Below are 57,354 nucleotides of genomic sequence, written 5' to 3' on the forward strand. Positions count from 1 at the left end.
CTCGGCCCCAGATGTCGCGGACTGAAGTTTCTCTGGCGAGGGTGCGCAGCACCGAGCAGGGGAAGGTTGGGATGGCTGGCTGTGGAGGTTGCTTGTTCAGGTGCGGCGTGCCCAGCGCTGGGAGGTGAGGAGCTGGCGCCGTGGGGTCTGGGGCTCGGCCCCAGATGACGCGGACTGAAGCCTCCCCGGCGAAGGTGCGCAGCACCGAGCAGGGGAGGCTGGAGGCGTAAGGACGGTCCGCTCAACCAGCCTGGGGGTCACCGGGAGCGGACCGTCATGGATAGCTTAGGCGGTATTCGTTCCGCGCGCTGCATGGGGGTGGTGGGTATTTCTCCACACACCGCCGTTACCTGTGGTTAATCAGCAATCTGTGCAGGTAAACGTGATCGACGTCTCAGATGATCTCGTTCAATGGGGTGTGCACGAGGTCGTGTGCGGCCGCCACGGGCGCGTTGGTGAGGGCGCCGCCGTGCATGTTCAGACCCAACGCGAGTGACGGGTCCTCGCGCAGCGCGGTGTGCCAGCCCTTGTCCGCGAGCGCCACGGCATACGGCAGCGTCACGTTGGTCAGCGCGTAGGTCGACGTCCGCGGCACGGCGCCTGGCATGTTGGCGACGCAGTAGAACACCGACTGGTGCACCTGGTACGTCGGGTCGTCGTGGGTGGTCGGCCGGGAGTCGGCGAAGCAGCCGCCCTGGTCGATGGAGATGTCCACCAGCACCGAACCCGGCTTCATCCGCTCGACGAGCTGGTTGCTGACCAGTTTCGGGGCCTTCGCGCCGGGCACCAGCACCGCGCCGATCACCAGGTCGGCGTCCAGCACGGCCTGTTCGAGGCTGTAGCGGTTGGACGTCAGGGTGCGGATGCGGCCGTTGAAGTCGATGTCGATCTGCCGGAGCCGGTCCACGTTCGTGTCCAGGATCTCCACGTCCGCGCCCATGCCCTGCGCGATGCGGGCGGCGTTCACGCCGGCGACGCCGCCACCGATCACGACGACCCGCGCGGGGTGCACCCCGGGCACGCCGCCGGGCAGCACGCCGCGGCCACCGGACGGACGCATCAGCGAGTACGCGCCCACCTGCGGGGCAAGCCGGCCGGCGACCTCGGACATCGGAGCGAGCAGCGGGAGGGTGCCGTTCGGGGCCTGCACGGTCTCGTAGGCGATGCCGGTGGTGCCCGCGGCCAGCAGCGCGTCGGTCAGCGGCTGGTCCGCGGCCAGGTGCAGGTACGTGAAGAGGACCTGGTCCTTGCGCAGGTACTGGTACTCGGAAGCGATCGGCTCCTTGACCTTCAGCACCATCTCGCCCTCGGCCCACACCTCGTCGGCGGTGGCCACGATCTTCGCCCCGGCGGCGAGGAACTCCTCGTCCGGGATCGCCGAACCGGCGCCCGCGTCGGCCTGCACGTACACGTCATGACCACGTGAGGTCAGCTCGTGCGCGCCTGCCGGGGTAAGGGCCACCCGATACTCGTGGTTCTTGACCTCGCGGGGGACTGCGATCTTCACGGCGTGCTCCTCCATCCGGGTGTCTTATCCCACGGTGACGCACACTTTCCGCCATGTCATCGTGCTCACGGCACTAGTGAATCCATCCAGCGTTGTGATTCAGGCACAGTCGCTAAGCCCATCGGGTCGTGGCGAGCTGGACGGTGACCGCCAGCCGGACGTCCGGATTGTCGAGGTCGAGACCGGTCAGTTCGATCAAGCGGGTCATCCGGTACCGGAGCGTGTTGGTGTGGATGTTCAACGCCCGGGCTGCGGCTTTCGGGTCGCCTGGGTGCCGTAGCCACTCGTACAACGTGTCGACGTACGCGGACCCGGTCTGTTCGTCGTGCACACGCAGCATCGACAGCGGACCCAGATCAGCGGCGTTCGCAGGGGCGGCGGCGGCAGCGACGCGATGCAAGGCGACAACTGGCCACGCCTCGTCGTGCGTTGCCACGTGACCGTTGACCAACCGCGCTCGTACGAGCCCGAGCGCCTCCTCGGCTTGTGCGCGTGACTCGGCGAGTTCGGTGATCTCCGCAGGCGATCCGGCGCCCACGAGCGCGCCGGTCTCGTTCCTCAGCGCCTCGCTCAACGCAGGCCATCCTGCCTGGTCGGGAACGATCGCGTACAGGATGCCGTGCAGGTCCGTCACCGCCGGCCGACGCCCGACACCAGCGGTGATCCGTTCCCACAGCGCGAGCCGCAGGCCTTCGGCGTCCAGCGCGTCGGTGGTCTCCACGTCGATCGCGACCACCCGGTGGGGTTCGTCCTCGAGGTCGAGCTCGGCCACGGCCAGCCGCACGCTTCCCTTGCCTTCCAACACCGTCCGCACGAGCTCGGCCGACCGGCGGCGCTCCGCGTCGGCCAGTGCCCGCCGTCGCAGCAGGTGCAGGGCCACGACCGGGGCGGTGTCCGCGAACGCGGCGGCGCGCTCGTCCGACACCGGGCCCGGCACGACCGCCCACATCGACCCAAGCAGCTCACCGCCCATCCGGATCGGCACGATCAGCCGCGGCAGCGTGCCGTCCTGTTGCGCGGGAACGAAGATCGTCGCCCGGCCACGGCTGAGGTCGCGGAACACGCCACGGGACCGGAAGCGGGCGAGCACGTCGTCCGGGACGCGCCTGCCCATGATCGTCGAGACACGCGCCGGGTCCGTCCGGTCCTGCCTCGCCGAGTACGCCAGGACCCGCGAGTTGGCGTCTTCGATGGTCACGGGCGCGTCCACGACCGCGGCGGCCGCGTCGGCCAGCCGGAACAGGTCGCCGAGGCCCTGGTTGCCGGGTTCGGTGGCGTACTCGTCGTCCACGGCCGCGTCCAGGACCGTGCGCAGTAACCAGACCAACTGGGCCCACGCGGTCGCGTTGTGCACCTCCACGATCGCTGTGCCCGTGTCACGAGCCGCGGTGAGCACGCCTGCCGAGGCCGCGAGGGGTGGTTTCAGGAGCACGGCCGCCGCGCCGTGAGCTCCGCAGTAGTCGACGAGCTCGGCGGCCTTGCCTGCGGCGTTCACCGTGACTCCGAGCACGAGGTCGCCGCCGGCCACGTGGGTCCGCCGGCCCATCTCGGCGATCACCACGTCGGTGACGCCACGTTCGCCGGGCAGCACGGTGCGCAGGAGCGTCGGACCGACCCGGTCGACCACCCCTTGCACCGTGATCATGCGCCCTCCCTGTTTCGGGCTCCAGTGTGGTCCTTTTGCCGGGAAAGTTCGTCCTTACGGGACGCAACCTTTAACCGGCTTGCGTCGTCTTCCAGGTGGAGGGTTTAGTAACCCGCGCCCTGGGGTACCGCGTTTAGCGGTTCACGACACAGGGTGACCGTCTGGGGCTCGCACACCCGGCCTGCCGGGTATTCGAGCGGTGGTGTGGTCGTCATCGGGGGCGGCCACACCACCGCACCTCACCTTCAGACCTCGTTGGGTGAATTCCGGAGCACCTCATCGAGTGAAATCTCGTCGCGGACCGAGCAGAGCGCCCAGCGGTGCCCGAACGGGTCGCGCACGATCCCGTAGCGCTCGCCCCAGAACATCTCCTGGACCGGCATCTCGACCACCGCGCCCGCGAAGATCGCCCGCCTCGCCAGGTCGTCCACGTCCTCCACCTCGAGCAGCAGCATCACCGGGGAGTCGCCGATGGTCTCCGGACTGAGCGCGTTGAGCTGCGGCGTCTCCTCGCTCAGGATCAGCCTGCCGCCGCCGATCGCCAGATCGACGAACAACAGCGTGCCGTCCGGCAGGCGGTTGACGAACACCTCCACCGCGCCGAAGGCCTTGCGATAGAACTCGATCGCCGCCGGTACGTCACGCACGAACACGTGCGGCGTGAGGCTGACCGCACGGCTGGGCCTCATGCTGACTTCCGCCTTCCCAGCAGGCCCGCGTCGGTCGCCACCGCCACCAGACGCGACAGCAGTTCCGCTTCACGACTGGCGGCGGCACGCCCCAGGTCGGTCAGCTCGTAGTAGCGACGGCGTGCGTCGTGCGGGTCAGGGCTTTCGCTGGCGACTTCGACGACCAGACCGTCGGCGACCAGTCGTTGCAGCGTCCGGTAGAGCGTGCCCGGGCCGATCCGGACCGTGCCGTCCGAGACCTCTTCGACGAAGCGCATGACCGCGTAGCCATGCGTCGCGCCGCCTGTCAACGCCAGCAGCACTTGGAAACCGGCCGGGGTGAGCGGTGGGGCGTTGCGGTCCCTCATGTCCGGAGTATACAGTCCAGCACCGTTGTATCCACGATGGTTATATGCGGAAGGGGTAGTCATGATCCGTGGTGTCAACCAAGTCGTGCTGTACGTGGAAGACCAACAGCGGGCCAAGCGGTTCTGGACCGAGACGATGGGCTTCACCGTCGCCGAGGACTCGCCGTACGGTGAGGACGGGCGATGGATCGCCGTCGCGTCCCCCGACGGCAACATGCGGATGGTGTTGTCCCCGCGTGAACCAGGACAGCAGGTGCCCGAAGCGCCGGACAGCCTGCCGAATTCGAACATCATGTTCTACAGCGACGACGTTCGGCGGACATATCGGGAACTGACCGCCAAGGGCGTGCGATTTCCCGCCGCGCCAAGCAAAATGTTCTTCGGCTGGTGGTCGATGTTCGAGGACGGCGAAGGCAACCGCTACGCGCTGGGCGAACAGTGGGGCACGAATAATCCGTTGTAGCGCACAGAAAAGCACGCGATCATAGCGGAGTGTCCAAGCAGCAGCTGCACGTCGTGAAGACGGTCACCGCGCCAGAGCCGGTGACCGCCATGCCGATGCGCGTTTCCCTTACGTCACACGACGGCCCCTTCGATGTCTTGGACGCTTTGTTCATCAGCCTTTACACCGCAGGCGAGCACACGGCGTCCCGTTCCGCGAGAATCGAACCGATCAACCAGGACGCCACACTCCTGCCCGCGGCGGCGACGATTCTGCGCGAGGCCAAGGACGACAAGCGATCGAGCGTGCTCGCCGCAGGCGAGGGCTGGCTGTTGCTGTTCCTCCGCTGGGAGGACGGCGCGCACGTGTCGGTCACCGCGGTGTCCGACGAGGTCGCCGAAAAGGCGCTGACCGAGGCGATCGACGGTGCCAAGGCGGAACCGACAGAGGATCTCGCCAACGTCACGATGGGGTTCTGGTACGTGGGCGAGCACGGCCCGCGCCGTCGTACCCGGGAGATCGCCGCGCCGATGTGGCAGGACATCCGCCGCAACTACACCGCGCCGGTCGGTGCGGCGTTCGACCGGCTGATGTCGACCACATCGGACGACCTCAACGGCAGGCTCCTGCTGCTGCACGGTCCGCCCGGCACGGGCAAGACCACCGCGTTGCGGGCGATCGCGCAGTCGTGGCGGGACTGGTGCGAGGTCGACTGCGTGCTCGACCCCGAGCGCTTGTTCGACAACCCGTCGTACCTGTTGCAGGTGGCGTTGGAGGAGAACAACGACGACAAGCCGTGGCGCTTGCTGTTGCTGGAGGACTGCGACGAGCTGATCCGCGGTGAGGCGAAGTCGTCGACCGGGCAGGCGTTGTCCCGGTTGCTCAACCTCACCGACGGCCTGCTCGGCCAGGGCTGCCAGACGCTGATCGGCATCACCACCAACGAGAACCTGGCCCGGCTGCACCCGGCGGTCACCCGGCCGGGCCGGTGCCTGGCGCAGGTCGAGGTCGGCCCCTTGACGCACCACGAAGCCAACGCTTGGTTGGACGGCCGGGCGGTGGCGCCAAGCAGGGGTGCGACGCTCGCGGAGCTGTACGCGCTCGCCGAGGGCGCCTCGCCGGTGGTCGCCGAGACGCCGGACGAGCACGCCAGCCTCTACCTCTGAAAACGTCCGAAAAGGACGGTCGGCACGCTCAGCATGGCGACCGCCTGCATGCCCTTGGCGTTCGGGTGCATCTGCGCGGCGGGCGAGGAGGGGAACAGGCCCTCGACCCACTTGCGGTCGGCGGCCTGGCAGGCGTCGTGACCGTACGAGTAGGGATACGGGTTGACGAACGAGGCCTTGTGCTTCGCGGCCCGCGCGGCGAGTTCCGCGTTGAGCTTGCGCGAGGTGCGGTCGAAGTACGGCACGTCACCCGCGGCGAACGGAACCTGCGGGAAGCAGGTTCCGTTCGCCGGCAGGATTCGCAGGTAGCCCACCACGACGACGTGGGCGCGGGGTGAGCGCTTGCGGATTCCGTCGAGCACCGCGGAGATCTTCGGCCCCACTCCGGCGATCCTGGCCGCCAGCTGGTCGGTGCCACCGGCGGTGTAGTGCCGTTCGCAGGGGTTGCCTTGCTGGTCCTGGCTCGCCAGGCGGCCGCATGTCTGCAGGATCTCGCCGAAACCGATGTCGTTCCCGCCGATCATCAGCGTGACCAGCTCGGTGTCCGCGCGCAGGGCGTTGAGCTGAGGCGGGTTCGTCCCGCCGGAGACCTGCTGTGGCCTGGTCATGTCGACCGTCCTGGCGCCGCCGCAGCTCACGTCGACGAAACCGGGAACACGCAGCCACTTGGCGATCAAGGACGGGTAGTTCTGATCCGACCGCGCACACCCGGCGGGTAAGCCGACTTGGTTCGGGATGCCCGGACCAGACGCGTAGGAGTCGCCGAGCGCGACATACGTCGAATACAGAACGTGTCGTGGCTGAGCCGACGCGGGGGCCACGAGCACACCGAGCAACGTCACCACCAGCACGAAGACTCGCATGGTGGACAATCTAACAAGACAACACCTGGCGCAACACGTTCTTGAGCGTGACCTCGTCCGCCTTGTCCGTGGTACGCCACGCCACGATCCCGTCCGGCCGGATCAGGCTCGCGCCTTCGGGGCCTACGCCGAACCGGTCGTACTGGTCGCCCAGCGAGCGGTACTGGATCCCGGCGTCGACCTTGTCCCAGCCGCCGTCCGGGCCGGCCAGCAGCGCCCAGCCCGCGCCCCAGACGTCCAGTGTGGACTCACCGGTCGGCAGAACCACATGCGGCGCACGGAATCCCGGCTCGCCGGAGATCCGGAACGGGTCCATCGTCGGCGATCCGTCGTTCGGCTCGGGAATCACCGCGCTGGACGTGTGCCGGACGCCCAGCACCGCCTGGATCGGCCCGACCGGCGTGGGGATGTCCGGGCCGGCCAGGTGCGGGGCCATGCGCTGCACGTAGTTGAACAGCGACTCGTTGACCACCATCTCGGCGGCCGATTTGCGCTCCGGCTCGTACGTGTCCAACAGGCCGGGACCCGCTTCGCCGGTGAGCACCGCCGCGAGCTTCCACGCCAGGTCGAAACCGTCGCACACGGCGGCGTTCCCGCCGAGGCCGCCGGTCGGCGGAGTGACCTTGGCGGCGTCGCCCACCAGGAACACCCGGCCGTCCCGCCACCGGTCGGCGATCCGGGCGGCCATCTCCCACGGTCCGGTCCAGAGGATCTCCGGCTGGAGATCCGGTGCGTCCAGGCCGATCCGCATCAGCTCGATGATCCGGGAGTGCGGGTAGTCGGCGAACGACTCGCCCTTCTCCGGGTGGTACTCGATCGCGAAGATGTGCCGGTCCTGCCGGTTGACGTTGATGTACGCACCGGTGAACGCCGGGTTCTGCAGGTAGTAGAGCCATTGTTCGCCGTCCGGCAGCAGTTCGGACATGTCCGCGTCGAACACGATGCCGATGTGGTTGGACAGCCCGCCGAACCCGGACCGGGGGATGCCCAGCCGTTCCCGGACCGGGCTGCGGTTTCCGTCCGCGGCGACCAGGTACTTGGCCCGGACCTGTTCCGCCCGGCCCGAGGCGATGTCGAGCAGGTTCGCCGTGACACCGTCGGCGTCCTGCTCGAACGACACCAGTTCGGTGGCGAAGCGCACGGTCGCACCGTGCTTTGTGGCCTGGTTCAACAGGATGGGCTCGACCTGGTCCTGTGTCGCCGACCCCCAGCCGGCCGGGCTGACCTGTTCGACGTGTGACAGCACGTCGTCGAAGTCCTCGACGATCGTGTGGATCACCTTGCCGCGCAGGCTCTCCGCCACCTTGATCCTGAACGCGGACGGCGGGTGACCGGCCGCGAGGATCTCGTCCGCGACCTGCCCGATCCGCAGGAACTCCATGGTCCGCGGGTGCTGGCCGGCCGCCCTGGGGTGCGGCGAAGTGCCCTGGTGCCGCTCGACCAGCAGCACATCCACTCCGCGCATGGCCAGGAACATCGCCGTTGAAGTGCCGCCGAGGCCGGCACCCACCACAATCACATCAGTCATGAGAGCATCTTAGAAACTAAGAGAGTCAGATTGCAAGACTTATTTTTCGTGAGGGTTCCACCAGGTGGACGCCATGGTGGGGCCATTCGGCCGTGGCTAGCTTCTGCAGACATGGCAAGCGACGGCTGGTCCTTCGAGACCAAGCAGATCCACTCCGGTGCCGCCCCCGACCCGGCCACGGGTGCGCGTGCGACTCCGATCTACCAAACGACTTCCTACGTCTTCCGGGACACACAGCACGGGGCCGACCTGTTCAGCCTCGCCGAGCCCGGCAACATCTACACCCGGATCAACAACCCCACCCAGGACGTCCTCGAGCAGCGGATCGCCGCGCTCGAAGGCGGCGTCGCGGCGGTCGCGTTCGCTTCGGGGCAGGCCGCCGAGACGGCCGCGATCCTGACGCTGGCCCGGTCCGGCGACCACCTGGTGTCCAGTGCCTCGCTCTACGGCGGCACGTACAACCTTTTCCACTACACGCTGCCGAAGCTGGGCATCGAGGTCAGCTTCGTCGACGACCCCGACAACCTCGACGAGTGGCGGGCCGCTGTCCGGCCCAACACCAAGCTCTTCTTCGGTGAGTCACTGGCCAACCCGCGCAGCAACGTGCTCGACATCGAAGCCGTCGCGGCCGTCGCGCACGAGGCCGGTGTGCCGCTGATCGTCGACAACACCGTGCCGACGCCGTATCTGCTGCGGCCCATCGAGTACGGCGCCGACATCGTGATCCACTCGGCGACGAAGTACCTCGGCGGGCACGGCACCGCGGTCGCGGGCGTGGTCGTCGACGGCGGCACGTTCGACTTCGGCGCCAACGCCTCCCGGTTTCCGGACTTCCACGAACCGGACCCCAGCTACCACGGCCTTCAGTACTGGCCCGCCCTCGGCCACGGCGCCTTCGCGGCCAAACTACGCGTGCAACTCCTGCGGGACACCGGTGCCGCCATCGCACCGCTGACGAGTTTCCTTGTCATCCAAGGCATCGAGACGCTGTCGCTGCGGCTTGAGCGGCACGTCGCCAACGCGCAGGCGCTGGCCGAATGGCTTGAGCAGCGTGACGAGGTACAGGCCGTGCACTACGCCGGTCTGCCCAGCAGCAGGTGGTACGCCGCCGCGCGGAAGTACCTGCCTCGTGGCGCCGGTGCCGTGGTGTCCTTCGAGCTGCGCGGCGGCGTCGAAGCCGGACGGGCCTTTGTGGACGGTACGGAACTGTTCTCGCAACTGGTGAACATCGGTGACGTGCGCAGCCTGATCGTGCACCCGGCGAGCACGACGCACAGCCAGCTTGCCCCCGACGAGCAGTTGATCGCCGGTGTGACCCCGGGCCTGGTGCGGCTGTCGGTCGGGATCGAGGGCCTTGAGGACCTCAAGGCGGACCTGGAGGCCGGCTTCCGCGCGGCGAAGGCCGACACGTGACCGGCGGCTGGCGGGAGGGGGACCCGGCGGGCCACAGGCGCTGGGTCCATCTCCGGCAGCCGCTGCGCCTGGAGTCCGGAGACGTGTTACCGGACGTGCGGATCGCGTACGAGACATGGGGTCTGCCCAACGCGTCGAAGTCCAACGCGGTGCTGATCTCGCATGCCCTGACCGGCGACAGCCACGTCGCCGGTTTCCCCAGCTCACCCCTCGTGAGTGGTTATCCGGGTTCTAACCCTGATAACCACTCACGAGGGGGGAGTGGCGAGTGGGGTGAGCCTGGGTGGTGGGACGGTCTCGTCGGGCCGGGCAAGGCCGTCGACACGAACCATTACTTCGTGGTGGTGCCGAATGTGCTCGGCGGTTGTCAGGGGAGTACCGGGCCTTCTTCGCTTGCGGCTGACGGGAAGCCTTGGGGCAGCCGGTTTCCGTCGTTGACCGTGCGGGACCAGGTTGCCGCTGAGGCGCTTTTCGCCGACGCCTTGGGGATTCCGGCGTGGGCCGCCGTGCTCGGTGGGTCGATGGGCGGGATGCGGGCTCTCGAGTGGGCCGTCATGTACCCGTCCCGGGTGTCGTCCCTGTTGTTGCTCGCTTGTCCCGCGGCTGCTTCCGCTGACCAGATCGCGTGGGCCTCGCCGCAGTTGCACGCCATCCGGGCGGATCCCGCGTGGCTGGGCGGGGACTACTACTCGTCGCCTCCTGGGCCGGTGGCCGGGCTGGGCGTCGCTCGGCGGATCGCTCACGTGACCTATCGGAGCGAGGCCGAGCTGACCGCCCGGTTCGGGCGGACTCCCCAGGGCGACGGCCGGTTCGCCGTCGAGTCCTATTTGGATCATCAGGCTGCGAAACTGGTCCGGCGGTTCGACGCCGGGAGTTACGTGGTGCTGACCGAGGCGATGAATTCGCACGACGTCGGCCGGGACCGGGGCGGCGTTTCTTCCGCTTTGCGGCAGGTTCGGGCTCGGACTGTTGTCGCCGGGATCGACTCTGATCGGCTCTATCCGCTGTACCAGCAGGAGGAGTTGGCTGCCGGGATTCCGGGGGCCGGGGAGGTGCGGGTGGTCAACTCTCCTTATGGGCACGATGGGTTCCTCATTGAAATCGAGCAGGTTTCGGCCTTGGTGAAGGAGTTGCTGGCCGGGTAGTAGGCCGGTGTGGCCGGCTTCGCGCGCAGACCATACGGGAGTGAGCAAACGCGAAAGAGTGTTCTGTGCTCGCTGCGGCCTGCCCAGGATCAGTTCAGTGCCTCGGTGATCCAGGGCGAGACGGGGAGGTCCCGGCTGGCGCATTCCGCGGCCAGCTTTATCGTCCAGCGCAGGGCCTGCATCATCACCATCGCCATTTCGGCCGGTGCCGCGTTGGCCAGTGCTATTTCGATCTGGTCCTTCGCCGCCTCGGTGTCGCCGTGGACCTCGGCCAGCAGGGTGCGCACCGCCGTGCGGACCGGCGGGTCTGCTTCGTCGATCGGGACCTCTTTGCCGTCGTCGTCGTAGACCTGCATCTTCACCGGGGCCGTTCCGCCGGAACCGAGGGCGGCGACCATGGCGCTGCACTCCCGGAACAGCATCAGCATCAGCTCGGTGGCCTCTTCACGGCCCCGTTCCTCGGCGAAGGCGGTCATCCGCTCGACCGCGCTCGTGTCCTCACCGGCGTGCATCGACGCCAGTGCCTGGCTGGCGGCCGCGATGATGCCTTGCGGTTGCTCGGGGTTCGGGTCCACTAGGACATCTTCCACCAGCCGGACGGCCACATGACAGGACCGGTCATGTGATCCGTCACCTGACCGACTGATTACGATTGCCGATGACTGTCAGGCCCCGTTCACCGACGGGGCCGGGCGTTCAGGGAGCACACTGTCCAGATCTCCCGGGAGTCCGGTGAAGTCGCCCTGCCCGTAGGTCGCGCCGAGCGCGTGCCACCACGCCGCGCTCTGGGTCGTGGGCACGTCGACCACGCTCACGGCGGCGCCTGCCTGCCGCAGGTTCCGGACCATGTCGCGGGTCACCTTCGCCACCAGCGAGTCCGGTTCGCGGAGATCCGGCCGCTTGGTCACCAGCGATCCGGCGAGGATCACCGACTGGATCTCCTCGTCCTCGACGAGTGCGAACTCGGTCTGGCTACCGGTGAACTCGTGCAGTCCGATCAGAACACCGTTGTCGCGTAGTGACTGGATGTTCGACTGCGCCTCGCCGCGGTTGGCGACCACGGCACGGGCGTCGAGCGCGAACTCCATCCGCTCGGGTGACAGGCCGGTCTTGGCGACCAGATGGTTGATCACGCCGGCCACGTTGCCGTCCGAGGTCTGCATCTCGGTCAGCCGGAAGCGCAGCATCACGTCCCTGTTGCCGCGGTCGACGGTGTCCTGGCAGGCACGCATCGCCGCCCATGGGCCGATCGTCAGCGACATGCCGGCGCTTTCCGCCATGTCGCGGCAGCGGTCGTGGCCGATCATGCCTTGGGTCGGGTGGTCCCAGCGCAGCATGACCTCCACCGCGACGACCCGGTTGTCCGCCAGGTCGATCACGGGCTGGTACTCGCAGTCGAGCTCGCCCATCTCCCACGCGCCGGGCATGGCCGCGGTCAGCGCGAGCAGTTCCTTCTGCTCGGCGTCCTCGTGGACGTTGTGCACCTCCCACTGGCGCTGGCCGACCGCCTTGGCGCGCCGCATCGCGGAGTTCGCCGCCCGCAACAGGTCGAGCCTGCTGTGTGCCCGGCCGGTGTGCTGCGCCACGCCGATGCTCACGCACACCGCGACACCCGTGTCGCCGATGAACGTCGGTTCGGACAGCCGCTCGTTGATCCGGTCGATCAGCGTCTGGTAGTGCGGGACGCCTGGGCCGTCCTCCAGCAGGATCGCGAACTCGTCGCCGCCCACCCGGCCGACCACCGCGTCGTGGTCCGCGACGATGTCGCGCAGCTCGTTCGCCACCACCTGCAGCATCCGGTCGCCCACCACGTGCCCGAGACCGTTGTTGATCACGGAGAACGAGTCGATCCCGACGTGCAGCAGGGTGAGCGAGGTGTGCGGCCCCGCGCCCTCCAGCACGGCGTCCAGTTTGGACTGGAAGTGCTGGCGGTTCGCGACGCCGGTGAGCATGTCGCGGACCGACTGCTGGCCCAGCTGGTTCTGCAACGCCTGCAGCTCGCTGAGGTTCTCGATCATCGTGACGTGGTAGGCGGGCACGCCGTTCGCGTCACGCAGCAAGGAGATCACGAGGTAGACCCATGCGATGGTGCCGTCGTGGCGGACCATCCGGCGGCGTTCCCTGATCCGCGGCATGATGCCCTCGGTCACCTCGCGGTACGAGATCACCACGTCGTCGGCGTCCTCGGGCGGGAACAGCTCGCGGATGTTGCGGCCGGCCAGTTCGTCCGGCGGGCACTCCAGGATGTGCGCCAGCGCGGAGTTGGTCTGCACGAAGTCGCCGGCCATGTCGGTCAGCGCCATCCCGATCGCGGAGGCGTGGAAGACCTCCTCGAAGCGGTCGTTGGCGGCGCGCTCGCGCCGTTCGGCCTCCCGCTTGGACTTCAGCAGCGCCTGCTTGATGTGCTCCTGCTGGTCCAGTGTGCGCAGCCGGATCGCGGTGGCGTACCCGGTGGCCAGGTTGGACAGCAGGCCGACGACCTTGTTGGCCTGCTCGCGGTCGGCGGGTTCGGTGGAGTCCAGCAGCAGTGCGGCCGCGAGGATCTCGACCGTGCACTGCAGGCTCTCGGGCCCTGTGAAATCATTCTGTACCAACGCACTGCCCACCTCGATCGCCGGTGACGGGTCGAACAGCTCGGCGTTCAGCATATCTGCGAGGATGTGCACCTGATCGAGCAGGAACTGCTCCATCTCGTCGGCCGTCATCGGCACGTACGCGGTACGGCCGATCACTTGCGCCCATGCCTTGGCGACCTCGGCGCGCCTGCGGGCGCGCTCGGGATCGAGCGGCATCGGCGCGCTCACCGGGCGTTGTCCTGCGGGTGCGCAGGCGTTGAGCTCGGGCTCGGTCTCACAACGCACCTCTTGCGATAGGGGCAACGGGTATTCCTGGGACTTCACGTGACTCGGTGGGGATATCGGACGAGACCTGCCGCCGGATTACCGCCGTCCGGGCAATCGATGCCGTCGATGGGACGTGGCGATCGAAGGATCCACGACTGCAGCTCACCTCTCGGTCCGTTCTGGTGATGGTCAGGCTACTCAGCGGAATACTCGTCCGGTAGACGGGCGCACCCTCCCGGCCCATTCAGGCGAGTCGACACGGACGAATGGTCGCTTAGCGTAGCGTCAACTACTCCAATCGAGGGACATAGGGGTGAAGAATTACGACTCTTCGGGTGGGGAATCTGTTCGTTCCGGAGTCACCGGCGGACCTTGACCGCGACCCCGGCCCAGAGCCCTCGCTCGGCCGCCCCGCCGTCCGGCGCCGGTGCGGTGTCCGGACGCCACGCCGCCGCCGTCACCAGGCCCGGATCGGCCAGCTCGAAATCGCCGAACAGGTCGAGCACCTCGTCCCTCGTGCGTGCGCAGACCTGGTTGTGCGCGCCTGCCCGCACGATCTCGATCAACTCCTGGGTGTGCACGTCCTCGAAGTCCGCGGTGAAGTGGCTGACGGCCAGCGCGCTGCCGACAGCGAGCGCGTCGCGGTAGCGCTCAAGCGGGCGGTAGATGTCCGTTTCCGTGGGAACACTGTGCAGGCTCGCCACCGCCAATAACCCGATCGGCCTAGTGAAGTCCAGCAGCCGGACGGTCTCCGGGTGCCCGAGCACCTCACCCGGCCGGGTGAAGTCGGCCTCCACGATCGCGGCGTTGTCCTCGTGCTCGAGCATCAGCTTGCTGTGCGCGATCGCGACCTCGTCGATGTCGACGTACACCACCCGGCAGGCGGGATCGACCTTGTGCGCGATCTCGTGCACGTTGCCGACGGTCGGGATGCCGGAACCGAGGTCGAGGAACTGGCGGATGCCTAAGTCCATCATGAAGAGCACGGCCCGGCGCATGAACGAGCGGTTGCTCCAGACGATCTGCCGCGCGTTGGGCTGCACCTTCAGCACCTGTTCGAACAGCGCGCGGTCACTGGCCAGATTGTGGCCGCCGCCCAGCGCGTAGTCGTAGATCCGGGCTGAAGAAGGGCGGGCGGGATCGAGGTTCGCTGGAATCCAACCGCTGTCGCCGGCCATCGGGGAACCCATTCGTGTCATCGCGGAGAACCGGCGGAAGCCTACTCCCTGGTGCCGGTCAGCGCAGCGAGAGCCATTCGGCGAAGCAGCGCCGCCATTTGCCCGCGGTCCAGATACCTGCTGTGCGGAGTGGAATTGATCAGCCCGAAGACCGCGTGCGCCGCCGCCCGCGCGGACGGTTCGTCGATGCCTTCGACGACGTCCTGGATGGCCTGCACCCACACTTCGACGTACCGGCGCTGCAACGCGCGCACCCGGCGGCGGTCCGGATCGGTCAGGTTGCCGAGGTTGCGTTCCTGGACGGTGATCAGCGCGGGATTGTCCAGCGCGAAATCCACCTGGAAACGCACCAGCTCGGCCAGCAGGCTCCGGGGTTGCCGGTGCCGCTGCGCGCGGGACTGCCCGCCTTCCAGCAATATCTCGCTTATCGACGTCAGCATCTCCCCGAGCATCGCGTCCTTGCTGCGGAAATGCCGATAGAGCGCGGGTCCGGAAATGCCGACCGCCGCGCCGATGTCGTCGATGCCGACACCGTGGAACCCGTGTCGCGCGAACAGTTCCGCCGCCGCGGCGAGGATCTGCTCTCGCCGGCTGAGCGGCGGTGCGGGGGCGGGCACCGGTTGGGACGACACGGCTTCACTCTAGCCGGGTGACGTTAGCGGGTACTAACACCCGACGGATGCCTACGGACGGGTTAACAATTCACCAGTTCCTTCCTTAACAGGGCTACCTGCGCTGATGATGAGAAGTCCCATCCCTGCCATGAGGGACTCCTTCTCGCGGAGGACTCGATGAGGCGATCGTTCCGTGTCCTGTTATGCCTCGCGGCAACCGCCGTGGGCCTGACCACGCTGTCGGCACCAGCCAACGCGGCTGCGCACAACTACGTGGCACTCGGTGATTCCTACTCATCCGGTGTCGGTACCGGCGGCACGTACAGCGGTGGTGGCTGCAAGCGCAGCACCAACGCGTATCCGCAACTGTGGGCGAACACCCATGCGCCCGCCTCCTTCAACTTCGCGGCGTGCTCCGGCGCGACCACAACGGATGTGCTCAACAGCCAGCTCGGGTCGCTGACGGCACGCACGACACTGGTGACCATCTCGATCGGCGGCAACGACGCTGGCTTCGTCGACGTGATCACCACGTGCACCCTGGGCAGCGACTCCACGTGCGTCAACCGGGTCGAACAAGGCAAGACGTTCGCCCGCAACACCCTGCCCGCCAGACTGGACAACGTGTACTCGGCGATCCGGCAGCGGTCACCGTCCGCGCGCGTGGTCGTGCTCGGCTACCCGAGGTTCTACAAGGTGCCCGGCTCCTGCAACGTCGGGCTCTCGGACACCAAGCGTTCGGCCATCAACAGCGGCGCGGACGTGCTCGCCCAGGTGACCGCCCAGCGGGCGGCCGCGGCCGGCTTCACGTTCGTCGACATCCGCGGCGCGTGGACCGGTCACGAGATCTGTTCCGGCGACTGGTGGCTCAACAGTCTCACGTGGCCGGTGGAGGAGTCCTACCACCCCAACAAGAACGGTCAGGCGCGCGGCTACCTGCCCGCACTCAACGCCGTTACGGGGTGACTTCTCTCGTGAGTGGTTTGTCCCACTCGTAGTGCAGCTGTATTCCGAACAAACCACTCACGACAGGCGTACCAGCCGGGCTGGGAACCGTCTCGTGAGTGGTTTGTTCTGTTACCGGGACAAACCACTCACGAGGGGACCGCCTGTGGCTGGACGGGTGGGTTAGTCAGCGCTAACATTGGGGTGGGAGTTAACGCTGACTAACAGGGAGCGAGATGGACGCGCCCGTGCTGCGCAGCCAGGCGGACCCGTCGGATCCGGCCTACCAGCGCTACGTCAAGGAGCACACCGAGCTGGTCGATGACCTGCGGGAACGTCTCGCGAAGGCGCGTGAGGGCGGTCCCGAGAAGGCGCGCAGGCGGCATGTCGAGCGCGGCAAGCTGCTGCCCCGCGACCGGGTGGATTCGCTGCTCGACCCCGGGTCACCGTTCCTGGAACTGTCCGCGTTGGCGGCCAACGGGATGTACTCCGACGAGGCGCCCGCCGCCGGGATCATCACCGGCGTCGGCCGGGTGTCCGGCCGGGAGTGCGTCATCGTCGCCAACGACGCCACGGTCAAAGGTGGCACGTACTACCCGGTCACCGTGAAGAAGCACCTGCGTGCGCAGGAAGTCGCGCTGCACAACAACCTCCCGTGCGTGTACCTGGTCGACTCGGGCGGTGCGTTCCTGCCGCGGCAGGACGAGGTGTTCCCGGACCGCGAGCACTTCGGCCGGATCTTCTACAACCAGGCCACGATGTCCGCCCGCGGCATCCCGCAGATCGCCGCCGTGCTGGGCTCGTGCACCGCGGGCGGTGCGTACGTCCCGGCGATGAGCGACGAGGCCGTGATCGTGCGCGACCAGGGCACGATCTTCCTGGGCGGACCGCCGTTGGTGAAGGCCGCGACCGGTGAGGTGGTCACCGCCGAGGAGCTCGGCGGCGGCGACGTGCACTCCCGTGTCTCCGGCGTGACCGACCACCTGGCCGAGGACGACGCGCACGCGCTGCGGATCGTCCGGTCGATCGTGTCCACACTGGGGCCGCGTGTTCCCAAGCCTTGGGACGTGGCGCCCGTCGAAGAGCCCGCCGTGGACCCGTCTCAGCTCTACGGTGTCGTACCGACGGACTCGCGGACTCCCTACGACGTCAGGGAAGTCATCGCCCGCGTGGTGGACGGCAGCCGGTTCCGTGAGTTCAAACGGGAGTACGGCACGACTCTGGTCACCGGCTTCGCCCGGATCCACGGGCACCCGGTCGGCATCATCGCCAACAACGGTGTCCTTTTCGGTGAGTCGGCGCTGAAGGGCGCGCACTTCGTCGAGCTGTGCGACAAGCGCCGGATTCCCTTGGTGTTCCTGCAGAACATCACCGGCTTCATGGTCGGCAGGGACTACGAGGCCGGGGGCATCGCCAAGCACGGCGCCAAGATGGTGACCGCGGTGGCGTGCGCCCGGGTGCCGAAGTTCACCGTGGTCATCGGCGGATCGTTCGGCGCGGGCAACTACTCGATGTGCGGCCGGGCGTACTCGCCCCGGTTCCTGTGGATGTGGCCGAACGCCCGGATCTCGGTGATGGGCGGCGAGCAGGCGGCGTCCGTGCTGGCGACCGTCCGCCGTGACCAGATCGAGGGACGCGGCGAGGAGTGGTCCGCCGCGGACGAGGAAGCGTTCAAGGACCCGATCCGCCGGCAGTACGAGGACCAGGGCAACCCGTACTACTCGACCGCGCGCCTGTGGGACGACGGCGTGATCGATCCAGCCGACACCAGGACCGTGCTCGGCCTGGCGCTGTCGGTCGCCGCGAACGCGGAACTCGAAGAAGTCGGCTACGGCGTTTTCCGGATGTGATGCGATGTTCCAGCGAGTCCTGATCGCCAACCGCGGCGAGATCGCCGTCCGGATCGCCCGGACGCTGCGGCGGATCGGCGTGCGCTCGATCGCCGTGTACAGCGACGCGGATGCCGGCGCTCGGCACGTGCTCGAAGCCGACACCGCCGTCCGCATCGGACCGGCGGCCGCGCGGGAGAGCTACTTGTCGATCCCGAGGATCATCGAGGCGGCGGTGTCCTCCGGTGCCGAGGCCGTCCACCCCGGATACGGCTTCCTGGCGGAGAACGTCGACTTCGCGCGGGCGTGCGCGGACGCGGGCCTGGTGTTCGTCGGCCCGCCGGTCGGCGCGATCGACGCGATGGGCGACAAGATCCGCGCCAAGCAGACCGTGATGGCCGCCGGTGTTCCGGTCGTTCCCGGGCGCACCGAGCCCGGCATGACGGACGCCGATCTGGTCTCCGCGGCCGCCGAGATCGGCTTTCCGGTGCTGCTGAAGCCTTCGGCCGGTGGCGGCGGCAAGGGGATGCGCCTGGTCACCCAGAAGTCCGATCTCGCGGCCGCGATCGAGTCGGCACGTCGTGAGGCGCTCGGCTCCTTCGGCGACGACACGCTGCTGATCGAGCGGTTCGTGCAGCGGCCCCGGCACATCGAGATCCAGGTGCTGGCGGACAACCACGGCACCGTGATCCACCTCGGCGAGCGGGAATGCAGCCTGCAACGGCGGCACCAGAAGATCATCGAGGAAGCGCCTTCACCGTTGCTCACCGCGGACATGCGCTCCCGGATGGGTGCTTCGGCGGTCGACGCGGCCCGTGCCGTCGGTTACACCGGCGCCGGGACCGTGGAGTGCATTGTGTCGGCGGACCGGCCGGACGAGTTCTTCTTCATGGAGATGAACACCCGGCTGCAGGTCGAGCACCCGGTGACCGAACTGGTGACCGGCTTGGACCTGGTCGAGTGGCAGCTGCGGGTCGCTTCGGGCGAACGGTTGCCGATGTCGTCCGTCGAGCTGACCGGGCACGCGGTCGAGGCCCGGGTTTACGCCGAGGACCCGTCCCGGGACTTCCTGCCGACCGGTGGCACCGTGCTGGATGTCGTCGAGCCGGACGGCGTCCGTGTCGACTCCGGTTTGCGTGTCGGCAGCGTCGTCGGCTCGGACTACGACCCGATGCTGGCCAAGGTGATCGCATGGGCACCGACCCGGAGCGAGGCGTTGGGCCGGTTGTCGGCGGCTTTGGCGGACACGGCCGTGCTCGGCGTCGGCACGAACGTGGCTTATCTGCGTGATCTGCTTGCCGATCCTGATGTCGTGGCCGGTCGTCTGGACACGCAGTTGGTCTCCCGGCGGGCGGCTTTCACACAGTCCACTCCGGACCATGTCTTCGTGGCCGCGGCGATGGACGAGCTGCTGGCCATGCAGCCGTCCGGGCCGGTCGTCGACCCGTGGGACGTTCCTTCCGGTTGGCGTATCGGCGGTTCGGCCGGTTTCTCGGTGCGCCTGGATTCCGGCGACCGGCAGGTGACCGTCCGGGTGGTGGACGGCTTCGTCTCGGTGGGCTCCTCGGCGCCTTTGCCCGCGGTCGCGTCCGTTTCCGGGTCGGAGCTGCGGCTGACTTACGACGGCCGGACGTACCGCTACCGGCGTGCCAAGTCGGGTTCCGTGCTGTGGCTGGCTTCGGACGGGTTCACGTGGTCCGTCGCCGAGCACTCGCTGTTGGAGGAATCCTCGGTTTCCGGCGCGGAGGGCGGTCCGATCACCAGCCCCATGCCCGGGACAGTGCTTGTCGTCAAGGCATCCGTCGGTGACCGGGTCGCCGCGGGCACGCCGTTGCTCGTCGTCGAGGCGATGAAGATGGAGCACACGATCGCCGCACCGGTCGACGGCGTGCTTACCGAGCTGCATGTGCAAGCGGGCCAACAGGTCGCGCTGAACCAAGCCCTTGCCCTGGTAATCCCCGAGGAGCAGACATGATCGACTTCCGGCTCGAGGAAGAGCACGAGGCGCTGCGCAAAACGGTGCGGGAGTTCGCCAGGGAAGAAGTCGCGCCGGTGATCGGCGACTACTACGAACGGTGCGAGTTCCCGTACGAGATCGTCGCCAAGATGGGCCGGATGGGCCTGTTCGGCCTGCCTTTCCCGGAGTCGGTCGGCGGAATGGGCGGCGACTACTTCGCCCTGTGCCTGGCTCTGGAGGAACTGGCCCGGGTCGACTCGTCGGTCGCGATCACCCTGGAGGCCGGCGTTTCGCTCGGTGCCATGCCGATCTACCGCTTCGGCACGCCGGAGCAGCGGGAGCAATGGCTGCCGTCGCTGGTCTCCGGTGAAGCACTGGGTGCCTTCGGGCTGACCGAGCCTGGCGGTGGTTCGGACGCGGGCGCGACCCGGACGACTGCCCGGCGTGACGGTGACTCGTGGGTTGTCAACGGCACCAAGGCGTTCATCACCAACTCCGGCACGGACATCACCCGCCTGGTGACCGTGACGGCCGTGACCGGTGAACGAGACGGCCGTAAGCAGATCTCGGCGATCATCATCCCTTCCGGCACGCCCGGCTTCGCGGTGTCGAAGAAGTACTCCAAGGTCGGCTGGAGTGCCTCGGACACGCGTGAGCTGTCTTTCGCGGACTGCGTGGTCCCGGCATCGAACCTGCTCGGCGAGGAAGGGCGGGGATACGCCCAGTTCCTGTCCACTTTGGATGAGGGCAGGGTGGCCATTTCGGCGCTTTCCGTGGGACTGGCGCAGGGGTGCGTGGACGAGTGCGTCCGGTACGTCGCCGAGCGTGCGGCGTTCGGCCACAAGATCGGTGAGTACCAGGCGATCCAGTTCAAGATCGCCGACATGGAGGCCCGTACCCACGTCGCCAGGCTGGCCTACTACGACGCGGCGGCGCGGATGCTGCGCAAGCAGCCGTTCAAGCGACAGGCCGCGATCGCCAAGCTCGTCTCGTCCGAGGCAGCCATGGACAACGCCCGTGAGGCCACGCAGATCTTCGGCGGGTACGGCTTCATGAACGAGTTCCCGGTCGGCCGCTTCTACCGTGACGCGAAGATCCTGGAGATCGGCGAAGGCACGAGCGAAGTCCAGCGCATGCTGATCGCCCGGGACCTCGGCCTCACCCGCCCCTGGCAATAACCCCAGCTCACCCCTCGTGAGTGTTTATCCGTGTTCTAACCCTGACAAACACTCACGAGGGGGACGTGGGGGTTTGTCACCAGTCGGGGCGGAGGGGCATTCCGCTGTAGCCGCGGCTGTCGGTTTTCACGCCCAGGATCTGGTGCAGCTGGATCCAGTTGCGGTCGAAGCCGAGGCGCGAGCCTGCCATGTACAGGCGCCAGACCCGTGCGGTGTGCGGGCCGACTTCCTGGACGGCTTCGGCCCAGTGCCGCTCCAGGTTGGCGCACCAGGCCGCCAGTGTCCGCGCGTAGTGCTCGCGGAGGTTTTCCTCGTGCCGCACTTCGAAGCCGGTGTCGTGCATCTGGGACAGAATCCGGCCTGGGCCGAGCAGTTCGCCGTCGGGGAACACGTACCGGTTGATGAAGCTGCGGGTCTGCGCGTCCCGCAGGTTGTCCGGTCTGGTGATGCAGTGGTTCAGGATACGGCCGCCGGTCCTCAGCTTGCTGTAGAGCAGGTCGAAGTAGGACGCCAGGTTCGCGTCGCCGATGTGCTCGGTCAGGCCGATCGAGCTGATCGCGTCGAAGTCGGTCTCCCGCACGGCGCGGTAGTCCAGGTGACGGACCTCCGCCAGGTCGCCGAGGCCTTCCTGCGCGATGCGCTTCTGGGCGTATTCCGCCTGGTTCGCCGACAGGGTCACGCCAAGAGCTTGTACGCCGTAGTGCTTCGCCGCGTGGATCACCATGCCGCCCCAGCCGCAGCCGACGTCGAGCAGGCGCATTCCCGGCCGTAGCGCCAGTTTGCGGGCGACCAGGTCGTGTTTGGCGTACTGCGCCTCTTCGAGGGTGAAGTTCTCGTTCTCGTAGACGGCACACGTGTACGCCATCGAAGGACCGAGGACCCATTCGTAGAACTTGTTGGACACGTCGTAGTGGTGCGAGATCGCCTCGGCGTCCCGCATGCGGGAGTGCCGCTCCCCGGCCAGGCGCCGTTCCTGCTTCGGCGGCCTGGTCGGCCACAGCAGCCTCGCCCCGGCCAGTTTCGCCGCCAGTTTCACCCGCAGCGACGCCGGGACCTCCCGCAGCCTGACCTCCGGCAGGGCGGCCAGCGCCGTGTACATGTCGCCGACGATCTCCAGCGCGCCCGTCACGTACGCCCGGACCAGCCCGAGGCTGTTGGGTGCGCTGGCGATGTGCGACAGGGCGAGCGGTGACCGCACGTCCACGCGCACTTCGGCGTCCGGCGCGCCGGCCCGGCTGCCGTCGTAGGCGACGAACTCGACCGGCACCTCAGGGCCGGTCACCTCATAGATGGCTTCCGCGATTCGCATCTAACTACCCCGCACGCACTTGTCGTAGAGGTCGGGCAACCGACCGTCCGGATCGAACTGGAGTTTCAGGTCGCGATACCGCTCCCCGTCGTACAACCGCCAGAAGTCCTCGCGCGAGTAGAAGGACTCCGAGTACAACGACTTGTGCCCGCCGAGGTCGGTCACGACCTGCTCGATCAGGCGGTTGTGGTGCCCTGGTCGCTGGCCGGGCCGCAGGGGCACGGTCGCCCAGAACCCGACGTTGACGTACAGCGTGTCCGGGTCCATCGGGTACAGCGGCCACGTCTGAGCGTCGCGCAGCTTGATCGGGCACAGCCAGACCGGGCTGATGCCGATGTCCCGGTGGAAGAACTCAAGGAACTCGCCGACCCTGCCCAGCGGGATCTCCACGTCCTGGATCACCGGTTCCCGGTCGGGCGCGCCCTTGATCCGCCGGGCGCGGCTGGTCACGCCGTACCTGCGGTCGAGCGCGACCAGCTTGCGGTAGACGTCCGAGCGCAGGTACTTCTTCGGCCACAGCCGTCGGACCCACGGGATCTGGGCGCCGAACGCGCGGGAGCACCAGAACCAGTCGGTGTCCCAGCGCCAGAGGTAGTCCCGGATGGTCAGCAGGTCTGCCGTCCGCTCCCGGATGGACTTGTAGAAGATGTCCTGGCCGGTGTAGTCGCTCGGTCGAAATGTCGGTTTGTCGACAAATCGGCCGATGGTCAGGTACTGCTCGCCGGGACCGAACACCGTGCCGTCCAGGAAGTCGGCGTCGGTGTGTTCGGCGATCACGGCCGGGTCGTCGAACCGGACGTGCCGCAGTTCGACGTACGGTGACACCGGTTCGAGCTCGATCTTCAGCCGCAGCGCGTACCCGAAGGTGCCGTAGGAGTTGGGGAAGCCCCGGAACAGTTCGTCGCCGCGTGCCAGGCGCACGATCCGGCCGTCGCCGGTGAGGATCTCCATTTCCAGCACGGATTCGTGCGGCAGGCCGTTGCGGAACGATGTCGACTCGATGCCCAGGCCCGCCACCGCGCCACCGAGCGTGATCGTCTTGAGCTGCGGGACGACCAACGGCATCAGGCCGTACGGCAGCGTGGCGTCGACGAGGTCTTCGTACGTCGTCATCCCGCCGACGTCGGCGGTTCGCGCCTCGGCGTCGACGCTGAGCACTCCCGCGAAGCGGCTGACGTCCAGCGTCCGCGTGGCCGGGTCACGGAACCGGAACAGGTTCGACGTGGACTTGGCCAGCCGGACCGGAGTCCCGTGCGGCAACGCCGCGTACTGGTCACGTAATGTCGCCGCAGCCCGCTCGTGGCCCATCAGGGCCTGTTGGTTGCCCATGTCAACCGATGCTAGGCCTGACCGCGAGACCCAGCATTGTGATTTTCGGACACTATCGGGCCGCGTTGTACTCCTCGAACAACTCCGGCAGGTACGCCAGGAGCAGGTCGACCGTGCTGAACAATCCGGCAATCGGGTCAAGCCGGGCGGTCGCGTAGGCGACTTCGCAGCCTTTCCGCGCGGGGACGGATTCGCGCACGTCGGTGAACCAGTCCAGGAACGGCACACGCTGGCGGGCCAGGTCAGGGTGGATCAGTCCGCCGTAGACGGCGAGCAGGTCGAGCACGGCCGGCCGGTTGCGCAGCGTCCACCGGTAGAACTCGGAGTACAGGAAGAACCGGCGTTCGGCCGCGACCGGCTTGATCCCGTGCACTTTCTCGGCTATCGCGACACCGTGATCGGTCGCTGCCTGTTCGGCCTCGCTCCACGCTTTGTCGTGCACATTGCGTGCGGTCAGTTCCCCGGCACGCAGCCGGGTCAGATAAATCGCCCATCCGCGCGAACCGGGATTGCCGAACTCGTCCTCTGACCGGCCGAGTGCGATCGCGATCCCCCGTTCGATGCCTTCGACGATCCCGGCGTCCACGTAGGACACCCACGTGCCGGGTGCGCCCATCCCGTGGTCGCGGAAGAACATGATCACGCCCTCGATGTTGCGCCACCGGTCGGTCGCGCCGAGCTCGGCGGCGGGCCCGCGCTGCATCAGCCGGACCAGCTCCAGCCGGTCGGGCATGCTCATCAAGTTGATCTCCTCGGCCGTGCAGTCCAACGCGGCCGCGCAGTCCTGCGGCGTACGCGCGGCCGCGGCAGCGGCGGGCGCGGGCATGAGAAGTCCGGCGAACAGGGACACGACAACGATCCACGCTGATCGCTTCATGTCTGTGAATCTAGAACCTTTCGAGGTGACTCAGCAACAGCGCGGATGTCGTCTCCGCTGCCTCCTCCGGCACGTTGTGGCCTATCCCGTCCAGCACTTCCAGCCGGTAAGGCCCAGTCACCCAATCGTGTGTCCGCTGTACGCCGTAGGGCGCCACGAACGGGTCTTCGGTGCTCGCGATGAACAACGTCGGCAGCGCGACACGCTGCTCGTAGCCAGTGAAGTCGTTGGCCCGGTACCAGTTCAACGCGGCCGTCAACGCGCCCGGCTCGGACAGCCGCTCGTAGTAGATGTCGCACTTGTGTTGCGGCACGCCACGCAGGGTGAGCTTGCCGCTGTTCAGGATCTCGGTCTCCGGGATCGGCGTGGGCCTGCGGAAGCCGTCCACGTACTTCGACGCCTCCCGTTGGGCGGGATCGACCCGCAGCGCCTCGGCGAACGCGCCGAGATGCGGCACGGAGACCGCGGTCAACGTCCGGACCCGATGCGCGTACCGGGCCGCCGCGATCCACGCGACCGCCGCGCCCCAGTCATGCCCGACGAGGTCGAACTTGCGCCACCCCAACGCGTCCGCGATCGCCACCACGTCGTTGACGCCGTAGTCCAGCCAGTAGTCCTCGACTTCCGGCGGCCGCACGCCCGGCGAGTACCCTCGCATGTCCGGCGCCACAGCCCGGTACCCGGCGGCCGCCAAGGCCCGCAGCTGCTCATCCCACTCCCGGCCGAGCTCGGGGAATCCGTGCAGCAGAAGGACTTTCCTGCCGTTGCGCGGCCCGGCCGCGACCGCTTCGAAGGTGCCGACGCACGTCGTGACCCGCAATGGAGTGATCCGCTGGGCCGCCTCCGCGGTGCCCGCGGTGCCCAGCGAGGCGACTCCCGCCGCTGTCAGCGTGAGGAAATTCCGACGAGTCCTTGACATCCGCCAAGCCTGGCGGTGAGCGGGGTTCGCCAACCATCAGGCGCACCCCCGAAGCACGGGTGGGGCCAGCCCTAGCGGACGGTGAGTTCCGCGGGGGCCAGCTGACGCAGGCAAGCCCTGGCGCGTTGCCAACGGGCGTCGAGGTGTGAGTCGTCGGGGTACGCCCAACTGCCGACCAGCAGCCCACGCACAGTGTCCATCGCGGTGTACGCGTAATGGCGGAAGGCCGAAGTGTCCGCCTGGGGACCGAACAGGCGCCTGCCGAACTCGACGATCACCTCGCTGATCTCCGGTTCGACCTCGGCGACCAGGGCGCGCAGGGCCGGGTCGGTCCGGGCGGCCAGCAGCAGTTCCGTGCTCGCGGCGAAGATCGGGCCCTGGTGGATCTCCCAGAGCAGGTCGAGGGTGTCGCCGATCGGGTCGGTGGACGCGGCCAGTTCGTCCATTCGTGCGAAGGCGAGCCGGGCCCGGCGGGCGGCGACGTCGCGGACGGCCGCGGTGACCAGGTCGGCCTTGGTGGGGAAGTGGTGCACCTGGGCGCCGCGGGTGACGCCCGCGCGTTCGGCCACGCGGGTGGTCGTCGTGCCGGAGTAGCCGTGTTCGACGAGGCAGTCGATGGTCGCGTCGAGCAGTCGAGCGCGCATGGCCGCGCTGCGTTCTTCCTGCGTGCGGCCGGTTTTTGAGGTCCTTGTCGCCGGCATGGGGGCAACAATACCTGCAAGTGTGTATGTTAGTTTGCACTACTCGGCGAGCCGGAGGTGCGGCGTGGCACGTTCGCTGCGGGACAAGGTCGTTGTGGTCACCGGAGGTGCGCGCGGGATCGGCGCGGCCATGGCGCGGGCGCTGGTCAGAGAGGGTGCCAAGGTCGTCATCGGCGACCTGGACCTGGCGATGGCCGAGGCGACCGCGGACCGGCTCGGCGCGACGGCGCTGCACGTGGACGTCACCGACGCGGCGGGCTTCACCAAGTTCCTCGACGAGGCGGAAAGCCGTCAGGGACCGATCGACGTACTGATCAACAACGCCGGGATCATGCCGCTGGGCCGGTTCGAGGACGAGGACGACGTCTCGACCATGCACCAGCTGGAGATCAACCTGCATGGCGTCATCCACGGCACCCGCGAGGCGATCAAACGCATGCGCCCGCGCGCGACCGGGCACATCGTGAACGTCGCGTCCGCCGCAGGCAAGGGCGGCTTTCCCGGCGCCGCGACGTATTGCGCGACCAAGCACGGTGTCGTCGGCCTGACCGAGGCGGTACGGATGGAACTGCGCGGTTCGGGCATCGAGTTCACGCTGGTGATGCCCGCGATCGTGGCCACCGAGCTGACGGCGGGCGTCAAACCCGCCGCGTTCGTCAAGACCGCGACGCCGGAACAGGTCGCGCAGGCGACCGTGAACGCCCTGAAGAACCCCAGGTTCGAGGTGTACGTGCCCAAGTCGGTCGGCACGATCAACCGGGTCGCCCACCTGTTGCCGCGCGCGGCGGGCGAGTGGATCGTGCGGCAGCTCAAAGGTGATCGGGTGCTGGCGGACGCCGACCCGGCTGACCGCGCGGCGTACGAATCACGTGCCGCGGCCAGCGCGCCCGCGGCCGACGAGGCGCATGGGATGCGGAAATGATCCCCGAAATGATCACCGACGCGTTGGTCGCCAGGCTCTGCGAGCGGGTCTCAGCGTCCACAGGGGACAGTTTCGGCACGGTGAACGTGTTCACCGGCGGCACTCTGGCCAAAGTGCCGCGTTCGTCCCCGCGGGACGTCGCCGAAGCGGTCGAAGCCGCCCGCGAGGCACAGCGGCTCTGGGCGAACGTCGCCGTCGAGGACCGGATTCCGATCTTCGAACGGTTCCACGGGCTGCTGCTCGGCCACACCGAGGAACTGCTGGACATCCTGCAGGCGGAGACCGGGAAGTCCCGCAAGGACGCGTTCCTGGAAGTGTCCGCGCCGCTGGTGACGGTCGGCTACTACGCCCGCAAAGCACCGAAACTCCTTGCCCCGCAACGCAGGCAGGGCATGATGCCCGGTCTGGTCAAGACCACGGAACTGCGCGTGCCCAAGGGCGTCGTCGGGATCATCACGCCGTGGAACTACCCGTTCGCGTTGGCGTTCACCGACCTCATCCCCGCGCTGATCGCCGGGAACGCGGTAGTTCTCAAGCCGGACACGCAGACCGCGCTGTGCACGTTGTTCGGCGTCGACCTGCTCTACCAGGCCGGGCTGCCGCAAGGGTTGCTGCGGGTGGTGATCGGCGACGGCCCGGTGGTCGGTACGGCCATTGTGGACACCGCGGACTACGTCGGCTTCACCGGCTCGACGCGCACCGGCCGGGAGATCGCGGCCCGTGCCGGGCAACGCCTCATCGGGTGTTCGCTGGAACTGGGCGGCAAGAACCCGTTGCTGGTGCTGGCGGACGCGAACGTGCCGCAGGCCGTGGCCGGCGCCGTGCAGACGTGCTTCTCCAACTCGGGCCAGCTGTGCATGTCGCCCGAGCGCTTGTTCGTGCACACCGCCGTGTACGACGACTTCGTCCAGCGCTTCCTCGCTGAGGTCACCGGAATGAACCTGGCGGCGGCGTACGACTACAGCGCGGACATGGGTTCCCTGACGTCGCAACGTCAACTGGAGGCCGTGACCCGGCACGTCGAGGACGCCAGGGCCAAGGGCGCGACCGTGCTGACGGGCGGCAAGGCGCGACCGGAACTCGGCCCGTTCTTCTACGAACCGACTGTCCTCACCGACGTCACGCCCGAAATGCTGTGCTACGACAACGAAACCTTCGGCCCGGTGGTGTCGATCCACCGGGTCGCGGACGACACCGAGGCGATCAACCGGGCGAACGCCACCTCGTACGGCCTCAACGCGAGTGTCTTCAGCAAGTCCACGTCCCATGCCGAACTGGTCGCCGCGCAGCTCAAGGCGGGCACGGTCAACATCAACGACGGGCACGTCGTCGGGTTCGGCAGCGCGGACGCGCCGATGGGCGGCATGAAGGACTCCGGACTCGGGCGGCGCAACGGCACCGAGGGCCTGCTGAAGTACACCGAGGCGCAGAACGTCTCGCGGCAACTCGTCCCGCTGACCACTCCGCCGCGCTGGCTCCCGTTCGGGTGGTATGTCAAGGGGATGCGGTCCCTGCTGCGTCTCGTTCGCCGCACCGGCATCCGCTAGCTGCGATAATGGCCGCATGATCGATGTTTCGGCGGCCGCGTCCAACGTCCTGGACAAGGTGCTGCGCGGTGGCGTCGCCGACCTGCGGCCGACGCCACGTTCCCTGGTGGACCGCGGGCCCAACCGGTGGGTCTACCGGATGGCCGGTGACGGCGCCGGGGACCCGGTCCTGCTCGTGCCGCCGTTGGCCGCGCCCGCGCTGTGCTTCGATCTGCGGCGTGGCTGCAGCCTGGCCGAGCACCTCGTCCAGCAGGGCCTGCCGACGTACCTTGTGGACTATGGCACGGTCAGGTTCTCCGACCGTGGCTTGGGAATCGAGCACTGGATCGACGAGGTGCTGCCCAGGACCATCCGCACGGTCAGCCAGGACGCGGGCGGGCGTCCGGTGCACATCGTCGCCTGGTGCCTGGGCGGGATTCTGTCCCTGCTCACCACGGCCGACCGGGCCGACCTGCCGATCGCGTCGATCACCACGGTCGCCAGCCCGATCGACTTCACCGCGATCCCGCTGGTGGCCCCGGCGCGGCCGTTGATCGAGCTGACCGGCGGCTGGCTGCTGACCGCGCCCTATCGCCTGCTCGGCGGCGCGCCGCGGCAGATCGTCAGGTGGGCGTTCCAACTGACCTCAGTGGACAAGTACGTGACCAGGCCGCTGGCCATGCTGACCCACCTGGACGACAAGGAGTTCCTCGCCCAGATCGAGGCGGTCGACCGGTTCACCGAGAACATGATCGCCTACCCCGGCCGGACCTTCGGTCAGCTGTACCACCGGTTCTTCCGCGGCAACGATCTGCACGACGGCATCGTGGACGTCGACGGCCGGTTGATCTCGCTGTCCCGGATCGAGGTCCCGGTCCTGGTGATCGCCGGGGCGACCGACGGGATCGCGCCGGAGCCCGCCGTCCGCCGGGTGACGCGGTTGCTCGGCAGTTCGCCGGAAGTCCGGTTCGAGGTGTGCCCCGGCGGTCACCTCGGCGTGCTGACCGGCCGGGGCGCTCGGGACACCACGTGGCAGGTGATCGATTCCTTCCTCGCCGCGCATCGTGATCAATGAAACGTGTTTCAACGACGGAGTCGCCTGCGCCATTTGCTGGATTGAATCCGTGTTGAAACAAGTTCTACATTCTGGCTCATGGCTGGAGTGACACGACGAAGTGTTCTTGCCGGGGCCGGACTCGCTGTCCTGGCCGCACCTGGACAGGCTTCGGCTGAGGTGGTCGGCGATTACGACGTGGTGGTCGCCGGGTCCGGCGCGGCGGGTATGACTGCCGCGCTCACGGCCGCGAAACGCGGCCTGCGGACCGTGGTGATCGAAAAGGCGCCCACGTTCGGCGGCTCCGCGGCGCGCTCCGGCGCGGGAATCTGGATTCCCAACAACAGCGTCATCCTGGCCGCCGGTGTGCCCGACACACCCCAGAAGGCCGCCGCGTACCTGTCGGCGGTGGTCGGTGCGACGGTCCCGCCGGCGCGGCAACAGGCCTTCCTGCACCACGGCCCGGCCATGCTGGAGTTCGTGATGGCCAACAGTCCACTGCGGTTCCGGTGGATGGAGGGCTACAGCGACTACTACCCCGAACTGCCCGGCGGGATGACCAACGGCCGCTCGATCGAGCCGGACATGCTGGACGGCAACGTCCTCGGCGCCGAACTGGCCAGGCTCACTCCGCCGTACATCGCGACACCGGCGGGAATGGTGGTGTTCAGCGCCGACTACAAGTGGCTGGCGCTGGCCGCCGTGAACGCCAGGGGTCTCGCGGTCGCCGCCGCGTGCCTGGCCAGGGGGACCGCCGCCGCGGCCGCCGGGAAGAAGCCGCTGACCATGGGACAGGCGCTTGCCGGAGGTCTGCGGGCGGGCCTGCTGGCTGCGAACGTACCCGTCCTGCTGACCACGCCGTTGCTCGATCTGTACGTGGAAAACGATGTGGTGAAGGGAGTGCGGACGCCGCAGGGGATTCTTCGGGCGCGGGCCGTGATCATCGGGTCCGGCGGGTTCGAACACAACGCGGCGATGCGTGCGCAGTACCAACGGCAACCCACCGGATGGTCGGTCGGCGCCAAGGAGAACACGGGCGACGGGATCAAGGCGGGGCAACGGCTCGGCGCCGCGGTCGACCTGATGGACGACGCCTGGTGGGGACCGGCGATCCCGTTGCCGGACCAGCCGTACTTCTGCCTGGCCGAGCGGACCCTGCCGGGCGGGCTGATGATCAACGCGACCGGCCGGCGGTTCGTCAACGAGGCCGCGCCCTACGGCGACGTCGTGCATGTCATGTACGACAAGGCAAGCATCCCGGCGTGGCTGATCGTCGACCAGAACTACCGCAACCGCTACCTGTTCAAGGACGTCGCGCCGCTGCTGCCGTTCCCGCAGGCCTGGTACGACTCGGGCGCCGTGGTGAAGGCGTCGACGATCGAAGGGCTGGCGTCCGCGATCGGCGTACCACCGGCGACGCTGCGTGCCACGGTCACGCGGTTCAACGGGTTCGCCGTGACCGGGAGAGATCAGGACTACCGGCGCGGTGACAGCGCGTACGACCACTACTACACCGATCCGGCGGTGTTCCCGTCGTCCAGTCTGGCGGCGCTCTGGCTGCCGCCGTACTACGCGTTCAAGATCGTTCCAGGCGATCTGGGGACCAAGGGCGGCATGCGGACCGACGCCCGCGCCCGGGTGCTGCGCGCGGACGGTTCGGTCATCGCCGGGCTGTACGCGGCCGGAAACGCCAGCGCCGCGGTGATGGGCCACAGTTACGCCGGGGCGGGGTCGACCATTGGCCCGGCCATGACCTTCGGGTACATCGCGGCCAGGGACATCCCCGATGGCTGACGTCACGTGATCCGGTCTCGCGTCCGGGTCGAACCTACTCTAGAGTAGCTAAGACTCGGACGCGAGGAGTTGGTGACATGGTGGACCGGCACAAGCGGGATGCGATGGGGATCGCACTCGCCGTGCTCAACCGCATCGCGGGCGCCCGGCTCGTGCAGCGGCTCGGCCTGAACAAGCCCATCGAGCGCGGCGTTTTCCACGCGACCCGGACCGGCTTCCGCACGCTCGGCGCCGCCACAAGGTCGTTCAAGGCGGTCAGCAAGCTGGGTAAACCGGCCCGGCTGCCGGCCGCGCCGGAGCGGGGCCTGTTCGACCTCACGCCCGACGAAGACCAGCAGATGATCCGGGACACGGTCGCCGAGTTCGCCACCGAGCAGCTGCGACCGGCCGCCGCGGACGCCGACACGGCGTGCAAACCACCGGCCGAGCTGCTCAGCACAGCCGCCGAGCTGGGCATCACCATGATCGGCGTGCCGGAGGAACTGGGTGGCGCGGGCAGTGAACGGTCCACTGTGACCGGAGCGCTGATCGCTGAAGCCCTGGCGCACGGCGACATGGGCCTGGCGGTCGCCTGCTTGGCGCCTTCGGCCGTGAGCAATGCGTTGGTGCTGTGGGGTGACGCGGACCAGCAGTCGACGTACCTGCCCGCTTTTGTCGGGGAGAACGTCCCGGCCGCGGCGTTGGCCGTGCTTGAACCCCGTCCTTTGTTCGACCCGTTCTCCCTGGAGACCACGGCTCGCCGGACACCCGAGGGCTACCGGCTGGACGGCGTGAAATCGCTGGTCCCGCGTGCCGCGGAAGCCGAGTTATTCGTGGTCGCGGCCGCTCTGGACGGCTCGCCCGCGCTGTTCCTCGTCGAATCGTCGGACGTGGTGATCGAGGCCGAGCCGTCGATGGGCCTGCGGGCCGCCGCCATGGGACGGCTCGTGCTGGACAACGTCACCATCCCGCGTTCGGCCCTGCTCGGCGGTGGCTCGCGCGATGTCTACGCCGACTGCGTCAGGCTTTCCCGCCTTGGCTGGTGCGCTCTGGCCGTGGGAACCGCGCAGGCCGTACTGGATTACGTGATTCCTTACGTGAACGAGCGTGTCGCCTTCGGCGAACCGGTGAGCCACAGGCAAGGCGTGGCGTTCAAGGTCGCCGACATCGCCATCGAGCTCGACGGCATGCGGCTGGTGACCTACCGGGCCGCGTCCCGCGCCGAACAGGGCTTGTCCTTCGCCCGTGAAGTCGGGCTCGCCCGGAAACTGTGTGCCGACAAGGGAATGGCGATCGGCAGCGATGGCGTGCAGCTGCTCGGCGGGCACGGATTCGTCAAGGAGCATCCGGTGGAGCGGTGGTACCGCGACTTGCGAGCCGTGGGCCTGATGGAAGGGGCGGTGCTGCTGTGATCAACCTGGAGATCCCGAAGAAGTTCGGTGCGTTGGTCAACCAGGCGCACCAGGCCGCGGCCGAGATCTTCCGGCCGAACTCCCGCAGGTACGACCTGGCCGAGCACACGTATCCCAAGGAACTGGACGTCTTCGCGGCTCTGCTGGACGGCGTGAACGCGTCCGGCGAGGGCGGCGGTGGCGCTTCCGGCGTCCGCCGGACCGAGAAGGGGTCCGGGATTCGCAACGGCGCCAACATGTCCACTGTGCTCGGAACGATCGAGCTGTGCTGGGGCGACCTCGGCTTCCTGCTGTCCATGCCGCGCCAGGGTCTCGGCAACGCGGCGATCGCCTCGGTCGCCAACGAGGAGCAGCTGGCCCGGTTCGGCAAGCGGTGGGCGTCGATGGCGATCACCGAGCCGGACACCGGTTCGGACTCCGCGGCGATCAAGACCACCGCCGTCAAGGACGGCTCCGACTACGTCATCAACGGCGAGAAGATCTTCGTCACCGCGGGGGAACGCTCGGACGCGGTGGTCGTCTGGGCCACTCTGGACAGGTCGCTGGGCCGTGCCGCGATCAAGTCCTTCGTGGTGGAGAAGGGCACCCCGGGCATGGAAGTGGTGCGGCTGGAGAACAAACTCGGCATCCGCGCGTCGGACACCGCGGTGATCCGCTTCACCGACTGCCGCGTGCCCGCGGCGAACCTGCTCGGCGACCCGGACATCAACAAGGGTTTCGCCGGCGTGATGCAGACGTTCGACAACACCCGTCCGCTGGTCGCGGCGATGGCCGTCGGCCTCGCGTGGGCCGCTCTCGAAGAGACAGCGGAATTGCTGGCCGAGGCCGGTGTCGAGGTCGACTACGACAAGCCCGCCGACAGCCAGCCCGCCGCGGCCGCCGCCTACCTCGCGTTGGAAGCCGACTGGGAGGCAGCGAAGCTGCTCACGTTGCGGGCGGCGTGGATGGCCGACAACGCCAAGCCGAACTCGCTGGAAGCCTCGGAGGCCAAGGCGAAGGCGGGCCGCGTGGCCACCGAGATCACGCTCCGCTGCGTCCAGCTGTGCGGCAGCATCGGCTACTCCGAACACAACCTGCTGGAAAAGTGGGCCCGGGACGCCAAGATCCTCGACATCTTCGAAGGCACCCAACAGATCCAGCAGCTCATCGTGGCCCGCCGTCTCCTCGGCAAAACCTCCACCCAACTCAAATAAACCCTCGTGAGTGTTTATCAGGGTTAGAACACGGATAAACACTCACGAGGTGGGACCTGGGTGGTCGTGAAGATCTGAGTACCTACAAGGCGGCCTTCTCGAGTTCGGCCAGTGAGTCGTCGAGGTGGCCGAGCAGGCGTTGCAGGTGGGGCACGTTGCGGCGGCAGCCGGTCAGGCCGAACTGCAGGTTGTCGGCGTAGCTCGTGATGGTGATGTTGAGCGCCTGGCCGTCATAGGGGATCGACAGCGGGTACATGCCCTGCATCCGCGCGCCGTTCCAGTACAGCGGTTTGGGGACGCCGGGCACGTTCGAGATGATCAGGTTGAACGGCGGCGGCGTCAGTTTGACGAAGCCGGGCAGCGGGGCGAACGCGAGCGGCGCCATGGTCAGGCCGGACAGGGCCAGGATCTGCAGTGGGCTCAGTTCGGCCAGTGAGCGCTTGGCGATCTGGGCCGACTCCTGGATCTGGGTGAACCGCGCGACCGGGTCCTCCAGGTGCGTGCCGAGGTTGACCAGGATCGTGCCGACCGAGTTGCCGCTGGCCTCGCTCTTGTTCTGCTTGGCACGCAGGGAGACCGGGACCATCGCGATCAGCGGCCGGTCGGGCAGCGCGCCGAGTTCGAGCAGGTAACGGCGCAGCGCGCCGGAGCACATGGCCAGTACGACGTCGTTCAACGTCGCCCCGGTCGCGCGGCGGATCGCCTTGATGCGGTCGATCGACCAGTGCTGTGCGGCGAATCGGCGGGCGCCGGTGATCTGCACGTTGAAGATCGACCGGGGTGCCTGGAACGGCAGCACACTGGCCTGTTCCCGCAGTGCGGTGTTGGCGCTGCGGACCAACGCGGGCAGCACGCCCGCGATGTCCGCCGCCGAGGCCCGCAGGTTCTCCAGCAGTTCCCACGGTCCGCCGCCGGCGGCGACCTTGTCCGGCCGTCGCATCGGCGGGACGGCCCACACCGGCGGCATGTCGCGCGTGTCGGGGTCCGTGGACAGCGCGCGGCTGGCCAGGATCAGCGACGACACACCGTCCATCAGGGCGTGGTGCACCTTCGAGTACGTGGCGAACCTGTTGCCCTCCAAGCCTTCGATCAGCGAGAACTCCCACAGTGGACGGTGCCGGTCCAGCAACGACCCATGTAGCCGGGAGGTCAGCTCGAGTAGTTCACGTACTCGCCCCGGACGCGGTAACGCCGTCAGCCGGACGTGGTACTCCATGTCCAGCTGGTGGTCCGTGGCCCACGACCACTGCCCGAGGCTGCTGACCGGCTTGCGTGGCCTGCGCCGGAACAGCGGCTGCACGTTCTCCTCGTCGCCCACGAGCGAGTGGTAGATCCGGTTGAGGTAGTCGGGCCCGGCGTCGTCGGGCAGCGTGTACAGCTGCAACCCGCCGACGTGCATCGGATGCTCCCGCGACTCGGCCAGCAGGAACATCGAGTCGGTCACGGGCATGAGCGGTATCCGGGCCATCGGCGCCTCCTGTCCCCGGTGTGACCTGCCGAGATTACCGGCACGGACGGTAGCCAGGAAGATCGGATGGCTTGAGATTCTGAGACGGAGGACTTATCTTTGTCTCGGGAGGTGCGGCATGCTCGGACCGGATTCGGAGGCCTGGCGGCACGTCCTGGACTGGCGGCTGTTGCTCGGCTCGGGCCGGGCGCTGCTGCTTCAGGTCGCGCACCCCACGGTCGGCGCGGGCGTCGTCCAGTACTCGGATTTCCGGCGGCGCCCGTGGTTACGGCTGCGGCGCACGGTCGACTCCCTGATGACCATGACCTACGGACAGCACCGGACGGTCGCGGAAGCCAAGCGGCTCAGGGAACTCCACAAGGGGTTCACGGGCATCGACCACCACGGCAGGCGCTACCACGCGCTCGACCCGGACGCCTACTGGTGGGTGCACGCCACCTTGTTCGAGGGAACGGTGGACGCGCACGCCCAGTTCGCGACTCCGTTGACCTGGCCGCAACAGGAACGGCTGTACCGGGAATGGCGTGAGCTGGGTGCGGTTCTGGGCCTGAGGCCCAGCCGGATGCCCGACGACCTGGCCGGGTTCTTCGACTACTTCAACGGCATGGTGGCGGGCTGCCTTGAGGACAACGCCGCCGTCCGGCAGGTTCTCGCCGCATTGGGCGACCGCAGGCCGAAACGCCCGCCCGGCTGGCCGGACCCCGTCTGGCGGGTGCTCGGGCCGGTCTCCTCCGACGTCATCCTGACCGTCACCGTCGGAACGCTGCCGCCGGTGTTCCGGGACCGGCTCGGTCTACAGTGGACCAGGCAGGGCGACCGGAACCTGGCCGCGCTGAAGCTGGCCGTGAAGGCGGGGATGCCGCTGTTGCCCGACAAGGTCCGCTACCACCCGATGGCGCTCGCGGCCAAACGTGCCGCCGAACGCAGTAACATCGCCTGATGTTCCTCGCCGAAGTCCGGGCGGCCGCCGCCGAGCCCGAAGACGAGAGCACCTGCCGGATCCTCGACGCGGCACTGGACGCCTACCAGGAGTTCGGGCTGCGCCGCACGACCATGGACGACGTGGCCAGGAAGGCCGGGATCGGCCGCGCGACCCTCTACCGGCGGTTTCCGCAGAAGGACGACCTGGTCACGGCGGTCGGGCTGCGGGAGGTGCGGCGGTTCATCGCGGCGGCGGACATCGAGATCAGCAAGGCGGCGAACGCTGAGGACCGCATGGTCGAAGGCTTCGTCGCGGTGGTGCGTGGCCTGCGTGAGCACCGGCTGCTCAACAGGCTGCTGTCCAGCGAGCCCGAGGCGGTCCTGCCTGGGCTGACGTTGCACGGCGGACCGGTGATCGCGCTGGCCCGCGGGTATCTCAAGGAGAAGATCGAGGAGGACCAGCGCGCCGGGTTCATTCGCGACTTCGACGCCGAGCCGCTCGCCGAGATGCTGGCGCGGCTGATCCACTCGATGGTGCTCACGCCCGAAGGCCGCATTCCGACGCGGGACGAACGTCAGATGCGGGCCTTCGCGCGGACGTACCTCGTGCCGTGGCTCAGGGTGTGAAGACCACCAATGACCGCGCACCGGTCCCGGACTTCATCCGGTCGAAGGCGTCCGCCACGCCGTCGAGCCCGATCCGGTGCGACACCAGGGGTTCCAGGTCCAGCCTGCCGAGCCGGACCTGAGTGGCCAGCAGCGGGATGTCGCGGTCCGGGTCGCCGGACCCGTACACCGAGACACCGATGGACCTGGCGAAATGGTAGAGCTCCAACGCGTTGAAGGTGACCTGGTCGTCGCGCCTGCCCACGCCGACGATGGTCACCTTGCCGCCCCGGCGTGTCGTCTGCCAAGCGGTTCGGATGGTCTTCGAGTTGCCGACGCACTCCAGCACGTGATCGGCGCCGCGTCCGCCGGTCAGCCCGCGGATCTCCTTGGCCAGCTTGTCGTGCGCGAGCACGAAGTGGGTCGCGCCGGCGTCACGGGCGAGTTTTTCCTTGTCCGGCACGACATCCACCGCGACGATCGGTCCGGCACCCGCCAGTCGTGCCCCGATGATCGCCGAGAGGCCGACCCCGCCGAGCCCGATGACCACAACGGACTCACCCGACCGCACGGAAGCGGTGTTGCGCACCGCGCCGATGCCTGTCACGACGGCACACCCGAGAAGCGCGGCGATATCAAGCGGAACGCCGTCAGCGAGCGGCACAACGCCGCTCTCGTCGAGCACGACTTCCTCGGCGAAGGCGCCGACGCCGAGCGTCACGTGCAGCGGCTCGCCGTTGATCGTGCCCCGGCCGGGACTGACGACGCCTTCGACGGTCGTGCACAGCCACGGCTGCGAGTTGAGGCAGAACCAGCAGTGCCGGCACGCGGGCGCCCAGTTCACCACCACCCGGTCGCCCACGGCGACGCGCGTGACGTCCGGGCCCACTTCGGCGATCGTGCCCGCGGCCTCGTGGCCGAGGACGAGCGGGAACTGGGGCGAGAAGGTGCCGTTGGTCATCGACAGGTCGGAGTGGCACACCCCGGCGGCCGCGACCCGTACTCGGACGTCACGGGGGCCAAGGGCGGGCAGTTCGATTTCGCGGACCTCGATGGCCGCATCGGGTCCTGCAACTACAGCCGCGTTCACCATGCCGGGCATTCTCCATGGCAAGCTTCACAATTATCCGTACGGTGTTAGGTATACGATACGTTACTGGCGAGTAGGAGGTGGTCGGCGGTGAGCACGGGACCGCTCGCGGGCGTCCGCGTGGTCGAACTGGCCGGCATCGGCCCGGCCCCGTTCTGCGCGATGCACCTGGCTGACCTGGGCGCCGACGTGGTCCGCGTCGACCGGCCCGGGGCCATCCCGGTGGCCGGGCCGCCGCACCGCGATCTGCTGAACCGAAACAAGCGCTCGGTCATGGTCGACCTGAAGAACGACCGCGGCGCCGAGGTCGTGCTGCGTATGGCCGAGCAGGCCGACGTGCTGATCGAGGGCTACCGCCCCGGCGTCGCCGAACGTCTCGGCGTCGGCCCGGAGCAGTGCTGGGAACGCAATCCCAAGCTGGTGTACGGCCGGATGACCGGCTGGGGCCAGGAAGGCCCGCTGGCGCACTCCGCGGGCCACGACATCGCCTACATCGGCATCACGGGCGTGTTGCACGCGATCGGCCGCAAGGACGGACCGCCGCAGGTCCCGATGAACCTGGTCGGCGACTTCGGCGGCGGCTCGCTGTACCTGGCCGTCGGAATCCTCGCCGCGCTGCGGCACGCCGAGCAGACCGGCAAGGGCCAGGTCGTCGACGCCGCCATCGTGGACGGTGCCGCGCACCTGGCGACCATGATCTACGGCCTGGTCTCGGCAGGCGTCTGGCAACCGCAGCGAGGCGTGAACCTGCTCGACACCGGCGCTCCGTTCTACGACGTCTACGAGACCTCGGACGGCGAGCACATGGCCGTCGGGCCGTTGGAATCGCAGTTCTACAAGGAGTTCGTGCGACTGCTCGGCCTGGACGGCGAGGACCTGCCCGCCCAGTTCGACATCCCGCGCTGGCCCGAACTGCGCAAGCGGTTCGCCGAGGTGTTCGCGACCAGGACCCGTCGCGAGTGGACAGAGGTGTTCGACGGAACCGACGCCTGCGTGGCGCCGATCCTCTCGCTCAGTGAGGCGGCTGAGCACCCGCACATCGCCGCACGCGGCACGTTGGTCGAGCGCGGCGGGTTCGTCCAGCCCGCGCCCGCACCAAGGTTCTCCGAGACCCCGGCAGAACTGCGCACCCCACCGGCACTTCCCGGGCAGCACACCCGGGACGCCCTGGCGGACTGGGGTTTTGACGACATCGACGAATTGCTGGCCGACGGCGCCGTGAAAGACGGGAACGATCAATGAAGATCAGCACACAGGTGATGTACGCGGGAAACCCGAAGGAGCTGATCGAGCAGGTCGTCAGCCTGGAGAACGCCGGGCTGGACCAGGTGTGGGTGGCCGAGGCGTACGGCTTCGACTCGCCGACCCTGATGGGGTACATCGCCGCGAAGACCGAGCGTGTCGAGATCGGGTCGGCGATCCTGCCGATCTACTCCCGCACGCCCGCGCTGATCGCGCAGACCGCGGCGGGGCTTGACGCGGTGTCCGGCGGGCGCGCGATCCTCGGCCTTGGTGCGTCGGGCCCGCAGGTGATCGAGGGCTGGCACGGTGTTCCGTACGACAAGCCGCTCGGCCGCACGCGCGAGATCGTCGGCATCTGCCGCCGGATCTGGCGCCGCGAGGTCATCACCAACGAGGGCAACTACCCGATTCCGTTGCCCGAAGGCCAGGGCACCGGGCTGGGCAAGCCGTTGAAGATCCTGACCCACCCGGTCCGTTCCGGGATCCCCGTCTACATCGCCTCGTTGGGCGACAAGAACGTCCAGATGACCGCCGAGATCGCCGACGGCTGGCTGCCCACGCTGTTCATCCCCGAGAAGGCCCAGTCGGTCTGGGGTTCCGCGTTGGCCGCGGGAAAGGCCAAGCGCGACGCGGCACTGGGCGAGTTGCAGATCGTCGCGGGCGGCATGCTCGCGATCGGCGACGACGTCGAAGCCCTGCGGGACGCCTCACGCCCGTACATCGCCCTGTACGTCGGCGGAATGGGCGCTCGGGGCCGTAACTTCTACAACGACCTGGCTCGTCGCTACGGTTACGAGGCCGAGGCGGAGAAGATCCAGGACCTGTACCTGGCCGGCAAGAAGGACGAAGCCGCCGCGGCCGTGCCCGCCGAGTTCGCCGAGCTGATGAACCTGGTCGGCCCAGCGGGGTACGTCAGGGAGCGCATCGAGGCCTTCAAGGAGGCCGGCGTGACCACGCTGAGCGTGACCCCGGTCGGCGAGAACCCGGCCAAACTGGTCGAGCAGGTCAAGGAGTGGCTGGCCTAGTCTGGGGCCCGTGGACACAGTCATCACGGGCGCGTACGTCGCGACAGTCGATGAGCGGGGCACGGAACACACCGACGGATATGTGGCCGTTGTGGACGGTCGGATCGCCGCGGTGGGTTCCGGTGCCGTGCCCGAGCAGTACGCGAGCCTGAACCGGGTCGACGCGTCCGGATGTCTTGTCACGCCGGGCCTGGTGAACACCCACCACCACCTCTACCAGTGGGGGACGCGGGGCTACGCCCAGCAGGAGGACCTGTTCGGCTGGTTGGTCGCGCTGTATCCGGTCTGGGCCGGGATCGACGCCGAGATCGTGTCCGCGACCTCCGCCGCCGGCCTCGGGATGCTCGCGCTCAGCGGCTGCACGACCGCTGCCGATCACCACTACGTGTTCCCCCGTGCGGGCGGGGACGTGTTCGGCGCGTTGATCGAAGCGGGGCGGCGTATCGGGATTCGGCTGCACGCTGTGCGTGGCTCGATGGACCGTGGCGAATCCGGCGGCGGCCTGCCGCCGGACTCCATTGTGGAGACTCTGGACGCCGCGCTGGAGCACACCGAGCGCGCGATCACCGAGTACCACGATCCCGCGCCGGACGCGAAGATCCAGGTCGCGGTGGGTCCGTGCTCGCCGTTCTCGGCAAGCCTCGACTTGATGCGCGGTGCCGCCGAGATCGCCCGCGAGCACGGCGTCCGGCTGCACACGCACCTGGCCGAGACCAAGGACGAGGAAGAGCAGTGCCTGCGGGAGTTCGGACAGACCCCGGTGCGGTACGCCGAAAGCCTCGGCTGGCTGGGTGAGGACGTCTGGCTGGCGCACGGCGTGCACCTCAAGGGCGACGAGATCCCGTTGATGGCCAGGACCGGCACGGGGATCGCGCACTGCCCGAGCTCGAACGCGCGTGTCGGCGCGGGAATGGCGCCGGTGCGGGCCTTGCTGGACGCGGGCGCGCCAGTGGGTCTCGGCGTGGACGGGGTGGCGTCCAATGAGTCCGGTGGACTTGCCGAGGAACTACGGCAGGCGTTGCTGACGGCTCGTCAGCGCGGCGGTCCGGACGCGTTGACCGCGCGGCAGGCGTTGCGGATCGGCACGATGGGCGGCGCCCGGTGCCTGGGACGTCAGGAGCACATCGGGTCCGTCGAACCGGGCAAACAGGCGGACCTGGCGGTGTGGCGGCTGGACACGCTGAAGCACGCCGGGATCGCGGACCCCGTCGCGGCTCTCGTCTTCGGGCGCGTGCCGCCGTTGGAGCTGCTGCTCGTCGGCGGCGAACCAGTGGTCGAGCATGACCACCTGCTCACCGCCGACGAGCCGACCCTGACCCACAACCTCAAAAACGCCTGCTCAACCCTCGTGAGTGTTTATCAGGGTTAGAACACCGATAAACACTCACGAGGGGACGGGCGGGGCTAGTGGTAGAGGGACTCGATCGCTTCCGCGTAGCGGTCGCCGATCACCCGGCGCTTGAGCTTCAAGGTCGGCGTGACCTCACCGGATTCCGGCGTCCAGGTCTGCGTCAGGACCTTGTACTTCTTGATCTGCTCGGGCTGCGCCAGCACGGAGTTGGCCTGCTGCACCAGTTTCTCGATCTCCTCGAGGACCGCGGGCTGCCCGGCCAGGTTGTCCGTGGGAATTCCCCTGGCCTGCGCCCACTGTGGGGCGGCTTCGTCGTCGAGCACGATCAACGCGGTGACGTACGGCCGCATGTCGCCGATCGCGACGGCCTGGCTGATCAACGGGTGTGCCCGTAAAAGGCCTTCCACCTTGGCGGGCGCGATGTTCTTGCCGCCCGAGGTGATGATCAGTTCCTTCTTGCGGTCGGTGATGTAGACGAAGCCGTCCTCGTCGATCCGGCCGACGTCACCGGTGGCGTACCAGCCGTCCGCGTCGACGTCCGGCTTGATCGAGCCGTCCTCCTGCAGGTACCCCGTGAACACGATCGGGCCGCGCACCAGCAGTTCGTCGTCGTCGCCGACCTTGACCTCGACGCCGGGCAGCGCGCGGCCGACCGAGCCGACCCGGTACGACGTCGGGATGTTCTGCGTGGCCGCGCCGGTTGTCTCGCTCAGGCCCCAGACCTCGAGCACCCGGATGCCGATGCCGGCGAGGAAATCCAGCACCGAGACCGGGATCGGCGCGGCGCCGCTGTTGCCCCTGGTCATCTGGTCCAGTCCGAGCATGGTCCTGATCGGCAGCAACGCCTTCTCGTCCAGCGCCTTGGCCCGTGCGGCCAGGTCCTCGGGCACCGGTTTGCCCTCGCTGCCCAGCTGCCAGACCTCCAGCGCGGCGTCACGGGCCGTCTGCACGGCCGCACGCTGTTCTTCGGGCATCGCGGCCAGTCCGCCTTGTAAGGCGGCGGCCATCTTCTCCCACACCCGGGGCACACCGAAGAGGCCGAACGGCCGAACGCCGTGCAACGCCGGGATGAGCTGGGTGTGGTCCGGTACGGCGGTGACGTGGCCTGCCTTGTAGATCGGGAGATAGATGCCGAGAATGCGCTCGGCGATGTGTGCCAACGGCAGGTACGCCACGGACTTGCCGTGCATCGGCAACGGATGCACCACGTCCGCCGCAGCGGCCTGGTACAGCACGTTGCGGTGGCTGACCACGACGCCCTTCGGGTCGCCCGTCGTGCCGGACGTGTAGATGATGCACGCGGGCTGTTCCGGCTCGATGGCGTCGGTCAGCTGTTCGAAGATCGACGGGTCCGCCGCGTGTTTGGCGGCGCCCTTCTCGTACACCTCGCGGTACGACACGAACCTGGCGTCGCCCTCGGGCACCGCGGACTCGTCGATCACCACGATCTTGCGCAGGGCCGATAACCGCGGAAGCGCGGCTGACCAGCGGTCGATCTGCTCCGCGCCTTCGATCACGACCACCGGCGCCGCGCTGTGCCTGGCCACAAAGGCGATCTGCTCGGTGGACAGCGTGTCGTACGTGGTGCACGAGATCGCTCCGACGTGCGACGCGCCCAGGTCGCTGATCCAGTGCTCGGGCCGCCGCGTTGACATGATCAGCATGCGGTCGCCCTTGGCCAGGCCGAGCTCGGCCAGCCCGTGGGCCAGCGCGGCGATCTGTTCGCGCAGCTGTGCCCAGGTCAGGGTGGTGACCTCGGCGGGACCCCATCCCTTGCTCAACGCGGGTTTGTCACCGAACTCGGTGGCGTTGCGCCGCAGGAACGTCGCGACAGTCTGCCCCTCGATAGCGCGCTCTACGTCGTCGGCTGTGCCCACTCTGGCTCCTTTGCGTCCGCGCCCTGGACATGCAACCTAGAACAAAGCCGCGACCAACTCCAGACTCGTCAGTAACTCCATCGGCTGCGTTCGACGATCTCCTCAGGGGTGAGGTCACCGAGGATCGAGATCTCACTCTTTCGCACGGTGGTGATCGCGTCGACCAGTTCGGTCCCGAACGCGGCGAGCAACGTCGGCTCCGCCTCGAACGCCTCGACCGCCGCGCCGAGGTGGCTGGGCAGCGGCACGGAGTCCGCCAGTGTCGCCGGGTCGACGTCGACCGGTTCCGGCAGCGTCGCGCCCTCGGTGACTCCGGCGCTGCCCGCGACCAGCAACGCGGCGAGCGCGAGGTACGGATTGGCCGCGCCGTCGAAGCACTTGACCTCCACGTTCGGTGAGCCCGCCGTGATGAACCGCAGGGCGGCTTCCCGGTTCTCCAGGCCCCATGACTGGAAAGCGCCCGCCCAGCTCGACGGGACCAGTCGCAGGTAACTTCCCACGGACGGGGCGCCAATCGCCAACAGCGCAGGCAATCTTGACAGGATTCCGCCGATGAACGACGCGCCGTCGGCCGTGAGCCCGAACGTGCCGTCGCCACCGCCCATCAGGTTCTTGCTGTCCCGCCAGACACTCAGGTGCACGTGACAGCCGTTGCCGACGCCACCGGCGACGACTTTCGGCGCGAACGTGGCCCGCAGGCCGTGGTTCAGCGTGATCGCGCGGATCGTTTCGCGCACGAGCACAAGGTGATCGGCGGCCGTGACGGGCTCCTGGTGCGCGATCGAGAGCTCGTACTGGCCCGCCGCGTACTCCGGGTGGATCTGCTCGACGTGGATTCCCTGCGTCGCCAACGCGTCGAGCACGTCGTGCAAATAGCCGCTCAGTTCCGTCAAGCGCGTCATGCCGTACGCCGGCCCCGAGCACGCCGGCACGAATTCGTCACCTTCGCCCTTGGACACGCACCACTCGATCTCGAACGCGGCCCGTGCGCTCAGGTCCTGTTCGGCGACCTGGTTCACCACCCGCATCAGCAGGCCGCGGGCGTCACCCGGATGAACGACACCCTCCTGGTCGTACCGCACACCCGGCGCCCACGCCCAGCCGGGCTGGGCGGCCAGCACGGCCAGCTTGCCGACATCGGGCTTGAGCCGCAGGTCACCGATGGGGCCGCCGGTGACCGAGTCGTCGAACACGAACCGGTCGAACGTGGGGGACACCCCGATCCCGTGGGCCACCGCGTTCGCCAGCATGCCGACCGGCACGGCTTTCACCCTGGTCACGCCGCTGTTGTCGACCCAGGTCACGGCCACGGCGAGCACGCCTCGCGCGGTCAGGTTCGCGGAGTCCATCGCATCCCCTAACTCTAGTCTTGACTCCCATGATCTCCTCTTCTGAGCGGAGCGCGCGATGGCGGACTGGGCGGATCTCCGGTTGGTCGACCACCACTGTCACGGTCTCGTCCAGCGTGACCTGGCGCGGGACGACTTCGAGACGCTGCTGACCGAAGCGTCCACTGTGGTGGGTTTCAGTGCCTTCGACTCCCGGGTCGGGCTGGCCGTGCGGCGCTGGTGCGCGCCCGTGCTGGACCTGCCGGTGCACGCCCCGGCGGCCGGCTACGTCGCCCGGCGAGCCGAACTGGGGTTCGCGGAGGTCGACCGCCGGTTCATGGCGGCGGCCGGGCTGTCGGCGTTGTGCGTGGACACCGGGTACGTGCCGGAGCCGATCTCGTCGCCCGACGCGTTGGCTGCTCTGATCGACGGCTCGGCGTACGAGATCGTCCGCCTGGAGCAGGTCGCCGAGGAGCTGTTCGGCTCGGTGGACGCCGCGGGTTTCGCCGACGCCTTCCAGTCGGCTTTGGCGCGGCGGACCGCTGACGCGGTCGGCGTGAAGTCGATCGCCGCGTACCGGGTCGGCCTCGACCTGGCGCCGGAGCGTCCCTCGCGGGACGAGGTGACGCGGGCGGTCTGGCGCTGGTTCTCCGGCTCCCGGCGGCTCGCGGACCCGGTGCTGCAGCGGTTTCTGATCTGGTGCGCGGTCGACCGTGGCCTGCCGATCCAGTTCCACGTCGGCATCGGCGACTCCGATGTGGACATGAAGTCCGGCAACCCCTTGCTGCTGATGCCGTTGCTCAGGGCGATCGAGCCCACCGGTGTCCCGGTCATGCTGCTGCACAACTACCCGTTCCACCGCGAAGCCGGTTACCTGGCACAGGTGTTCGGCAACGTGTACGTGGACGTGGGACTCGCGACGCACAACCTCGGCGACCGCTCCCGGGTGCTGATCGAGGAGACGCTCGAACTGGCGCCGTTCGGCAAGTTCCTGTTCTCCTCGGACGCCTTCGGGCTGCCCGAGCTCTACTACCTGTCGGCGACGCTGTTCCGCCGGGGAATGGCGGCGGTGCTCGACGCCGGGGTGGCCGAGGACTCGTGGCGTGCGGCCGACGCGGATCGCCTGGCACAGATGGTCTTTTCCGGTAACGCCGAACGGGTCTACCGGCTCTTGGGCCACACCGCGTAGACGACGGCGGCGATCAGGAAGCCGACCAGGAACGTGATGTCACCGATCCACGGAATCGCCTGGGGCACCGGCCCGGTGTACCGGGACTGGTTGGCGAACAGTCCGATCGAGACGATCATGCCGGTCAGCATGGCCGTCGGTCCCGCCCAGTTCCGGTACGACTTGTCGGTGAGCAGGAGGTCGAGTTTCCGGCCGCGCCGCAGGTGCATGTCCACCAGGGTGATCCCGAGCCAGGGCCCGACCCAGTACGCGATCACCAGCAGGAAGCTCTCGTAGGCGTGTCCCGCGTCGGCCAGGCCCAGCCAGGCGAGGACAAACCCGACGACACCGAACCCGGCCGCGACGACCGCGCGACGCCAGGCGAGCGGCAGTCTGATCCCGAGCGTCAAGAAGGCGAGCGCGGCGGAGTACACGTTCAGCACGTTCGCCGCGACCGCGCCCAACGCGATGCACAGCAGTGTCAGCGCCGCGAGCCAACCCGGCAGGTGGCCGGTGAACGCGGTCGCCGGATTGTCCGAAGTGGATCCGCCGATGGTGACCGACGCGGCCCCGACGAGCATCAGCACTGTCGTCGCCAGGAACAATCCGGAGCCTGCCGACCAACCGACCGCGCGGCGCGATGTGTTCGCTGGCAGGTAACGGGTGTAGTCGGCGGCGTACGGATTCCAGCCCGCGGTGTACCCGAACGCCGCGCTCGCGGCCAACAGGAACCCGCCCAATCCTCCGCTGCCGGCGGTTCCCGGGTTTGCCTTGCTGAAGACGACCACGGCTGTGATCGCGAAAACCACTGCGAGCACAGGGAAGGCGTACCGCTCGAACACCTGGATCAGGTTGTGCCCGAAGAACGCGATCAGAATCTGCACGCCCACGACCATGATCAGGCACAGCAGCACGGGTAACCCGGTCAGCGTGTTCAGCGCGAACGCTCCGCTGACGCTGTTGACGGCGAACCAGCCGGCCCCGGCCATCACCGACATCAGGGTGGCAGGGAGGACGTTTCCCCGGTACCCGAAAGCCGCACGGCCCAGCACCATCTGCGGGACACCGTGGTCCGGGCCCCGGGCCGACAGGACACCGTGCGCGATCGCGCCGAGCAGGTTGCCCAGCGTGAGCGCCGCCGCGGCCTGCCAGAAGCTCAGCCCGAACGCGGACACCGCGAGCACGCCGAGGAAGACGGTGGCGAACTCCAGGTTCGGCGACGTCCACGTCCAGAACAGGTGCCGCGGCCTGCCGTGCCTGTCGGCCGCCGCGACCGGCTCGATGCCGCCCGGCTCGACCTTGACGACCTGCTCGCCGTACATCAGGTCACGGTGATGGCGTCGAGCTTCTCCTTCAGGTAATCGGCGGCGATCACCTCGGGGTAACCGGTCTTGCCGATCGGCGGGCCGAGTGACGTGATCCGGGCGTCATGGTCGGTCTCGTAGAAGAAGATCAGCGAGACCAGGTCCTCGTCCGGCGCGCTGGCGTGCGGCGGGAGGACACGGTGGCGCGTGGACCGCCACCGGTCGCCGGTCCAGCGGGCCATCAGGTCACCGATGTTGACCGTGAGTGCGTCCGGGTCGTACGGGGCGTTCTCCCACCGGCCGTCCTTTGTGAACACCTGCAGCCCGCCGACACCCGCCTCCCGGTCGAGCACGGTGACCGTGCCGAAGTCGGTGTGCGGGCCGATCCGGAACTGACCCTCGTCCGGGTGACCGACCACGGTCAGCGGCGGGTACCAGTTGATGTTGAACGTGTACGTGGGATGCCGGGTGTGCGCGGTGAAGTGGTTCTCCGGAAGCCGCAGCGCGACCGCGAAGACGGTCAGCAGTTCGTCGGACAGCGCCCGCATCCTGGCCATGTACTCGACGGAGGTGGATTCGAGGAACGGCACCTCCTGCGGCCAGACGTTCGGCGCGAACCAGAAGTCGTCGATCGCGGGGTCGCCGACGGCGGCGTCCGCCCCGACCGAATAGGACTCCTTGAGATCCGGGGGAGTTTCGGTGCCCTCGGCGTACGCGTTCGCCTCGACACCCGGCGGCAACCACCCGCGCCCACCGACTGAGACCGCGTACCGCTGCTTGACCTCGCCGGGCAGCCCGAAGAACCGACGGGCCTGCTTGCGGATGTCGGCGCGCAGCGATTCCGGCACGCCGTGCCCGGTGATCAGCAGGAAACCGGAGTCCTGCAACGCGCGGTCGACCTGGTCGGCGACCTGGAGGCGGTCCTTGAGCGAGCCGTGGAACCACGGTTCGAGATCGACGAGCGGGACTGTCATGTGCGCTCCTCCCCGATATCCTCGAACCACAGGTCCGGGTGTTCCTTGATGAACTCGGTCATCAGTTCGACGCAGTCCGGGTCGTCCACAATGGTCACCTGGACGCCGTGCTCCGCGAGCCAGTCGTGCCCGCCGGAGAAGGTGGTGGCCTCGCCGATGACCACCCTGCTGATGTTGAACTGCCGGACCAGACCGCTGCAGTACCAACAGGGCGACAAGGTCGTCACCATGATGGTGTCGCGGTAGTGCGGTCTGCGGCCCGCGTTGCGGAACGCCGCGGTCTCGGCGTGCATCGACGGGTCGTCGTCCTGCACCCGCCGGTTGTGCCCGCTACCGAGTAACTCGCCGTCGGGGCCGTAGAGGGCCGCGCCGATGGGAATCCCGCCGGCCGCTTTGCCGCGCAGCGCCTCCTGCCGCGCCACGGCCAGCATCTGTTTCGCCTCGATCAACTCGCGGCTCGCGTGCATGGTCACACTGTCGTGCCTCAGCAGCGGACTGGCAAGAGGTTGACCGGGTCGCCCGCGACCGAGTAAAGAAGTCGATCACGGTGACGCTCCGTGTCCATCCCCAGGCCGGCCCGGAAGTGGATCAACGCATACCCGCGCCGGCGGGCCCCGCTCGGGCCGCTCGCGCCCGCCCACGTCCTGACGGCGCTTGGCGGCGGTCTTCACGGCTGGTCTTCACGGCTGGTCTTCACGGCTGGTCTTCACGGCGGGTTTTCACGGCGGCCCTCGGCGACAAACCCCGCCATCCAGGGGAGCCCCTGATCTTGATTCAACCAGAAGGGTCCGACAGTTCCCGGCCATGCGGGAAGGGGACGTAACACGCCCCACGGCAAGCGCGGTGGCGAAAAGCGGATCAAGCCTCCAGAACGGCGGCCGGAGCGTCGACCACGGGCGGCAGAGTCGACCACGGAAAATTGATCCACCGGTCGGTGTACCGCCACACGTACTCACACTTCACGGTCGAATGCGGCTTTTCGTAAACCACCGCACACCGGACCTCCGCCACGTGGTCGGAGCAGAAGTCGCGAACCAGCTTCAGCGTCGCGCCCGTGTCGGCCACGTCGTCGGCGACCAGCACCTTGGCGCCTGTCAGATCGACCACGTTCGGTACGGGCGGCAGCATGACGGGCAGGTCCAGGCGCTCGTCCACGCCGGTGTAGAACTCCACGTTCATCACGTGCAGGTTCTTGACGTTCAACGCGTAGCCCAGCGCCCCGGCCGCGAACAGGCCGCCGCGGGCGATGGACAGGATCAGGTCCGGCTGGTATCCGTCGGCCGCGATCCGGGTGGCCAGTTCGCGGGATGCGGTGCCGAAAAGTTCCCAGGTGAGTACTTCGCGCTGCTCCGTCATGGTCGCTGAGCCTAGCTGGTCCCGGTATCACGCCTGGTCAGCGGGTGGTCGAGCAAAGAAAAAACCGACCGGTCTCTTTTTTCTTGCAAACCGGCCGGTTGGTTTTGTATGGTGACGCGGCCCAGCCCGCACGGACGGAGAAGTGATGGAGATCGGCGTTTTGGGGCCGCTGAAGGTCCAGGCAAGTGCAGGCCAGGTGATGCCGACGGCGGCCAAGCCGCGCAAGGTGCTCGCGATGCTCGCCATCCACGCCGACGAGGTCGTGCCGATCGCGGATCTGAACGAGGAACTCTGGGGTACCAAGGTCCCGCGCAGCGCCAGCACGACTCTGCAGACGTACATCCTCAACCTGCGCACCATGATCGCCGGGGCGATCGGCGGCACGAGCGCGGACGCCAAGCAGATCCTGGCGACCAGGCCGGGCGGGTACGCGCTGAACGTGTCCTCGGTCGACGTCCGGGAGTTCGAAAGGCTCACCGCCGCGGGCCACCGTGCGCACCAGACCAGGGAGTACGAACTCGCGGCCGACAACTTCCGCGACGCTCTGGGTCTCTGGCGCGGTCCCGCGCTCGTCGATGTCCACCTTGGACCGTTGCTACGGGGCGAGGTGCTGCGGCTGACCGAGGCACGGTTGGCCGCCTTGGAACGGCGGATCGACGCGGATCTCAGGCTTGGCAGGCACCACGAACTCATCAGCGAGCTGACCGGACTGGTCGCGCGGTACCACACACACGAAGGACTGCACGCGCATCTCATGGTCGCGCTCTACCGGAGCGGACGCCGTGCGCAGGCGATGACCGTCTACCGGAACCTGCGCACCACCCTGATCGAGGAACTCGGTCTCGAACCGTCGCCCGGATTGCGCAGGTTGCAGCAGGCGATTCTGAAGTCGGACGACGCACCGGGAGAGTCGCGGCTCGAACGTGTCGGCTGAGAAGAGGCTAGCCGGGAGTCTGCGCCGCCGTCCCCTCGGGCACGAACCGGCTGAGCCGGCGGGGCGGGACGATCGCGGGCAGCACGTACCGCCACATGCCGGCGACCCGGTCCGGCAGATCGGCCCGGTCGGTCAGCACCTGTGACGAAATCTGCAGGCCGGTGAACGCGCTGACGAGGAAGTTCGCGATGTCACCGGTGACCAGCTCCTTGCGGATGTCACCCCGCTCCTGGGCGTGGTCGAGCTGGTCCCGGCACACGTCGATCCACCGCAGGTAGGAGTCCGGCGACGGGTCGGTGAACGTGCCCTGCTCGATCACCAACCGGATGCTTGCTCGGATCCGGACGTTCTCCTGGAGACCGCGCGCCATGGCGTGGGTCAGGTCGATCACGGTCTGCAGGCCCGGTTTGCCGTTGTCGTCGACCGGCGGCCAGATGGAGAACTGCTCGGCGACGAGTTCGTGCGCGAGCTCCTCCTTGGACTTGAAGTGGAAGTACAGTGCGCCTTTGGTGACGCCGGCCTCGGCGAGGATGTCGGACAGGCTGGCCCCGACGAAACCCTGCGAGTCGAACACCTTGGCGGCCGCGTCGAGGATGGTCGCTCGCGTCCGTTCCGCGCGTTCCTGTTTCGGCACCCCGGATCCCCTTCGCCCAGTCGTCGTCCATCGAGTCTACGTCCGACGATAGGACCAAACAAACCGGGAGGTAGGTATTTTCTGCGGACAGAAAAGAACGCGACCTGGTCAGGTCGCGTTCTCCGGAGGTGGGATCAAGCGGGATTAAAGGGGATCACGAGCCGCGATTGACCGTCGTTGACCCGCAACGACGTGGCCACGTTGCCGATCGCGTTCCAGACCTCCAACCGGATGCAGCCGTTGCTGAACGACTGCGGTGTTCCGCTCGTGGCCCGTTGCCCGGCGTTGTGGGTGTAGATTTCCCAGCCGTTGATCGGATCGGTCGCGAAGTAGTGGTACGTCTCCGTCCTGGTGTACGTGGAACCCGTGGGGGCGTAGGAGATCCTGGCCTGAACACCGGCGCCGACGCCCGTGCCCGCGTCGACACCCAGGCTGAACTGTGTCGTCTTCGACGAGTCGTACGTGCCGGTGAAACCACAGGCGGTGTACGTCACCGGGTTGTGCGGCGTGCCGTCCCAGTTCGCGCCACCCGCTGACGGGATCGTCGCGCTGGACCCGCTGGCGCCTGCCGTGGTCGACAGCGCGTTCGTGTTGACGAAGAACGTGCTGCTCCCGCCACCGCCGGGCGTCCCCGGCCCACTACCGCCCTGCCAGGTGATCGCCCCGGTGGTGGCCGTCCGTCCCGGTTGGACGGTCAGGGAAACGCCGGTGGAGAAGGTGACTGTCAGAGGTGTCGTACCGCGGTTGGCCGCGACGTACGTCCGCGCGCCGTTCTTCGTGAACACCGCGTAGAGCGGCGTGTTGGCCGTGACCGTGGTGTCCACTTGGCCCAGTGCGGCGAGGTTGCGCAGCCAGTGGAAGGTGTGCGCCCTGCTCTCACCTTCTTCTGACGTGTAGCTTGTGGACCGCCACGCCTGGAGCGCCGCGTCCGGTTGCGACAGTGCCTGGAACTCCCAGATGATGTCCCGCCAGACCGTGGGTGCGGACGGTTTGACGGTCCGCATCTCCTGGAGGTTGGTGTTGATGTAACCCGGGTTGTAGCCCAGATACAGCGATCCACCGGTGATGGGCAGCATGTTGATGCCGTGGATCATCTCCGGCTCGCCCGAGAACCACGTCGCGTACGCGCCGCCGTTGCCCCACACCATGCCGACCGTGTTGTGCGGGAAAGCGGACGGGAAGTTGGAGTTCGTGGTGTCGTGCCAGTACTCCGCGATCGCCGCGGCCTGGGTGACGTACTGGTAGATCCCGGCGTCCCGGACCGTCCTGTTGCCGGTGGCCTGGCCGAACTGGATCAGTGCGGCGTCGAAGTTCATCCCTTCGGACGACGACTCCTGGTTGTTGCCCGCGAAGAAGTTCGCGTGCCCGGACGCCCAGTCGTGCCCGGCGTAGATGTCGAAGTCCCGCAGGAACGGGAATCGCCGGTCGTTGCGGTCGTAGTTGTTGGCGTCCCGGATGAGCATGTCGACCATTCCGCCGTACTGGTTCGGCGACGCCCATGCCGGGTCGTACTTCGCCAAGGTCGCCGCGGCGGCGATGTAGTAGCCGTAGTGGAAGTGGTGGTCGTTGAGTTCCTGGTCGGACCCGTACGACGCCGGGTAGCCGATCAACGTGCCCCAACTGGAGTTGTAGCCGAAGACACGAGCCGTCTTGCCCGGGGTGGCGGTGAACCAGTCGGTGAGCCGGGACTTGATCGCCGACAGCATCCTGTCGCGGACGCCCGTGTTGCCGACCAGATCGGCGATCTCGGCCAGCCGCGCCGCGCGGCCGAGCGCTTTCCCTGTCCAGTACGTGTCATTTCCGAACCCGGCGAACGGATCGCCCACGGCGTTCAGTTCGTTGTTCAGGGTGGTCAGGTCCGCGCCCGTCATGCCCACCGCGGGCAGTTCAGGCAGCACGCCTCGGTAGACCATGCTTGTCTGGAACGACGTGATGTTCGTCAGAACGCGCATCTGGCCTCGCGGCGAGATGTAGGTGTTCGCGATCGGCGTTCCACCGGCGAGGTTCTTCCACAGGTGCGGGTAGAGCGCCGCGACTGTGCCGGTCGCCGCGCCTTCCCTTGCCTGGGTGGTGAAGTTGTACGTCGTGGTGAGCCTGCTCGTGGCTTCGTTGAAGCTCCACGACACAGTCGTTCCGGTGATGAACGAATAGGCGTACGGCGCGAAGGCGTTGAGCAGGTTCGTGCGCTCGGTGTTGGACGACTGCGCTGTCGTCGGCAGCACGGCGATCGAGAAGTAACCGCGTCCGGCCAGCGTCGAGCTGATCGACGCGCCGGAGATCGTCCACGTCGCACCCGTGGGCGCGAACAACGCGTAGTCGTGCCCGTTGATCGTGACACCAAGGGTTTTGCCGCTGTTGGACCACACGGTCGGCGCGGACTGGAAGGTCAGCTGGGCGTTTCCGCCCGTCGCCTCCGCGTGGACGAACGGAAGCCCGTGCCCGATCGTGGTTTTCAGGGAACGTCCGGCGTTCGCCCACGACGAGGTGACCGTCCAGTCGCTCCACCCGTCCACCATGGCCGTCGCGGTCAGGCCCGCGACGCCGATGGTGAAGTCGGTGGAATGCTCGAAGTGGTACTCACCGGTCGTGGTGGCGGAGCCGGTGATCGTCGCGGTGGTGGGGTAGTCGACGCCCAGGCCACTCGTGGTCGCCTTGAGGGACAACGGATGCGCGGCCAGGTTGTCCGAGCCGGCGCAGTCGTTGCGCTTCCACAGCAGCGAGGACCACCAGTCGTTGGTGGGGACACCGCCGGCGGGCGCGTTCGCGGTGACGAATGTCCTGGCGTTGCTGCCGATCGACCCGCACCCGGCCGGACCGGCGCCGGGCAGGCTGTCCAGGTACCCGCCCGCGCCGACGACGGTCGCGCTGGCGGTCCGATGGCTGGTGAACAGGACAAAACTGAGGGCCAGCGCGAGCACCGCCAAGGCGGCGGTGATCGCTCGACCGGCCTGCTTCATTGCAGGGGGCATCGACTCTCCTGGTGGGGAAGAGGTGCAGGGGTGCCTGAGCGCGCCTGCGAGAGCGCTCTCACGCATCTGTCATGGGACCCCGCCGACCTGGCGTGTGTCAAGAGATCCCGCCCGGTTGTCCACAAGCGGAGCCGGTTGTGGACAACTGGCGTCTGGTGATCAGAACATGTCAGGGGTTTGCGGTAACGTGAAAATCAGGGGTTCCCCCTGGGGAATTGGTGATGCGGTGACGCTTGCCTTTGAAGGTGCCTTTCTGCTTGGGGCCTTCGGCGGCGGGAGAAACAGCTGCCCCGCTGGCGGGCAGGCCACCAAGAGGGCGCATGTGGTGGCAGTTCTCGCACCTTGACCGCTTGATCGACAGCTGTGTTCAAAGGTGCCGGAGCGCCCACGAAGCCCACCTCTGAGCTCGCGCGCAAGCTGAAGGCTGCCCTTGTCCTTGCGCGCTGGGCCTTCTTCGCCGGCCCGCGCGAGCTGAGGGCTGAGCGGCACTTGCGCGTTGTCCTTGGGCTTGCGTCGTGCCGCGGGTTGTCCCGGCCCGGTTTTGGTCAGCGGGTCGCGGTCAGGTCGTCGAAGCTGGGGAAGTCTTCGGCGAGGCGGTTGCCGGTGAAGTTCCCGACCCAGCCGTCGTCGTCGTGGAAGAAACGGACCGCCACGTAGTCGGGCCTGGTGCCCATGTCGAACCAGTGGGTGGTGTTGGCGGGGACGCTCAACAGATCGCCCGCCTCGCACAGGATGCCGTACACCTTCGCGTTCACGTGCAGGTAGAACACGCCGGAACCGCGGGCGAAGAACCTGTCCTCGTCGTCGTCATGGGTATGCTCGGCCAGGAACTTCTGGCGGGCTTCCGCTGCCTTCGCGGTCCACTCGGGAGTGTCCGCGGGCGTCATGTGCAGGGCGTCCACGTAGGTGTAGCCCTCTGCCGCGATGACCTCGTCGATGTGGGTTCGGTAGGCCGCCAGGACCTCGTCGGAGGAGGGTTGCGGGGACAGGTCCGCCACCACCGGCCAGCGGTCGAACCGGACCCCGAGCTGCTTGAGCTCGCCCTGGATCTCGTCCGCGTCCGAGGTGCGTACGAGCACCGTCGACGGGTCTGTGTCGGGCCACACGGTGAGCAGCGTCATGACTCGATTATGAACCTCATCAGCCATTCGAGGCACTCTGTGCGGTGGCGTGCTTGACGCAGGTCACTGCCCCAGACGTACAACCCGTGGCGGGCCACGATCAACGCGGGCGTGTCGGCACGGTAGGAGGCCTCGAACGCGTCGCCGAGCACTTCCATGTCCTGGCTGTTGGGAACGACCGGGATGGTCACCAGGTCGTCGTGCGCCGCGCGGCCGAAGCCCTTCAGCATTTCCAGGTCACGCAGTTCAACGCCGGACGGCCAGCGTTCGGCGGCCAGCACAGGGGCGAGGACGTGCACGTGCACCACCGCCCCGGCGCCCGAGACCGCCGCGATCCGGCCGTGCAAGCCTGCCTCGGCTGACGGGGCCGGCGGGCCGGGGTGGACCGGTGTGCCGGAAGCGTCCACCTCCACGACGTCCGACGGGGTCAGTTCGCCCTTGTCGAGGCCGCTTGCCGTGACGGCCAGCCGGAGCGGCGACGAGCTCAGCCGGACCGACAGGTTCCCCGACGTGCCACGCATCCAGCCCAACGCGGTGTACCGGGCGCACTCGTCCGCCAGCAGACGGCCTGCTTCCGCGAGGTTCACGGCAGGTCCACCGAGACCTCGGCGAACGTCCGCACCGCCAGGTGCGGGCCGAAGTCGGCGTCCGCGAACGGCTCGCCCGGCCGGGCCAGGCCCACGGTCTGCCAGCCGTCCGCGCGGGCCGCGTCCAGCTCCGCGGGCACGTCGGAGCAGAAGACGATCTCCGCGGCGGCGGCGCCGAGGGCGGAAGCGATCGCGCGGTATGAGGGCGCTTCGCGCTTCGGTCCGGCGTTCACGGTGTCGAAGTGCGTGGCGAACAGCGAGGTGATGTCGCCGTCCGTGGTGCGGGAGAACGCCGCGACCTGTCCGGCGACCGAGCCGGACGAGAACACCGCCAGGTCCAGGCCCTTGTCGTGCCAGGACCGCAATGCGGGCACCACGTCCGGGAACAGCTCGGTGACCAGGTCTCCCTCGGCGTAGCCACGCTGCCAGATCAGGCCCTGCAACGTCTTCAGCGGCGCGATCTTCTGGTCCGCGTCCATCCAGCCGTGCAGCACCGACACGATCTCGGCGGTCCCGGCCGTTTCGGGGAGTCCGCCGAGCGAGCGGATCTGGGCGACGGCCTCGGTCACGACAGGGTCGGACGGGTGCGCGTCGATCCATGGGCCGAGGCGGGGCCGCGCGTAGTCGTACAGCACGACGTGCACCTGGCTGGTCGGGGTCAAGGTGCCCTCGATGTCGACCACGACCCATCGGGCAGTCAGTGCGGTCACTGGTTGGGTTCTCCTTCCGCGTAGTACTCGGCGATCCGGTGCGGCTCGAACGGGCCGCGGTCGGTGACGATGGTGGTGACGAACCGGGGCGGTGTCACGTCGAAGGCGGGGTAGAGGCCGCGGACCTTGTCGCTCGCGGTGCGGATGCCCATGGTGTGCAGGACGTCCTCGCCGGGCCGGTATTCCAGCGGCACGTCGTCGGCGGTCCGTGCGTCCTGGTCCGGTGCCTGCACCAGCGCGTGGAACGGCACGCCGAACGCCGCGGCGGCCACGGCCAGGCCCAGCGTGCCGACCTTGTTGATCACGTGCCCGGCCATCGTGACCCGGTCGGCCGCGGTCACCAGGGCGTCCACCTCGCCGGACTGCAGCACGGCCGCGCCCATCC

General features: G+C 68.1%; 50 protein-coding genes (1 of these 50 only partly in view). 21 read left to right on the forward strand and 29 right to left on the reverse strand.

Translation table 11 applies throughout. The features are described from left to right. Positions 1-394 precede the first annotated feature (394 nt). The 4 genes from ald to GC106_RS39790 all read right to left on the reverse strand — a co-directional run bounded on the left by ald (position 395) and on the right by GC106_RS39790 (position 4,188). Positions 395-1,507 (reverse strand): alanine dehydrogenase, encoded by a 1,113-nt coding sequence (gene ald / locus GC106_RS39775; protein ID WP_173141301.1) that lies wholly within the window; start codon positions 1,505-1,507, stop codon positions 395-397. Positions 1,508-1,619: 112 nt separating this feature from the next. Then, a complete protein-coding gene (locus GC106_RS39780; RefSeq protein ID WP_173141303.1) occupies positions 1,620-3,152 on the reverse strand; it encodes a PucR family transcriptional regulator in 1,533 nt (510 codons plus the stop codon). Positions 3,153-3,397: 245 nt separating this feature from the next. Next, on the reverse strand, positions 3,398-3,841 hold the full coding sequence (locus GC106_RS39785; protein WP_173141305.1) for a VOC family protein: 444 nt from the start codon (positions 3,839-3,841) through the stop codon (positions 3,398-3,400). Then, a complete protein-coding gene (locus GC106_RS39790) occupies positions 3,838-4,188 on the reverse strand; it encodes a PadR family transcriptional regulator (RefSeq protein WP_173141307.1) in 351 nt (116 codons plus the stop codon). The genes GC106_RS39785 and GC106_RS39790 overlap by 4 nt, the downstream gene beginning before the upstream one ends. Before the next feature lie 61 nt (positions 4,189-4,249). Between GC106_RS39790 and GC106_RS39795 the strand changes: the two genes are divergently transcribed. Continuing rightward, positions 4,250-4,651 (forward strand): VOC family protein, encoded by a 402-nt coding sequence (locus GC106_RS39795; protein WP_246367901.1) that lies wholly within the window; start codon positions 4,250-4,252, stop codon positions 4,649-4,651. A gap of 29 nt (positions 4,652-4,680) precedes the next feature. Next, positions 4,681-5,796 (forward strand): DUF5925 domain-containing protein, encoded by a 1,116-nt coding sequence (locus tag GC106_RS39800; RefSeq protein WP_217281547.1) that lies wholly within the window; start codon positions 4,681-4,683, stop codon positions 5,794-5,796. Here the strand turns inward: GC106_RS39800 and GC106_RS39805 are convergent. Together GC106_RS39805 and rdmE are read right to left on the reverse strand one after the other, a co-directional pair. Next, the gene (locus GC106_RS39805; RefSeq protein WP_173141311.1) at positions 5,787-6,659 is read right to left on the reverse strand and encodes an SGNH/GDSL hydrolase family protein; all 873 of its coding nucleotides are present in this window, start codon (positions 6,657-6,659) and stop codon (positions 5,787-5,789) included. The two genes, GC106_RS39800 and GC106_RS39805, sit on opposite strands and share 10 nt — an antisense overlap. Before the next feature lie 10 nt (positions 6,660-6,669). Further along, on the reverse strand, positions 6,670-8,187 hold the full coding sequence (gene rdmE / locus GC106_RS39810) for an aklavinone 12-hydroxylase RdmE (RefSeq protein ID WP_173141313.1): 1,518 nt from the start codon (positions 8,185-8,187) through the stop codon (positions 6,670-6,672). Between the two features lie 111 nt (positions 8,188-8,298). Between rdmE and GC106_RS39815 the strand changes: the two genes are divergently transcribed. Then, positions 8,299-9,600, forward strand: coding sequence for a bifunctional o-acetylhomoserine/o-acetylserine sulfhydrylase (locus GC106_RS39815; protein WP_173141315.1), 1,302 nt, complete (start codon positions 8,299-8,301; stop codon positions 9,598-9,600). Beyond that, positions 9,597-10,745: a homoserine O-acetyltransferase MetX gene (gene metX / locus GC106_RS39820; protein ID WP_173141317.1), complete on the forward strand. Its 1,149-nt coding sequence runs from the start codon at positions 9,597-9,599 to the stop codon at positions 10,743-10,745. The genes GC106_RS39815 and metX overlap by 4 nt, the downstream gene beginning before the upstream one ends. An 89-nt stretch (positions 10,746-10,834) precedes the next feature. Here metX and GC106_RS39825 read toward each other — a convergent pair whose 3' ends face one another. The 4 genes from GC106_RS39825 to GC106_RS39840 all read right to left on the reverse strand — a co-directional run bounded on the left by GC106_RS39825 (position 10,835) and on the right by GC106_RS39840 (position 15,398). Then, on the reverse strand, positions 10,835-11,320 hold the full coding sequence (locus GC106_RS39825) for a hypothetical protein (protein WP_173141319.1): 486 nt from the start codon (positions 11,318-11,320) through the stop codon (positions 10,835-10,837). Between the two features lie 90 nt (positions 11,321-11,410). Beyond that, positions 11,411-13,549: a GGDEF domain-containing protein gene (locus GC106_RS39830; RefSeq protein WP_173141321.1), complete on the reverse strand. Its 2,139-nt coding sequence runs from the start codon at positions 13,547-13,549 to the stop codon at positions 11,411-11,413. 398 nt (positions 13,550-13,947) lie between these two features. Continuing rightward, on the reverse strand, positions 13,948-14,766 hold the full coding sequence (locus tag GC106_RS39835; protein WP_173141323.1) for an SAM-dependent methyltransferase: 819 nt from the start codon (positions 14,764-14,766) through the stop codon (positions 13,948-13,950). A gap of 41 nt (positions 14,767-14,807) precedes the next feature. Next, on the reverse strand, positions 14,808-15,398 hold the full coding sequence (locus GC106_RS39840) for an SACE_7040 family transcriptional regulator (RefSeq protein ID WP_173141325.1): 591 nt from the start codon (positions 15,396-15,398) through the stop codon (positions 14,808-14,810). A 159-nt stretch (positions 15,399-15,557) separates the two neighbouring features. Between GC106_RS39840 and GC106_RS39845 the strand changes: the two genes are divergently transcribed. The 4 genes from GC106_RS39845 (at position 15,558) to GC106_RS39860 (ending at position 21,289) form a co-directional block, all read left to right on the forward strand. After that, the gene (locus GC106_RS39845; RefSeq protein WP_173141327.1) at positions 15,558-16,346 is read left to right on the forward strand and encodes an SGNH/GDSL hydrolase family protein; all 789 of its coding nucleotides are present in this window, start codon (positions 15,558-15,560) and stop codon (positions 16,344-16,346) included. Between the two features lie 215 nt (positions 16,347-16,561). Beyond that, positions 16,562-18,175 carry a carboxyl transferase domain-containing protein gene (locus GC106_RS39850; RefSeq protein WP_173141329.1) on the forward strand — a complete coding sequence of 538 codons (1,614 nt, stop codon included), beginning with the start codon at positions 16,562-16,564 and terminating at the stop codon, positions 18,173-18,175. A 4-nt stretch (positions 18,176-18,179) separates the two neighbouring features. Continuing rightward, on the forward strand, positions 18,180-20,129 hold the full coding sequence (locus tag GC106_RS39855; RefSeq protein WP_173141331.1) for an acetyl-CoA carboxylase biotin carboxylase subunit: 1,950 nt from the start codon (positions 18,180-18,182) through the stop codon (positions 20,127-20,129). Then, entirely contained in the window at positions 20,126-21,289 is a 1,164-nt protein-coding gene (locus tag GC106_RS39860) for an acyl-CoA dehydrogenase family protein (protein WP_173141333.1), read from the forward strand. Before GC106_RS39855 ends, GC106_RS39860 begins: the two co-directional genes overlap by 4 nt. Before the next feature lie 76 nt (positions 21,290-21,365). Here the strand turns inward: GC106_RS39860 and GC106_RS39865 are convergent, their stop codons facing one another. The 5 genes from GC106_RS39865 to GC106_RS39885 form a co-directional block, all read right to left on the reverse strand. Beyond that, entirely contained in the window at positions 21,366-22,598 is a 1,233-nt protein-coding gene (locus GC106_RS39865; RefSeq protein WP_173141335.1) for an SAM-dependent methyltransferase, read from the reverse strand. After that, entirely contained in the window at positions 22,599-23,927 is a 1,329-nt protein-coding gene (locus GC106_RS39870; protein ID WP_173141337.1) for an FAD-binding oxidoreductase, read from the reverse strand. 52 nt (positions 23,928-23,979) lie between these two features. Next, positions 23,980-24,804, reverse strand: coding sequence for a hypothetical protein (locus tag GC106_RS39875; protein WP_173141341.1), 825 nt, complete (start codon positions 24,802-24,804; stop codon positions 23,980-23,982). 10 nt (positions 24,805-24,814) lie between these two features. Further along, positions 24,815-25,723, reverse strand: coding sequence for an alpha/beta fold hydrolase (locus tag GC106_RS39880; protein WP_173141343.1), 909 nt, complete (start codon positions 25,721-25,723; stop codon positions 24,815-24,817). A gap of 71 nt (positions 25,724-25,794) precedes the next feature. Continuing rightward, positions 25,795-26,424: a TetR/AcrR family transcriptional regulator gene (locus GC106_RS39885; RefSeq protein WP_312873251.1), complete on the reverse strand. Its 630-nt coding sequence runs from the start codon at positions 26,422-26,424 to the stop codon at positions 25,795-25,797. A gap of 64 nt (positions 26,425-26,488) precedes the next feature. On the opposite strand from GC106_RS39885, the gene GC106_RS39890 reads away from it, so the two are divergent. From GC106_RS39890 to GC106_RS39915, 6 genes are all read left to right on the forward strand, one after another. Further along, positions 26,489-27,346, forward strand: a complete 858-nt coding sequence (locus tag GC106_RS39890) for an SDR family oxidoreductase (protein ID WP_312873252.1) — start codon at positions 26,489-26,491, stop codon at positions 27,344-27,346. Next, positions 27,343-28,893, forward strand: a complete 1,551-nt coding sequence (locus GC106_RS39895) for a succinic semialdehyde dehydrogenase (protein WP_173141347.1) — start codon at positions 27,343-27,345, stop codon at positions 28,891-28,893. Before GC106_RS39890 ends, GC106_RS39895 begins: the two co-directional genes overlap by 4 nt. Positions 28,894-28,909: 16 nt before the next feature. Continuing rightward, positions 28,910-29,947, forward strand: coding sequence for an alpha/beta fold hydrolase (locus GC106_RS39900; protein ID WP_173141349.1), 1,038 nt, complete (start codon positions 28,910-28,912; stop codon positions 29,945-29,947). Between the two features lie 78 nt (positions 29,948-30,025). Beyond that, positions 30,026-31,720, forward strand: a complete 1,695-nt coding sequence (gene kstD, locus GC106_RS39905; protein ID WP_173141351.1) for a 3-oxosteroid 1-dehydrogenase — start codon at positions 30,026-30,028, stop codon at positions 31,718-31,720. A 104-nt stretch (positions 31,721-31,824) separates the two neighbouring features. Continuing rightward, positions 31,825-33,111 (forward strand): acyl-CoA dehydrogenase family protein, encoded by a 1,287-nt coding sequence (locus GC106_RS39910; protein WP_173141436.1) that lies wholly within the window; start codon positions 31,825-31,827, stop codon positions 33,109-33,111. Next, entirely contained in the window at positions 33,108-34,304 is a 1,197-nt protein-coding gene (locus GC106_RS39915; protein WP_173141353.1) for an acyl-CoA dehydrogenase family protein, read from the forward strand. Before GC106_RS39910 ends, GC106_RS39915 begins: the two co-directional genes overlap by 4 nt. An 82-nt stretch (positions 34,305-34,386) precedes the next feature. Here the strand turns inward: GC106_RS39915 and GC106_RS39920 are convergent, their stop codons facing one another. Beyond that, positions 34,387-35,763, reverse strand: coding sequence for a WS/DGAT/MGAT family O-acyltransferase (locus GC106_RS39920; protein ID WP_312873260.1), 1,377 nt, complete (start codon positions 35,761-35,763; stop codon positions 34,387-34,389). A 127-nt stretch (positions 35,764-35,890) separates the two neighbouring features. Between GC106_RS39920 and GC106_RS39925 the strand changes: the two genes are divergently transcribed. Both GC106_RS39925 and GC106_RS39930 read left to right on the forward strand, forming a co-directional pair. After that, positions 35,891-36,712 (forward strand): oxygenase MpaB family protein, encoded by an 822-nt coding sequence (locus GC106_RS39925; protein ID WP_173141362.1) that lies wholly within the window; start codon positions 35,891-35,893, stop codon positions 36,710-36,712. Continuing rightward, on the forward strand, positions 36,712-37,320 hold the full coding sequence (locus GC106_RS39930) for a TetR/AcrR family transcriptional regulator (protein WP_173141364.1): 609 nt from the start codon (positions 36,712-36,714) through the stop codon (positions 37,318-37,320). Before GC106_RS39925 ends, GC106_RS39930 begins: the two co-directional genes overlap by 1 nt. Here the strand turns inward: GC106_RS39930 and GC106_RS39935 are convergent. Then, positions 37,310-38,392 carry an alcohol dehydrogenase catalytic domain-containing protein gene (locus GC106_RS39935; RefSeq protein WP_173141366.1) on the reverse strand — a complete coding sequence of 361 codons (1,083 nt, stop codon included), beginning with the start codon at positions 38,390-38,392 and terminating at the stop codon, positions 37,310-37,312. The genes GC106_RS39930 and GC106_RS39935 overlap by 11 nt on opposite strands. An 87-nt stretch (positions 38,393-38,479) precedes the next feature. Between GC106_RS39935 and GC106_RS39940 the strand changes: the two genes are divergently transcribed. The 3 genes from GC106_RS39940 to GC106_RS39950 are packed head-to-tail and all read left to right on the forward strand — an operon-like array spanning position 38,480 to position 42,025. Next, positions 38,480-39,631, forward strand: coding sequence for a CaiB/BaiF CoA transferase family protein (locus GC106_RS39940; protein ID WP_173141368.1), 1,152 nt, complete (start codon positions 38,480-38,482; stop codon positions 39,629-39,631). Further along, positions 39,628-40,656 (forward strand): LLM class F420-dependent oxidoreductase, encoded by a 1,029-nt coding sequence (locus tag GC106_RS39945; RefSeq protein ID WP_173141370.1) that lies wholly within the window; start codon positions 39,628-39,630, stop codon positions 40,654-40,656. The genes GC106_RS39940 and GC106_RS39945 overlap by 4 nt, the downstream gene beginning before the upstream one ends. 10 nt (positions 40,657-40,666) lie before the next feature. Further along, positions 40,667-42,025: an 8-oxoguanine deaminase gene (locus GC106_RS39950; protein WP_173141372.1), complete on the forward strand. Its 1,359-nt coding sequence runs from the start codon at positions 40,667-40,669 to the stop codon at positions 42,023-42,025. 35 nt (positions 42,026-42,060) lie between these two features. Here GC106_RS39950 and GC106_RS39955 read toward each other — a convergent pair whose 3' ends face one another. Together GC106_RS39955 and GC106_RS39960 are read right to left on the reverse strand one after the other, a co-directional pair. Next, complete coding sequence (locus tag GC106_RS39955; RefSeq protein ID WP_173141374.1) at positions 42,061-43,884, reverse strand: AMP-dependent synthetase/ligase; 1,824 nt, start codon at positions 43,882-43,884, stop codon at positions 42,061-42,063. Between the two features lie 68 nt (positions 43,885-43,952). Next, positions 43,953-45,233 carry a type I glutamate--ammonia ligase gene (locus GC106_RS39960; RefSeq protein ID WP_173141376.1) on the reverse strand — a complete coding sequence of 427 codons (1,281 nt, stop codon included), beginning with the start codon at positions 45,231-45,233 and terminating at the stop codon, positions 43,953-43,955. Positions 45,234-45,291: 58 nt separating this feature from the next. On the opposite strand from GC106_RS39960, the gene GC106_RS39965 reads away from it, so the two are divergent. Continuing rightward, on the forward strand, positions 45,292-46,401 hold the full coding sequence (locus GC106_RS39965) for an amidohydrolase family protein (protein WP_173141378.1): 1,110 nt from the start codon (positions 45,292-45,294) through the stop codon (positions 46,399-46,401). Here GC106_RS39965 and GC106_RS39970 read toward each other — a convergent pair. From GC106_RS39970 to GC106_RS39985, 4 genes are all read right to left on the reverse strand, one after another. After that, on the reverse strand, positions 46,374-47,702 hold the full coding sequence (locus tag GC106_RS39970) for a purine-cytosine permease family protein (protein ID WP_173141380.1): 1,329 nt from the start codon (positions 47,700-47,702) through the stop codon (positions 46,374-46,376). The genes GC106_RS39965 and GC106_RS39970 overlap by 28 nt on opposite strands. Continuing rightward, positions 47,702-48,658, reverse strand: coding sequence for an isopenicillin N synthase family dioxygenase (locus GC106_RS39975; RefSeq protein ID WP_173141382.1), 957 nt, complete (start codon positions 48,656-48,658; stop codon positions 47,702-47,704). Before GC106_RS39975 ends, GC106_RS39970 begins: the two co-directional genes overlap by 1 nt. Then, the gene (locus GC106_RS39980; protein ID WP_173141384.1) at positions 48,655-49,125 is read right to left on the reverse strand and encodes a nucleoside deaminase; all 471 of its coding nucleotides are present in this window, start codon (positions 49,123-49,125) and stop codon (positions 48,655-48,657) included. The genes GC106_RS39975 and GC106_RS39980 overlap by 4 nt, the downstream gene beginning before the upstream one ends. A gap of 391 nt (positions 49,126-49,516) precedes the next feature. Continuing rightward, a complete protein-coding gene (locus GC106_RS39985) occupies positions 49,517-50,014 on the reverse strand; it encodes a phosphoribosyltransferase (RefSeq protein ID WP_173141386.1) in 498 nt (165 codons plus the stop codon). A gap of 145 nt (positions 50,015-50,159) precedes the next feature. On the opposite strand from GC106_RS39985, the gene GC106_RS39990 reads away from it, so the two are divergent. After that, positions 50,160-50,948, forward strand: a complete 789-nt coding sequence (locus GC106_RS39990; protein WP_173141388.1) for an AfsR/SARP family transcriptional regulator — start codon at positions 50,160-50,162, stop codon at positions 50,946-50,948. A gap of 7 nt (positions 50,949-50,955) precedes the next feature. Here the strand turns inward: GC106_RS39990 and GC106_RS39995 are convergent, their stop codons facing one another. From GC106_RS39995 to GC106_RS40020, 6 genes are all read right to left on the reverse strand, one after another. After that, positions 50,956-51,582 carry a ScbR family autoregulator-binding transcription factor gene (locus GC106_RS39995; protein ID WP_173141390.1) on the reverse strand — a complete coding sequence of 209 codons (627 nt, stop codon included), beginning with the start codon at positions 51,580-51,582 and terminating at the stop codon, positions 50,956-50,958. A 134-nt stretch (positions 51,583-51,716) separates the two neighbouring features. Next, positions 51,717-54,551, reverse strand: a complete 2,835-nt coding sequence (locus tag GC106_RS40000) for a glycosyl hydrolase (RefSeq protein WP_173141391.1) — start codon at positions 54,549-54,551, stop codon at positions 51,717-51,719. A gap of 545 nt (positions 54,552-55,096) precedes the next feature. Continuing rightward, on the reverse strand, positions 55,097-55,672 hold the full coding sequence (locus tag GC106_RS40005) for a 1,2-dihydroxy-3-keto-5-methylthiopentene dioxygenase (protein WP_173141392.1): 576 nt from the start codon (positions 55,670-55,672) through the stop codon (positions 55,097-55,099). Continuing rightward, positions 55,669-56,259, reverse strand: coding sequence for a methylthioribulose 1-phosphate dehydratase (gene mtnB, locus GC106_RS40010; RefSeq protein WP_173141393.1), 591 nt, complete (start codon positions 56,257-56,259; stop codon positions 55,669-55,671). Before mtnB ends, GC106_RS40005 begins: the two co-directional genes overlap by 4 nt. Then, positions 56,256-56,969 carry an acireductone synthase gene (mtnC, locus tag GC106_RS40015; protein ID WP_173141394.1) on the reverse strand — a complete coding sequence of 238 codons (714 nt, stop codon included), beginning with the start codon at positions 56,967-56,969 and terminating at the stop codon, positions 56,256-56,258. The genes mtnB and mtnC overlap by 4 nt, the downstream gene beginning before the upstream one ends. Next, positions 56,966-57,354, reverse strand: the 3' end of a protein-coding gene (locus tag GC106_RS40020; protein ID WP_173141395.1) for a s-methyl-5-thioribose-1-phosphate isomerase. 625 nt of this gene lie beyond the right edge of the window; the window shows 389 of its 1,014 coding nt (coding positions 626-1,014); its start codon lies off the right edge, out of view; it ends in the stop codon at positions 56,966-56,968. The genes mtnC and GC106_RS40020 overlap by 4 nt, the downstream gene beginning before the upstream one ends.

It is taken from the genome of Kibdelosporangium persicum (genome assembly GCF_013280595.1).
Classification (GTDB): Bacteria; Actinomycetota; Actinomycetes; order Mycobacteriales; family Pseudonocardiaceae; genus Kibdelosporangium; species Kibdelosporangium persicum.

Excerpts from the sequence above, each read along its gene's own strand:
- GC106_RS39780 (WP_173141303.1), bottom strand. The coding sequence starts at position 3,152 with ATGATCACGGTGCAAGGGGTGGTCGACCGGGTCGGTCCGACGCTCCTG.
- GC106_RS39785 (WP_173141305.1), bottom strand. The coding sequence starts at position 3,841 with ATGAGGCCCAGCCGTGCGGTCAGCCTCACGCCGCACGTGTTCGTGCGT.
- GC106_RS39790 (WP_173141307.1), bottom strand. The coding sequence starts at position 4,188 with ATGAGGGACCGCAACGCCCCACCGCTCACCCCGGCCGGTTTCCAAGTG.
- GC106_RS39795 (WP_246367901.1), top strand. The coding sequence starts at position 4,250 with ATGATCCGTGGTGTCAACCAAGTCGTGCTGTACGTGGAAGACCAACAG.
- GC106_RS39805 (WP_173141311.1), bottom strand. The coding sequence starts at position 6,659 with ATGCGAGTCTTCGTGCTGGTGGTGACGTTGCTCGGTGTGCTCGTGGCC.
- rdmE (WP_173141313.1), bottom strand. The coding sequence starts at position 8,187 with ATGACTGATGTGATTGTGGTGGGTGCCGGCCTCGGCGGCACTTCAACG.
- GC106_RS39815 (WP_173141315.1), top strand. The coding sequence starts at position 8,299 with ATGGCAAGCGACGGCTGGTCCTTCGAGACCAAGCAGATCCACTCCGGT.
- GC106_RS39835 (WP_173141323.1), bottom strand. The coding sequence starts at position 14,766 with ATGGCCGGCGACAGCGGTTGGATTCCAGCGAACCTCGATCCCGCCCGC.
- GC106_RS39845 (WP_173141327.1), top strand. The coding sequence starts at position 15,558 with ATGAGGCGATCGTTCCGTGTCCTGTTATGCCTCGCGGCAACCGCCGTG.
- GC106_RS39850 (WP_173141329.1), top strand. The coding sequence starts at position 16,562 with ATGGACGCGCCCGTGCTGCGCAGCCAGGCGGACCCGTCGGATCCGGCC.
- GC106_RS39855 (WP_173141331.1), top strand. The coding sequence starts at position 18,180 with ATGTTCCAGCGAGTCCTGATCGCCAACCGCGGCGAGATCGCCGTCCGG.
- GC106_RS39860 (WP_173141333.1), top strand. The coding sequence starts at position 20,126 with ATGATCGACTTCCGGCTCGAGGAAGAGCACGAGGCGCTGCGCAAAACG.
- GC106_RS39865 (WP_173141335.1), bottom strand. The coding sequence starts at position 22,598 with ATGCGAATCGCGGAAGCCATCTATGAGGTGACCGGCCCTGAGGTGCCG.
- GC106_RS39870 (WP_173141337.1), bottom strand. The coding sequence starts at position 23,927 with ATGGGCAACCAACAGGCCCTGATGGGCCACGAGCGGGCTGCGGCGACA.
- GC106_RS39875 (WP_173141341.1), bottom strand. The coding sequence starts at position 24,804 with ATGAAGCGATCAGCGTGGATCGTTGTCGTGTCCCTGTTCGCCGGACTT.
- GC106_RS39880 (WP_173141343.1), bottom strand. The coding sequence starts at position 25,723 with ATGTCAAGGACTCGTCGGAATTTCCTCACGCTGACAGCGGCGGGAGTC.
- GC106_RS39885 (WP_312873251.1), bottom strand. The coding sequence starts at position 26,424 with ATGCCGGCGACAAGGACCTCAAAAACCGGCCGCACGCAGGAAGAACGC.
- GC106_RS39895 (WP_173141347.1), top strand. The coding sequence starts at position 27,343 with ATGATCCCCGAAATGATCACCGACGCGTTGGTCGCCAGGCTCTGCGAG.
- GC106_RS39900 (WP_173141349.1), top strand. The coding sequence starts at position 28,910 with ATGATCGATGTTTCGGCGGCCGCGTCCAACGTCCTGGACAAGGTGCTG.
- kstD (WP_173141351.1), top strand. The coding sequence starts at position 30,026 with ATGGCTGGAGTGACACGACGAAGTGTTCTTGCCGGGGCCGGACTCGCT.
- GC106_RS39910 (WP_173141436.1), top strand. The coding sequence starts at position 31,825 with ATGGGGATCGCACTCGCCGTGCTCAACCGCATCGCGGGCGCCCGGCTC.
- GC106_RS39925 (WP_173141362.1), top strand. The coding sequence starts at position 35,891 with ATGCTCGGACCGGATTCGGAGGCCTGGCGGCACGTCCTGGACTGGCGG.
- GC106_RS39930 (WP_173141364.1), top strand. The coding sequence starts at position 36,712 with ATGTTCCTCGCCGAAGTCCGGGCGGCCGCCGCCGAGCCCGAAGACGAG.
- GC106_RS39935 (WP_173141366.1), bottom strand. The coding sequence starts at position 38,392 with ATGGTGAACGCGGCTGTAGTTGCAGGACCCGATGCGGCCATCGAGGTC.
- GC106_RS39945 (WP_173141370.1), top strand. The coding sequence starts at position 39,628 with ATGAAGATCAGCACACAGGTGATGTACGCGGGAAACCCGAAGGAGCTG.
- GC106_RS39960 (WP_173141376.1), bottom strand. The coding sequence starts at position 45,233 with ATGGACTCCGCGAACCTGACCGCGCGAGGCGTGCTCGCCGTGGCCGTG.
- GC106_RS39965 (WP_173141378.1), top strand. The coding sequence starts at position 45,292 with ATGGCGGACTGGGCGGATCTCCGGTTGGTCGACCACCACTGTCACGGT.
- GC106_RS39970 (WP_173141380.1), bottom strand. The coding sequence starts at position 47,702 with ATGTACGGCGAGCAGGTCGTCAAGGTCGAGCCGGGCGGCATCGAGCCG.
- GC106_RS39975 (WP_173141382.1), bottom strand. The coding sequence starts at position 48,658 with ATGACAGTCCCGCTCGTCGATCTCGAACCGTGGTTCCACGGCTCGCTC.
- GC106_RS39980 (WP_173141384.1), bottom strand. The coding sequence starts at position 49,125 with ATGCACGCGAGCCGCGAGTTGATCGAGGCGAAACAGATGCTGGCCGTG.
- GC106_RS39985 (WP_173141386.1), bottom strand. The coding sequence starts at position 50,014 with ATGACGGAGCAGCGCGAAGTACTCACCTGGGAACTTTTCGGCACCGCA.
- GC106_RS39990 (WP_173141388.1), top strand. The coding sequence starts at position 50,160 with ATGGAGATCGGCGTTTTGGGGCCGCTGAAGGTCCAGGCAAGTGCAGGC.
- GC106_RS40000 (WP_173141391.1), bottom strand. The coding sequence starts at position 54,551 with ATGCCCCCTGCAATGAAGCAGGCCGGTCGAGCGATCACCGCCGCCTTG.
- GC106_RS40005 (WP_173141392.1), bottom strand. The coding sequence starts at position 55,672 with ATGACGCTGCTCACCGTGTGGCCCGACACAGACCCGTCGACGGTGCTC.